At 42.0% G+C, this 57,671-nt stretch carries 48 protein-coding genes and 3 pseudogenes (1 of these 51 running past the window's edge); 29 read left to right on the forward strand and 22 right to left on the reverse strand.

Features of this window, described 5'->3' with window-relative positions; all coding sequences use genetic code 11:
• The first annotated feature begins 43 nt into the window (after positions 1-43).
• The 3 genes from ACY3FQ_RS05365 (at position 44) to rnk (ending at position 3,349) form a co-directional block, all read left to right on the forward strand.
• The gene (locus tag ACY3FQ_RS05365) at positions 44-1,294 is read left to right on the forward strand and encodes an alpha/beta hydrolase (RefSeq protein ID WP_126037303.1); all 1,251 of its coding nucleotides are present in this window, start codon (positions 44-46) and stop codon (positions 1,292-1,294) included.
• Between the two features lie 226 nt (positions 1,295-1,520).
• Positions 1,521-2,774 (forward strand): serine hydroxymethyltransferase, encoded by a 1,254-nt coding sequence (glyA, locus tag ACY3FQ_RS05370; protein ID WP_005400534.1) that lies wholly within the window; start codon positions 1,521-1,523, stop codon positions 2,772-2,774.
• Between the two features lie 170 nt (positions 2,775-2,944).
• The gene (gene rnk / locus ACY3FQ_RS05375) at positions 2,945-3,349 is read left to right on the forward strand and encodes a nucleoside diphosphate kinase regulator (RefSeq protein WP_126037301.1); all 405 of its coding nucleotides are present in this window, start codon (positions 2,945-2,947) and stop codon (positions 3,347-3,349) included.
• A 32-nt stretch (positions 3,350-3,381) separates the two neighbouring features.
• On the opposite strand, the gene ACY3FQ_RS05380 is transcribed toward rnk, so the two are convergent.
• Positions 3,382-4,047 carry a hypothetical protein gene (locus tag ACY3FQ_RS05380; protein ID WP_062033636.1) on the reverse strand — a complete coding sequence of 222 codons (666 nt, stop codon included), beginning with the start codon at positions 4,045-4,047 and terminating at the stop codon, positions 3,382-3,384.
• A 161-nt stretch (positions 4,048-4,208) separates the two neighbouring features.
• Between ACY3FQ_RS05380 and ACY3FQ_RS05385 the strand changes: the two genes are divergently transcribed.
• The 4 genes from ACY3FQ_RS05385 to ahpF all read left to right on the forward strand — a co-directional run bounded on the left by ACY3FQ_RS05385 (position 4,209) and on the right by ahpF (position 8,846).
• Positions 4,209-4,997: a tellurium resistance protein gene (locus tag ACY3FQ_RS05385; RefSeq protein WP_236769683.1), complete on the forward strand. Its 789-nt coding sequence runs from the start codon at positions 4,209-4,211 to the stop codon at positions 4,995-4,997.
• Between the two features lie 19 nt (positions 4,998-5,016).
• Positions 5,017-6,150 (forward strand): toxic anion resistance protein, encoded by a 1,134-nt coding sequence (locus tag ACY3FQ_RS05390; protein ID WP_489773674.1) that lies wholly within the window; start codon positions 5,017-5,019, stop codon positions 6,148-6,150.
• Positions 6,151-6,183: 33 nt separating this feature from the next.
• Positions 6,184-7,110, forward strand: coding sequence for a hypothetical protein (locus tag ACY3FQ_RS05395; RefSeq protein WP_236769674.1), 927 nt, complete (start codon positions 6,184-6,186; stop codon positions 7,108-7,110).
• A gap of 170 nt (positions 7,111-7,280) precedes the next feature.
• Positions 7,281-8,846, forward strand: coding sequence for an alkyl hydroperoxide reductase subunit F (gene ahpF, locus ACY3FQ_RS05400; RefSeq protein ID WP_489773675.1), 1,566 nt, complete (start codon positions 7,281-7,283; stop codon positions 8,844-8,846).
• Between the two features lie 284 nt (positions 8,847-9,130).
• On the opposite strand, the gene ACY3FQ_RS05405 is transcribed toward ahpF, so the two are convergent.
• From ACY3FQ_RS05405 to ACY3FQ_RS05415, 3 genes are all read right to left on the reverse strand, one after another.
• Positions 9,131-9,385, reverse strand: a complete 255-nt coding sequence (locus tag ACY3FQ_RS05405; RefSeq protein ID WP_126037291.1) for a YfhL family 4Fe-4S dicluster ferredoxin — start codon at positions 9,383-9,385, stop codon at positions 9,131-9,133.
• Between the two features lie 14 nt (positions 9,386-9,399).
• Complete coding sequence (gene trhP / locus ACY3FQ_RS05410) at positions 9,400-10,800, reverse strand: prephenate-dependent tRNA uridine(34) hydroxylase TrhP (RefSeq protein WP_279043837.1); 1,401 nt, start codon at positions 10,798-10,800, stop codon at positions 9,400-9,402.
• Positions 10,801-11,261: 461 nt separating this feature from the next.
• Positions 11,262-11,690: a Cd(II)/Pb(II)-responsive transcriptional regulator gene (locus ACY3FQ_RS05415; RefSeq protein ID WP_279043838.1), complete on the reverse strand. Its 429-nt coding sequence runs from the start codon at positions 11,688-11,690 to the stop codon at positions 11,262-11,264.
• Positions 11,691-11,766: 76 nt separating this feature from the next.
• Here ACY3FQ_RS05415 and ACY3FQ_RS05420 point away from each other — a divergent pair, with 76 nt between their 5' ends.
• Complete coding sequence (locus ACY3FQ_RS05420; RefSeq protein WP_238954173.1) at positions 11,767-12,405, forward strand: cation efflux transmembrane domain-containing protein; 639 nt, start codon at positions 11,767-11,769, stop codon at positions 12,403-12,405.
• Between the two features lie 142 nt (positions 12,406-12,547).
• Here the strand turns inward: ACY3FQ_RS05420 and ACY3FQ_RS05425 are convergent, their stop codons facing one another.
• Positions 12,548-13,390 carry a hypothetical protein gene (locus ACY3FQ_RS05425; protein WP_489773676.1) on the reverse strand — a complete coding sequence of 281 codons (843 nt, stop codon included), beginning with the start codon at positions 13,388-13,390 and terminating at the stop codon, positions 12,548-12,550.
• A 251-nt stretch (positions 13,391-13,641) separates the two neighbouring features.
• On the opposite strand from ACY3FQ_RS05425, the gene ACY3FQ_RS05430 reads away from it, so the two are divergent.
• Positions 13,642-14,208 (forward strand): TetR/AcrR family transcriptional regulator, encoded by a 567-nt coding sequence (locus tag ACY3FQ_RS05430; protein WP_005400544.1) that lies wholly within the window; start codon positions 13,642-13,644, stop codon positions 14,206-14,208.
• A gap of 389 nt (positions 14,209-14,597) precedes the next feature.
• Here ACY3FQ_RS05430 and ACY3FQ_RS05435 read toward each other — a convergent pair whose 3' ends face one another.
• Together ACY3FQ_RS05435 and ACY3FQ_RS05440 are read right to left on the reverse strand one after the other, a co-directional pair.
• Positions 14,598-15,398 carry a DUF2071 domain-containing protein gene (locus ACY3FQ_RS05435; RefSeq protein ID WP_126037281.1) on the reverse strand — a complete coding sequence of 267 codons (801 nt, stop codon included), beginning with the start codon at positions 15,396-15,398 and terminating at the stop codon, positions 14,598-14,600.
• Between the two features lie 108 nt (positions 15,399-15,506).
• The gene (locus ACY3FQ_RS05440; RefSeq protein ID WP_004982408.1) at positions 15,507-16,286 is read right to left on the reverse strand and encodes a ferredoxin--NADP reductase; all 780 of its coding nucleotides are present in this window, start codon (positions 16,284-16,286) and stop codon (positions 15,507-15,509) included.
• 102 nt (positions 16,287-16,388) lie between these two features.
• Between ACY3FQ_RS05440 and tsaA the strand changes: the two genes are divergently transcribed.
• Positions 16,389-17,099: a tRNA (N6-threonylcarbamoyladenosine(37)-N6)-methyltransferase TrmO gene (gene tsaA / locus ACY3FQ_RS05445; protein WP_126037279.1), complete on the forward strand. Its 711-nt coding sequence runs from the start codon at positions 16,389-16,391 to the stop codon at positions 17,097-17,099.
• Between the two features lie 5 nt (positions 17,100-17,104).
• Here the strand turns inward: tsaA and ACY3FQ_RS05450 are convergent, their stop codons facing one another.
• Complete coding sequence (locus ACY3FQ_RS05450; RefSeq protein WP_489773677.1) at positions 17,105-18,361, reverse strand: MgtC/SapB family protein; 1,257 nt, start codon at positions 18,359-18,361, stop codon at positions 17,105-17,107.
• A gap of 208 nt (positions 18,362-18,569) precedes the next feature.
• Here ACY3FQ_RS05450 and tfpB point away from each other — a divergent pair, with 208 nt between their 5' ends.
• The 4 genes from tfpB to ACY3FQ_RS05470 all read left to right on the forward strand — a co-directional run bounded on the left by tfpB (position 18,570) and on the right by ACY3FQ_RS05470 (position 22,934).
• Entirely contained in the window at positions 18,570-20,327 is a 1,758-nt protein-coding gene (tfpB, locus tag ACY3FQ_RS05455) for a type IV pilus assembly ATPase TfpB (protein ID WP_168158964.1), read from the forward strand.
• A gap of 101 nt (positions 20,328-20,428) precedes the next feature.
• A complete protein-coding gene (locus ACY3FQ_RS05460; RefSeq protein WP_004696098.1) occupies positions 20,429-20,791 on the forward strand; it encodes a NirD/YgiW/YdeI family stress tolerance protein in 363 nt (120 codons plus the stop codon).
• A 146-nt stretch (positions 20,792-20,937) separates the two neighbouring features.
• Positions 20,938-21,597: a response regulator transcription factor gene (locus tag ACY3FQ_RS05465; protein WP_126037274.1), complete on the forward strand. Its 660-nt coding sequence runs from the start codon at positions 20,938-20,940 to the stop codon at positions 21,595-21,597.
• On the forward strand, positions 21,597-22,934 hold the full coding sequence (locus ACY3FQ_RS05470) for a sensor histidine kinase (protein WP_489773678.1): 1,338 nt from the start codon (positions 21,597-21,599) through the stop codon (positions 22,932-22,934). The genes ACY3FQ_RS05465 and ACY3FQ_RS05470 overlap by 1 nt, the downstream gene beginning before the upstream one ends.
• A 122-nt stretch (positions 22,935-23,056) precedes the next feature.
• On the opposite strand, the gene hemP is transcribed toward ACY3FQ_RS05470, so the two are convergent.
• Complete coding sequence (gene hemP / locus ACY3FQ_RS05475) at positions 23,057-23,224, reverse strand: hemin uptake protein HemP (protein WP_004696105.1); 168 nt, start codon at positions 23,222-23,224, stop codon at positions 23,057-23,059.
• 150 nt (positions 23,225-23,374) lie between these two features.
• Here hemP and ACY3FQ_RS05480 point away from each other — a divergent pair, with 150 nt between their 5' ends.
• Entirely contained in the window at positions 23,375-24,274 is a 900-nt protein-coding gene (locus ACY3FQ_RS05480; protein ID WP_126037270.1) for an NUDIX domain-containing protein, read from the forward strand.
• A gap of 12 nt (positions 24,275-24,286) precedes the next feature.
• Here ACY3FQ_RS05480 and ACY3FQ_RS05485 read toward each other — a convergent pair.
• Both ACY3FQ_RS05485 and mrcB read right to left on the reverse strand, forming a co-directional pair.
• Positions 24,287-24,835, reverse strand: a pseudogene (locus ACY3FQ_RS05485) (tetratricopeptide repeat protein).
• 21 nt (positions 24,836-24,856) lie between these two features.
• Positions 24,857-27,253 carry a penicillin-binding protein 1B gene (gene mrcB / locus ACY3FQ_RS05490; RefSeq protein WP_126037268.1) on the reverse strand — a complete coding sequence of 799 codons (2,397 nt, stop codon included), beginning with the start codon at positions 27,251-27,253 and terminating at the stop codon, positions 24,857-24,859.
• Positions 27,254-27,404: 151 nt separating this feature from the next.
• On the opposite strand from mrcB, the gene ACY3FQ_RS05495 reads away from it, so the two are divergent.
• The 6 genes from ACY3FQ_RS05495 (at position 27,405) to ACY3FQ_RS05520 (ending at position 32,902) form a co-directional block, all read left to right on the forward strand.
• Positions 27,405-28,343 (forward strand): NAD(+) kinase, encoded by a 939-nt coding sequence (locus ACY3FQ_RS05495; RefSeq protein ID WP_489773679.1) that lies wholly within the window; start codon positions 27,405-27,407, stop codon positions 28,341-28,343.
• A gap of 3 nt (positions 28,344-28,346) precedes the next feature.
• Positions 28,347-28,613 carry a YeaC family protein gene (locus tag ACY3FQ_RS05500; protein WP_058869973.1) on the forward strand — a complete coding sequence of 89 codons (267 nt, stop codon included), beginning with the start codon at positions 28,347-28,349 and terminating at the stop codon, positions 28,611-28,613.
• A 267-nt stretch (positions 28,614-28,880) separates the two neighbouring features.
• On the forward strand, positions 28,881-30,047 hold the full coding sequence (locus ACY3FQ_RS05505; protein ID WP_489773680.1) for an ATP phosphoribosyltransferase regulatory subunit: 1,167 nt from the start codon (positions 28,881-28,883) through the stop codon (positions 30,045-30,047).
• 69 nt (positions 30,048-30,116) lie between these two features.
• Positions 30,117-31,436 (forward strand): adenylosuccinate synthase, encoded by a 1,320-nt coding sequence (locus ACY3FQ_RS05510; protein ID WP_114836827.1) that lies wholly within the window; start codon positions 30,117-30,119, stop codon positions 31,434-31,436.
• 200 nt (positions 31,437-31,636) lie between these two features.
• Positions 31,637-31,942, forward strand: a complete 306-nt coding sequence (locus ACY3FQ_RS05515) for a hypothetical protein (protein WP_489773681.1) — start codon at positions 31,637-31,639, stop codon at positions 31,940-31,942.
• Between the two features lie 186 nt (positions 31,943-32,128).
• Positions 32,129-32,902 carry a M48 family metallopeptidase gene (locus tag ACY3FQ_RS05520; RefSeq protein WP_004696181.1) on the forward strand — a complete coding sequence of 258 codons (774 nt, stop codon included), beginning with the start codon at positions 32,129-32,131 and terminating at the stop codon, positions 32,900-32,902.
• Between the two features lie 126 nt (positions 32,903-33,028).
• On the opposite strand, the gene ACY3FQ_RS05525 is transcribed toward ACY3FQ_RS05520, so the two are convergent.
• Positions 33,029-34,078 carry an NADP(H)-dependent aldo-keto reductase gene (locus tag ACY3FQ_RS05525; protein WP_489773682.1) on the reverse strand — a complete coding sequence of 350 codons (1,050 nt, stop codon included), beginning with the start codon at positions 34,076-34,078 and terminating at the stop codon, positions 33,029-33,031.
• Positions 34,079-34,263: 185 nt separating this feature from the next.
• The gene (gene crp / locus ACY3FQ_RS05530; protein ID WP_004696183.1) at positions 34,264-34,971 is read right to left on the reverse strand and encodes a cAMP-activated global transcriptional regulator CRP; all 708 of its coding nucleotides are present in this window, start codon (positions 34,969-34,971) and stop codon (positions 34,264-34,266) included.
• 147 nt (positions 34,972-35,118) lie between these two features.
• Between crp and ACY3FQ_RS05535 the strand changes: the two genes are divergently transcribed.
• The 3 genes and pseudogenes from ACY3FQ_RS05535 to ACY3FQ_RS05545 all read left to right on the forward strand — a co-directional run bounded on the left by ACY3FQ_RS05535 (position 35,119) and on the right by ACY3FQ_RS05545 (position 40,026).
• Positions 35,119-35,541, forward strand: a complete 423-nt coding sequence (locus ACY3FQ_RS05535) for an OsmC family protein (RefSeq protein WP_004982311.1) — start codon at positions 35,119-35,121, stop codon at positions 35,539-35,541.
• Positions 35,542-35,931: 390 nt separating this feature from the next.
• Positions 35,932-38,511, forward strand: coding sequence for an ATP-dependent chaperone ClpB (gene clpB / locus ACY3FQ_RS05540; RefSeq protein WP_489773683.1), 2,580 nt, complete (start codon positions 35,932-35,934; stop codon positions 38,509-38,511).
• 381 nt (positions 38,512-38,892) lie between these two features.
• Positions 38,893-40,026, forward strand: a pseudogene (locus ACY3FQ_RS05545) (DUF945 family protein).
• Positions 40,027-40,149: 123 nt separating this feature from the next.
• On the opposite strand, the gene rlmKL reads toward ACY3FQ_RS05545, so the two are convergent.
• A complete protein-coding gene (gene rlmKL, locus ACY3FQ_RS05550; RefSeq protein ID WP_087012145.1) occupies positions 40,150-42,354 on the reverse strand; it encodes a bifunctional 23S rRNA (guanine(2069)-N(7))-methyltransferase RlmK/23S rRNA (guanine(2445)-N(2))-methyltransferase RlmL in 2,205 nt (734 codons plus the stop codon).
• Positions 42,355-42,585: 231 nt separating this feature from the next.
• Here rlmKL and ACY3FQ_RS05555 point away from each other — a divergent pair, with 231 nt between their 5' ends.
• From ACY3FQ_RS05555 to ACY3FQ_RS05575, 5 genes are all read left to right on the forward strand, one after another.
• Entirely contained in the window at positions 42,586-42,939 is a 354-nt protein-coding gene (locus ACY3FQ_RS05555; protein WP_004696191.1) for a hypothetical protein, read from the forward strand.
• A 286-nt stretch (positions 42,940-43,225) separates the two neighbouring features.
• Positions 43,226-44,242: an aspartate carbamoyltransferase catalytic subunit gene (locus tag ACY3FQ_RS05560; RefSeq protein ID WP_126037213.1), complete on the forward strand. Its 1,017-nt coding sequence runs from the start codon at positions 43,226-43,228 to the stop codon at positions 44,240-44,242.
• Positions 44,243-44,252: 10 nt separating this feature from the next.
• On the forward strand, positions 44,253-45,488 hold the full coding sequence (locus ACY3FQ_RS05565; protein ID WP_126037210.1) for a dihydroorotase: 1,236 nt from the start codon (positions 44,253-44,255) through the stop codon (positions 45,486-45,488).
• Between the two features lie 160 nt (positions 45,489-45,648).
• Positions 45,649-47,106 carry an OmpA family protein gene (locus tag ACY3FQ_RS05570; protein ID WP_126037208.1) on the forward strand — a complete coding sequence of 486 codons (1,458 nt, stop codon included), beginning with the start codon at positions 45,649-45,651 and terminating at the stop codon, positions 47,104-47,106.
• 114 nt (positions 47,107-47,220) lie between these two features.
• Entirely contained in the window at positions 47,221-48,243 is a 1,023-nt protein-coding gene (locus ACY3FQ_RS05575) for a DUF1311 domain-containing protein (protein ID WP_489774388.1), read from the forward strand.
• A gap of 100 nt (positions 48,244-48,343) precedes the next feature.
• On the opposite strand, the pseudogene ACY3FQ_RS05580 reads toward ACY3FQ_RS05575, so the two are convergent.
• From ACY3FQ_RS05580 to ACY3FQ_RS05615, 8 genes and pseudogenes are all read right to left on the reverse strand, one after another.
• A pseudogene (locus ACY3FQ_RS05580) lies at positions 48,344-49,752 on the reverse strand (short-chain fatty acid transporter).
• 133 nt (positions 49,753-49,885) lie between these two features.
• Complete coding sequence (locus ACY3FQ_RS05585; RefSeq protein ID WP_279043019.1) at positions 49,886-50,515, reverse strand: CoA transferase subunit B; 630 nt, start codon at positions 50,513-50,515, stop codon at positions 49,886-49,888.
• 3 nt (positions 50,516-50,518) lie between these two features.
• Positions 50,519-51,223 carry a CoA transferase subunit A gene (locus tag ACY3FQ_RS05590; RefSeq protein ID WP_489773684.1) on the reverse strand — a complete coding sequence of 235 codons (705 nt, stop codon included), beginning with the start codon at positions 51,221-51,223 and terminating at the stop codon, positions 50,519-50,521.
• Positions 51,224-51,249: 26 nt separating this feature from the next.
• Positions 51,250-52,152, reverse strand: coding sequence for a hydroxymethylglutaryl-CoA lyase (locus ACY3FQ_RS05595; RefSeq protein ID WP_489773685.1), 903 nt, complete (start codon positions 52,150-52,152; stop codon positions 51,250-51,252).
• Positions 52,149-54,140, reverse strand: coding sequence for an acetyl/propionyl/methylcrotonyl-CoA carboxylase subunit alpha (locus tag ACY3FQ_RS05600; RefSeq protein WP_489773686.1), 1,992 nt, complete (start codon positions 54,138-54,140; stop codon positions 52,149-52,151). Before ACY3FQ_RS05600 ends, ACY3FQ_RS05595 begins: the two co-directional genes overlap by 4 nt.
• Positions 54,141-54,160: 20 nt before the next feature.
• Positions 54,161-54,955: an enoyl-CoA hydratase/isomerase family protein gene (locus ACY3FQ_RS05605; RefSeq protein WP_489773687.1), complete on the reverse strand. Its 795-nt coding sequence runs from the start codon at positions 54,953-54,955 to the stop codon at positions 54,161-54,163.
• A gap of 10 nt (positions 54,956-54,965) precedes the next feature.
• Positions 54,966-56,567 (reverse strand): carboxyl transferase domain-containing protein, encoded by a 1,602-nt coding sequence (locus ACY3FQ_RS05610; RefSeq protein ID WP_078426222.1) that lies wholly within the window; start codon positions 56,565-56,567, stop codon positions 54,966-54,968.
• Between the two features lie 36 nt (positions 56,568-56,603).
• Positions 56,604-57,671, reverse strand: the 3' portion of a protein-coding gene (locus ACY3FQ_RS05615; protein ID WP_234964533.1) for an isovaleryl-CoA dehydrogenase. 105 nt of this gene lie beyond the right edge of the window; 1,068 of the gene's 1,173 nt are visible here — the last part of the coding sequence; its start codon lies beyond the right edge, outside the window; its stop codon occupies positions 56,604-56,606.

Genomic DNA, 57,671 nt, shown 5'->3' on the forward strand with positions numbered 1-57,671 from the left:
TGAATCGTTACAACAAGAAAAAATGTCATTAAGGAATTTTAAGATGAAAAAACATATATTGGCCGTGTTCGTCAGTAGTTCTGTGCTTGTTTTAACAGCCTGTGGAGGAGGGGATGGCGATTCAACTTCTGTTATCGTAGATGATGGGGTGCCTAAAAATAATATTGTTAATCCTGTAGTGAGGGTGGAGTCTTATACCGATATTGATAGTACGGTCGATACTGCATTATCGGATGCTAGTGCATCTAAATCATTGGTAACCTACAAAATGCTTGGTGTAGATGGTGCTGAAGTAGATGCTACAACTTTAGTGTTTACGCCAAAAACAGTTCCTCCTGTAAATGGTTGGCCAATTGTGGTATGGGCTCATGGAACAACGGGCGTTGCTGACAAATGTGCACCGAGTGTATTGGGATTGGGGCAAACAGCGGAATTAATAGAAAGTTTGCTTGATGAAGGGTATGTTGTTGTTGCACCAAATTATGAGGGTCTAGGAGCACCTGGCAATCATCCATTCTTAAACTTAAGAAGTGAGGCATTTTCCATTACGGATGCCGTTGTCGCTGCCAGAAAATATTTAAAAGACCAGCTAGGGAAAAAAGTCAGTGATCAATGGGCAAGCATAGGCCACTCACAAGGCGGGCATGCTGTTCTTGGTGCAGCTCAATATGCATCGCGGGCGCAATTAAATTATAAAGGCACAGTTGCAATTGCTCCTGCATCTAATTTGGCGTCCATACTTACAATAGGTGAACAGCAAGCATCTACTCTGCCTATAAATTATCAAATACAAATGCTCGCTCAATTGGATACTTACACTGCTTTAATTGTTGCAGGTATGCAGGGACATAATAAGTCTGTGACCTATAATGAAGTATTTAAGAACGATACAGTAATCCTTGCACCAATTGCAGAAGCAGAATGTAGCTCAACAGTTGGAGTGCAATTAGGCACTGCTATGAGTATTTATGCAGCTGGTAATGGTCAAGGAACTTTAACGGGCTATGGTCGATTACAGAGCGGTTTTATGAGCATTCCTGTAATAGATACATTCCTTAAAAAAGAGTCTCAACCGGGGCTAGCTCCATTAAATAAAAAGGTATTTATCTATCAAGGGGAAGCAGATACAACGGTACCAAAAGCTGCAACTGATCTTCTCATAGCTTCAATGAAAGCCAATGGTACCAGTGCAAGTAATATTCAATATACAACGAGTGTTGCATGGGATCATGGCACTGTTTATACACAAAATTATGAAAGTTTTGTAGACAATATCGATTCACTTTTTCAATAGATAGATGAATTCGCATGCTGTTCGAGTTTATGATTAATTAAATTATGAATCTCTCATGCCAATTCAGTAATTTGCTTTGACTCAAATCGCTCATGGAGTTCTGCTTTGTCAGCGATTTTTTATTTAAAACTGCGTAAAGTTCGTTCTCGAAATTTATAAACTTCATGCTACAATACGCGCCAATCTTAGCACGGCTTAAAAGCCCTAATTTCATAGGACCTCGCTAATGTTTGCCAATATCTCAATTGCTGAATTTGATCCAGAAATCGCGCAAGCAATCACAAATGAAGATGCTCGCCAAGAAGCGCACATCGAACTGATTGCTTCTGAAAACTATTGCTCTCCAGCAGTAATGGAAGCGCAAGGTTCAAAACTTACAAACAAATATGCTGAAGGCTACCCAGGCAAACGCTACTACGGCGGTTGTGAATATGTAGACGTGATTGAACAATTAGCGATTGACCGTGCTAAAGAGCTTTTCGGTGCAGATTACGCAAACGTTCAACCGCATGCAGGTTCACAAGCAAACTCTGCTGTTTACTTAGCCCTTCTTAACCCAGGCGACACTGTTTTGGGTATGAGCTTGGCTCACGGTGGTCACTTGACTCACGGTGCAAAAGTAAGCTTTTCTGGTAAAACATATAACGCAATTCAGTACGGTTTAAACCCTGAAACTGGCGAGATTGATTACGAAGAAGTTGAACGTTTAGCAATTGAGCACAAGCCACGTATGATCGTAGCTGGTTTCTCTGCTTATAGCCAAATTGTAGATTGGCAGCGTTTCCGTGACATCGCGGATAAAGTTGGTGCTTACCTATTTGTAGATATGGCTCACGTTGCTGGTCTAGTTGCTGCTGGTGTTTACCCAAGCCCAGTTCAGATTGCTGACGTAACAACAACCACTACACACAAAACACTTCGTGGCCCACGTTCAGGTTTAATCCTTGCAAAAGCAAACGAAGAAATTGAGAAAAAATTACAATCAGCTGTATTCCCTGGTAACCAAGGTGGTCCATTGGTTCATGCGGTAGCGGCTAAAGCAATTTGCTTTAAAGAAGCAATGGCTCCTGAATACAAAGTTTACCAACAACAAGTAGTGAAGAACGCTCAAGCAATGGCTGAAGTTCTTATTGCTCGTGGTTATGACATCGTTTCTGGTGGTACAGAAAACCACTTGTTCTTGTTATCTCTTATTAAGCAAGATGTAACAGGTAAAGAAGCAGATGCATGGTTAGGTGCAGCTCACATTACTGTGAACAAAAATGCCGTACCAAATGACCCACGCTCACCATTTGTGACTTCTGGTATCCGTATTGGTACACCGGCTGTGACGACTCGTGGTTTCGGTGAAGCTGAAGTACGTGAACTTGCTGGCTGGATCGCTGATATCCTAGACAGCAAAGGTGATGAAGCTGTGATTAACGCTGTTAAAGCGAAAGTTGAAGCTGTTTGTGCGAAATTTCCTGTTTACGCAAACTAAGTTCTGACTTGAGAAAGCCCCCTCAAGGGGGCTTTTTTTATAGCATTAAAAAATCAAAATCAGTTGAAATGTAATTTAGACTGCATTTCTGATATAACAGAAGTTATAGGCTAATAAATTATTTTTAATAAGAATTTTATTCATACCGTATTCAAATAGGAATGCAGCACATGGCAAACCCAGCAATTATCATTTCTGAGCAGGATCTTCATCGTTTAGAAACGATGTTAGAGCATCAGCCTAAACTTACACCGACCATGCAGTTGCTTGAAGAAGAATTGGCACGCGCCGATGTTGTTGCTCCACAAGATATGCCTGCCAATGTGGTAACGATGAATGCAAAAGTTTTACTGACCATTGCACCATCTATAGAAGCATCTGAAATTACCTTGGTTTATCCGCATGATTTTAAAGGCGAGAAGGGACAGGTCAATGTTCTAGCCCCAATTGGCGCAGCAATTCTGGGCTTAGCTGAAGGTCAAGAAATTGAATGGCCGCAGCCAGATGGTCAAATGATGAAAGTCAAAATTGAAAAAGTGGTTTATCAACCTGAGCGTGAAGGCGATTATTTATAATATCGAAATATTCAATTTTAAAGCCATGTTGATCATGGCTTTTTTATGACTTTGAATATGTACTTTCTATAATGAAAGACAGTAATGCAAAAGAAAACAATAAAATAGAGTGCTGATTGATTGCGATTTTTTATTTCATTTAGATAGAGTTGTTTATATTGCTGATAGGCTTGTTCATAGCCGAAAATCTTTTTCCCATTCACATTTAATGCATACAAAATATCCTGATGGCTTTTTAGATAAGTGATGGGTTGCCCTGTCCAAGCGGTAATATCTAAAGGGACCTGCATTGCATCGAAAAGCCATTGGCAAGTATGAAAATAGCGAATAGGCAAATTCATTTTTTTCATTGGATTTTTCGGGCCTGTGTCAGAGGAGGTCTTAAGTGGTGCGTCTGGCCAACGATCACACCAAACTGTTTGAATTCGACCTTGGTTTTGGCTAAAGATACCGACCAAAAAGTGCGTTTTCCCCAAGCTGTTTAAGTTATAGGGTGCTTGATTTTTTTGATAAAGTTGGACGGCTGTTTCATTATCTAGCAGTGTGCCACTCACTTGTTGTAATTGGCTTGGATCATGCTCTAAAAATGTTTCGTGAATGTGTTTTGCTTTATAGTGTGCACCAACACTGATAAGTAAGGTTAATGCAATGCAGAAACCTAAACTATAACGAATGATGTGCTGAAGGCGAATGATCATAATTTTGAATAGATATAATTTTGTTGGAAACAGAAGCGATGATTAGCCAGATCAAGATAAACGGTTTTCACAGCATTTTTGCAAAAATCTACATGTTATTTGACATAAAAGCTGTACTATAAAAATGATTTTATTCAATTTCTTTATTGGGTTAAAGCACTATGGCACAAATTGACGTTCTTGTTCCTTTAAGGAATATACCAGTCAATTCAGATGAACTTTTAAGTATCCAGCGTAATGATTTGGTTCCGTTGCTGAACGATCAATATCGTCTCAATCATTATGCAGATAGTGTCATTCAAGCACAGTCTGTGCTGTTAAATGGAGTGGACCCGCAGCTCACTTTACAGTTGAGTCAGACCATTGAGCAACTGATACAGTCACTGGCTGACTCAAAAAAATACTTGAAGAAGCGCAAATTTAATGGGCTGCAAAAGTGGCTGGGAATTGATATTGAATATGGTTCAACCCAAGTTGAATACTATAAAAAACTGGATCAGTTGTTGGATCGAGCCAATCATCTCAGCCAAAAATTACAAATTGAAATTCAAAAGTCACAGGCGCGTTATCAGCAGTTAACAGGCTTACGTGAGCAAATGGCCAAATATGTATCTGCGGCTGAAGCATTTTTAATGGAATATCCTAAATTTGTGAAGAATGCACATCCTTTAGATAATTTTGAAGAACGTTTATCCAAGAAAATAAACAGCTTGCAGACTTTGCAAAGCAGTAATGATATTGCTATTACGCAAATGCAGTTGTCACAGCAGCTTTCATTGAGTTTGTTAGACCGATATAAAGAGGCTCAGCAGGTTTTGATCCCAGCATGGCAATATCATGTCAAACAATCGCAGCAATCAAGCTCGACAATTGAACTGGAAAAGCTCGATAATAGCCGTGAAAAATTGATTCATACCTTAAAAAAATCACTACAGAAACCAACACTTTAAGAAATAGATTAGGTGAATTATGACCAACTCAGAACAAAATAGTCTTGTGGTAGAGCCAACCACTGAAGTGATTGAACAGAAGTTTCAACAGTTAAATTTGCAAGAAATTGGCTTGCAACAAGATGACTTCAATGCAGTCTTGGCAGCGCGGAAAGAGTTGGCAGAAATCAACCATAACGCCGTGGCGGAGTATGGTAAAAATATTGCGACACAAACCTCTGGATATACCGATGAATTGTTAAATTTGGTGCAAAACAAGGACCTTGATGAAACAGGGCAAAAGCTGAATCAGGTGGTACAAGTCGCACAACAGCTCAATACCTCAAGTATCTTAAATAAAAAGAAAAATTCAGGTTTCTTCGGTGGCTTGATGAGCAAAATTAAAGGCGCAAAGAATAATATTGATATGCACTTTAATACCACCAAAGAACAGATAGATACTTTGGTGAAAGAAATTGAAAAATCGCAGTCTGGTTTAAAAGCACGTGTTGATACGCTCGATCTGATGTTTCATGGTGTACAAAGTGAATATAAACAGCTCGGTGTCTATATCGCAGCAGGTAAGTTGAAACAGGATGAAATTCAGCAGGAAATCTCAACGCTGACTTCACAGGCACAAGATCAAACCACGACACAGAGAGTTTACGACCTCAATCATTTAGCCAATATTTTGGAAAAACGCGTGAGTGATTTGCAGGTTTTACAACAATCAGCCATGCAAACATTACCGATGATTCGTATTATCCAGTCTAATAATTTGATGTTGGTCGATAAGTTTTATGCGATTAAAAACATCACATTGCCTGCATGGAAAAATCAAATTAGTTTGGCGATTTCTTTAAATGAGCAGAAGAATAGTGTGCAGTTGGCCAATACCATTGACGATGCGACCAATGACTTATTGAAGCGTAATGCCGATTTGTTACATCAAAACTCAGTAGATACAGCAAAAGCCAATCAACGTTCAGTGATTGATATTGAGACGCTTGAACATGTACAAAACACCCTCATTAAAACAGTAAATGATGTGATTCAAATACAAAAAGAAGGGATGCAGAAACGTGCTGAAGCAACCACACGTTTGCGTAGTTTGCAGGACAATTTGAATCAACTGGTTTTAGACTCAAGTTCTAATCGTACGACACCATCTTAATGCCCAGTTGCGTGGTCGATAGAGGAGAAGTATTTGCCTTCCTTAGATGAGTATGTTGTTCAGCCTCAGCACATTGAACAAGGCGTGGTTGCACTCAAACAACGTCAACGTAAACTGAGTTTATGGTGTATGTTGAGTGCTGTCTTGTTTATTGCCTCCAGCATTAGCTATTTTCTACAACCTGATTTTGTCTATAGCTTTTTTGGACTGAGCACAGAAATACAGCAACTACATATGCCCATGAGTATCGATGCAAATTTAGCATCACTTGGACATCAGCCAGATTATTTTCTGAATTTGCTGTCGTGGTTTGGTTGGCTTGTGCTCAAGATTATGGTGTCTTTTATTGGGGCATTCATACTGGTGCACTATGCACGGAAAATTCATTTTTTCTATGTACGTTTTCAATCTTTTATACTGAAGTTTGTGGCATGGCTGATTGCCTTTATTCTGCTTTGGTCTGGGCTGACTTATGTGCAATATGATTTAAAAGATGATGAAAGCGAGGCTTTTCAGCAAATCGTACACTACGATAAAAATATTCAGCAAAGTGAAATAGCGCAGTATTTGCAGCAGTCACGAATACAAATGCCTGTAAAACATTATTTGCTTGCGCAAACGGCGTTGTTACACCAACCTGTCGATAAAAATGCAGCAATTCCGCATGTGCTTGCTCTGGTCCAAGCAGAAAAAACCGATTCACATTTTATTGAGTATGGGTTTAAGCCTGAACAGTTATGGACGATGCAGCATCAGCTTTATGGCAAAACACTCACGCCGATGGCTGCAAGTGTAGAAAAACAAGTTCAGCAAGCAGCACAGTTTACTACGGTCATGCAATTCTTCTCGCTTATCTTGATGTTGCTAATGGCGCTGTTGAGTCTTGTGTTATTTGGTTTGACACGTCAGTTAAAGGCCAGAACGCTAAGAATTGAACAGCGGATGCAGAGTGAATCTTAAGCTTTGACTTTATAAAAAGTCCTGCGGGGTAGTGGGACTTTTTATGATGAATATCTTTAAATCTACAAAACCGATTATTAAAATAAAAACAAACTGTTTTATCTATTTTTAGATTTACTCTATGATTCTTCTATCAAATAATTTTACAGACTGCTTTGGAGAGCTTAACAATGTTAGATCAAAATACTTCAGCTCAATTAAAAACACTTCTTGAACGCCTAGAAGGTCCGATTGAATTGGTTGCGACTTTGAATGGTTCTGAGAAATCAGACAAAATCAAAGAATTGGTTGAAGAGGTTGCAGCACTATCCCCACTGGTGACTGCACGTTTTGATGGTCAAAACTCACGTGCACCGAGCTTTGGTGTAGCAAAAGCCGGTGAACAACCGCGTGTGTTCTTTGCCGGTTTACCAATGGGGCATGAGTTTACCTCTTTGATTTTGGCATTGTTACAAACCTCTGGTTATGCACCCAAAGTATCGGATGAAGTTTTAGCTTCAATCAAAGGTTTGAGTATTCAGTCTGACTTTGACGTATTTGTCTCTTTAAGCTGTCATAACTGTCCAGACGTGGTGCAAGCCTTAAACCTGATTGCCATTTACAATCCAGGCACGACAGCAACTATGATTGATGGGGCATTCTTCCAAGACGAAGTCGAAGAACGCAAAATTATGGCTGTACCGATGGTGTTCCAAGACAACAACCATATTGGTCAAGGCCGTATGACCTTGGAAGAAATTATTGCCAAACTGGATACCAATTCTGCGGCCAAAGAAGCTGAAAAACTCAATGCCAAAGATGCTTTTGATGTTTTAGTGATTGGTGGTGGTCCTGCGGGAAATACCTCAGCCATTTATGCAGCACGTAAAGGCATTAAAACAGGAATCGTGGCTGAACGTATGGGTGGTCAAGTCATGGATACCATGGACATTGAAAACTATACCTCGATTCAAAAGACTCAAGGGCCGAAGTTTGCTGCTGAAATGGAAGCACATGTACGTGAGTATGGTGTGGACATCATGAACTTACAACGTGTCTCTAACATCAAAGGTGCGGATGAGACAGCAAATGGCTTGGTTGAAGTCACTTTAGAAAATGGTGCGAAGCTTGAATCTAAAACTGTGATTCTTTCAACAGGTGCACGTTGGAGAGAAATGAATGTGCCGGGCGAAGCAGAATACCGTACCCGCGGTGTTGCCTACTGCCCACACTGTGATGGTCCACTGTTTAAAGGCAAACGTGTAGCAGTAATAGGCGGGGGGAACTCAGGTGTCGAAGCGGCGATTGATCTTGCTGGGATTGTTGAACATGTGACCTTGGTTGAGTTTGATACCAAACTACGTGCTGACCAAGTGTTGCAAGATAAATTGCACAGTTTGCCTAATACCACAGTGATCCTGAATGCACTCTCAACTGAAGTTGTGGGTGATGGTTCACAAGTGACAGCATTGAAATATAAAGACCGTGCAACTGATGTAGAACATTCGGTTGAGCTTGCAGGAATCTTTGTGCAAATTGGTTTATTGCCAAACACCGATTTCCTCAAAGAAACAGCGGTTGAGCTTTCAAACCGTGGTGAGATTGTGATTAACGATCGCAACGAAACCAATGTCAAAGGTGTATTTGCCGCAGGTGACTGTACGACAGTGCCATACAAGCAAATTATCATTGCCACAGGTGAAGGCGCAAAAGCATCATTGTCTGCTTTTGATTACATTATTCGTTCTGGGCTGTAAGTGTAAAATGAAAAAGCCAACGCTCTCCCAAAATATACGTTGGCTTTTCCCCTTTATGTTGTATCACTGATCTTTGGTTTTACCCTTGATAGGAACTGAGTCACTAACAGCTCAGTTCCTTTTTTCGTTTAAAGCAAATATCTTCTACAAAGAAAAAGCCAAAGTGCTCCCCAGTCACTTTGGCTTTTTCATTTAGTTTTTGTTTATTGTTATTCTTTGCCCAGTTTTTGTTTTGAAACTCTGAGTGTGGTCAGTACTCGGTTTCTTTTCTACTTTCCCCAAGGTTAGACGCTAAATAAGTTCAATCCTTTAAATTTTTCTAACAGTTGTTGCTGTGTTTCAATGTGTTCTGGATGTGGCTCGATACAAGCAATTGGGCAAACATCGACACAGGTTTGGGTGTCATAAAAACCAACACACTCGGTGCAACGGCTGACATCTATTTCATAAATTTTATCACCTTCAAAAATAGCGGTATTGGGACATTCGGGAAGACACATATCACAGTTAATACATGCATCCGTTATTCGTAGTGCCATGGCAATATCCCCAGTCAGCTTGCAACATAGGCCAAGGCAGGCGCTGAAATATCGGCACTTGAATGCGGTAAATTACGAATGAGTAGGGCATAGCGCATGTCGACATCAGCAGGAACAGGGATTTCAACCACATGCCCTGAGCCTTTCGCTTCAAGTATTAGATTGCCTTTTTTATCGAGGATTTCTGTTAGTTCAAAAGTGATGTTGCCTGAAGTGGTCATGAGTTCGAGCACATCGCCCACTACAAAACGGTTTTTGACATCGACTTTCAGATAATCGCCATTGCGTTCCAAAATTTCACCGCAGTATTGTTGATGGTCAAAACTGGATGAACCATTTTCATAGTTTTGATATTCGCTATGTACGTGGCGACGTAAGAAACCTTCGGTATAACCGCGGTTGGCTAGACCTTCGAGTTGTGTCATGAGTGATGGGTCAAAAGGTTTACCTGCAAGCGCATCATCTATGGCTTTGCGATAAATTTGGGCGGTACGCGCACAGTAAAAATAAGACTTGGTACGCCCTTCAATTTTTAAAGAATGGATGCCCATTTGAGTCAAGCGCTCAACATGCTGCACCGCGCGCAAGTCTTTTGAGTTCATAAAGTAAGTACCATGTTCGTCTTCTTCAGCAGCAAACATGTCTTCTTCATGACGTTGTAGTAATACGGGTTCATCGAACTGATGTTGTGCTTGCATATGCAGTTCATCAGCATCAGAGTTTGAACAGCAATTGGAGTCTGTATTCAGATTTTGGACTGGGATTACATCACCATTTTCATCTTGATGAGTCTCATGTACTTTGTATTCCCAACGGCAGGCATTGGTACATGCCCCTTGATTGGCATCACGCTTATTCATATAGCCTGAAAGCATACAACGTCCAGAGTATGCCATGCATAGCGCGCCATGCACAAAAACCTCAATTTCCATGTCAGGCACTTGCTGCTTAATTTCTTCAATTTCATCAATGGATAGTTCACGAGACAAAATGACCCGGGTCAGTCCCATGTTTTTCCAAAACTTCACAGTAGCCCAGTTGACAGCATTGGCTTGAACCGAAAGATGTACATCCATGTCTGGAAAATGCTCGCGTACCATCATAATCAGCCCTGGATCTGACATGATCAGGGCATCGGGTTGCATCGCAACCACAGGTGTGAGGTCACGAATAAAGTTTTTGAGTTTTGAGTTATGTGGTTGAATATTGACGACCACATAAAACTTTTTACCTAAGTCATGCGCTTCTTGAATGCCGATAGCTAGATTGTCATGGTCAAATTCATTATTGCGCACACGTAAACTGTAACGAGGTTGTCCGGCATAGACCGCATCTGCACCATAGGCAAATGCATAACGCATATTTTTAAGCGAACCTGCAGGAGAAAGAAGTTCAGTAACGTGATGAATGCTCATGATTAAACTAAGGCATATAAAAATATGGGTTTATTGTAGGGCTTTAAAAAATAGATTCAACTAGTAAAAAACTCGGAATTTGAGCGGGGGATAGACGCGAAAATCACACATTCAAATGTTCGATTTGAGTGCTAAGTGGTAAATGTTTGAATATATGATTTTATGTGGCTAAGGATAAAAATGAATTTAAATTCCCTTGTTTTATAAAGTAAAAGATCTGTTATATAAAACTTACTTGTCGTTTTAATCATCAAAAAATTGGAGTTCTTTGTGGCCTTTTATCCGAAATAATTAGAGATCATTTTTATTAGATTTGATGTGTGGCTAGATTTTTTATTTCTGAAATTATTAAAAAATTAAAGAAAATAAGAATAAAAATCCTACATTGACGATGTAAGGTTCGGGTAAATAGGTAGCAAAACCGAGTAATACCCATATTCTAAATTCTGCGTTGATGTGTTTTATACATCTAGCCCTGCTTCAAGATGTCTTAAAATTTGACAATCATCAATGGTTGATTGAGTTGCGCAAGACTGCCGAAGTTGTTGTAGTTGTATCTGAAATTTTTGCAATTCAATGATTTTTTGTTCGACTTGTTTCAAATGCTCATCGATCAGTTGATTGACCGCACTACAGTCTTGTTGAGGCTTTTGCTCCAGTTCAATCAGGTATTCAATTTCTTTGAGTGAGATATCCAGCGCGCGGCAACGTTTAATAAAAATGAGTCGTTTAAGTGCATCATCTTGATAATAGCGATAATTATTGTCCCCGCGAAAAGAAGGCTCTAATAAATGCTTTTTTTCATAGAAACGAATGGTATCGGCACTTAATCCTGTTTTATGGACTAAGTCTTTCATTAAATAAACAGGAGATGCGTTTTGTTGATTCATTTTGCTTGACCCTAGAGCGACTCCATAGTTTTTAATCATAATAGAAAATGATTAGGTCTGGATAGAGGTTGTGTATATGGCATGTTCTTCTTGCAGTTGTGCACCCGCACCGCAAAAGCCAAATAGTAAGTTTAGAACGGCATTGTGGATTGCCTTATTGATCAATTTAGCCATGTTTGTGGTAGAGCTCATTGGTGGGGCTTATGCACATTCATCATCTTTATGGGCTGATTCTTTAGATTTCTTTGGTGATGCAGTCAACTATGGTATTTCCCTAGCGGTACTTGGTGCGAGTTTGTATTGGCGGGCGACAGTGGCATTGCTCAAAGGCATTACAATGGCGTTGTTTGGCTTGGTGGTGATTGGTAAAGTGATATATGCCTATGCTTTGGGAATTCCACCTGAAGCCATGACCATGGGGGTGATTGGTGTGATTGCTTTGCTCGCGAATGTGGTTTGTGCCGTCATTTTATATGCCTTTAGAGAAGGTGACTCTAATATGCAATCGGTCTGGCTTTGTAGCCGAAATGATGCGATTGGAAATGTGGCGGTTATTTTTGCTGCAATAGGTGTGTTTGGTACAGGCAGTTTGTGGCCAGACATAATCGTGGCAGGCATTATGGCGACTTTAGGTATGACTGCGGGTTATCAAGTGGTGAGCAAAGCATTATCTGAGCGCAAAAAAAGTGTATTAGAAAATTCGACTGCACAATAAAAGTGAGAGTGCTTCTACGGTTTAATTCTAGATTTAATGCTACTGCTGGAAATTAATGATTGGCATTCATAAGATGTGAATTCACTCCATATTCAAGAGTTGGATACGTGAGTGTACAAGGATGTTTAGCTACTGAGGTGAATTAATGAGTGCGTAAACTCATTTTGCTCCAAAAGTTATTCCATAGACTTAAATATTCAGTTTGAAGTTGCTGGAAATACAGAGCTTGTTCAGATTTATAGCATTGTGTGAATAGCACCCAAATGTCGTCTTCATGATTGTCATCGTTAGCAAGGGTTGTATCACATGTTTCTGCAAGACCATGACATGCATAGTAGCCTTGGGTAAATGAAGGATCATAGGCTGCAAGATTAGTTCTGAGTGCTTCACTAAACTTAATCACTTGTAGTTCGGTGCAAGCTAAAATGAGCAGCAAGTCTGCATAAGAATGAATATGTTCTTGAATAAATTGTGCAATTGCAAAAGCTTCAGGCTCGGTCTGTTTTTGATCGGTGACATTGACCCCAAGTTGCTGCATCAGTTGAAGGAAATAGACCAAATGCGATTTAGAGGGCGAGCTTTTCTCAAGTTGGTGGGTATTAAAACCCAATTCATCTAGAAGATTTAGCGACAACAAATAACGTGCATATATCTTGGCTGCAATGCGGTCTTGCTCCACGATATTACTGTCGTGCTCAAGTTGCAGCGCTTGATACATAGCCATACTCAAAGCATCAGTGAAAATTTTAACAATCGCGGTAAAATAATTCAGATGAATAAATTTCAGCTGTTCAAGGCTGAGTTGGCATTGATGCAGCCGTGTCAGTATCGGATGTTGAAATAAAACATGTTCGGTTGTCGTTTGCTTTAAATGAATGATCGCTTGAGTATTGGCTGCCCATGACATTGAGCTTAAGGATCGTTCAATAAAGCGCAAAACTTCTGTGCGGGTATGTTCAGACTGGGTGAAGGAGAGTGCATTCATATACGAGGTAAATTTTAATTGTCATCATTTTTATCATAGTGAAAAAGATCCGACTCTTCTAGTGTTTTATTTATTTTAAAAACTATATATTTCAAATGCTTGAATTAATACTGGTATTGTTTTTTATAAAAAAACGGTGTTGCTCTAAATTTGATATATAATATCGTCTTCAATCGATGTATTTCGTTTTCATGTGCTGTTCTTTTGGGTTAATGGCTTAATTTTAAAGTTTTGTGCATCAGGTAAAATAAATGTCAAAAAAAGAAGACATCATTAACACAGCGCTTAATCTCTTTAACTCACATAGTTATAATTCTATCGGTGTGGATCGGATTATTAGCGAGTCTGGCGTTGCTAAAATGACGTTTTACAAATACTTCCCATCTAAAGCTAAATTAATTGAAGAATGCTTAGTGACAAGAAACCAAAATTTACAGCAGTCGCTTGAAGCGACGATTGCTGCATGTGACCCCAGTGATTATCTCTCCCATATTCGTGCAATTTTTGAATGGTACCATGCTTGGTTTCATAGCGCGGATTTTAACGGTTGTATGTTCCAAAAGGCAGTTGAAGAAATTTCAAAAATTTATCCTTCTTCGTTACAGCCTGCAATTGATTATAAAGAATGGTTAAAAGGCAAGTTATGTCAGGCTTTGAATCGTCTAGGTGTGAAGCAGGATGAACAGTTGGCGGCTTTTTTATCTAGTATTTTGGATGGCATGACCATACAAGCGCAAATCGATCCGAAGCAAGTGCATTTGGAAGATTATTGGAAGCGTGTGAATACTTTAATTCAAATGGAACTTTCAGCTGCCTAATATATAAATTTTGATTTTAAGGTTAACCCAATACACTCATTATATTGCTGGCTTAAATACATTTTAAATAAATCAAGTGCAAATAAATAAGCGCGATAACGGTTAGGTTATCGCGCTTTGCTGATAATGATTATGTTCCATATCGCACATTATTTTACAATAAAGCATGATATGAATATGAGCAACTTAATGTGCCTTCTTATATTTTTTGTACCCTCTGAATGTTTTCGGTCATTCAGTATTTCAGCAAAAATAGACAGACTTGTCTGTTTTGTTGAATTATAGAGAATTTGTGGAGAAAAACAACCAATCTCTCATTATCTTAGCTGAAATTTATTCATTATGCTTAATATTCCTTAAAATATGTAGGGTATTCATTATTTATTGCACTATTTACCCGAGTAATTAAGACAACTCGGCGGTAAATAAATGGTGAATTCATTGATTGGTTCAATCAGAACGCTATAAGGTTTGAGCTGATCGTCATAGGATACCAGATTGAGCCTTGCTAAAAGTTCAAAGCGAGCGTAATGCAGTGTTGCAGGTTTCGGATTTAAGCGACCATGCCACACACGATAGCTGCCGAGTTTTCCATCGCGGAGATGGTAAAATCCTGCCAAAGGATGAGTCAAGAAGACCTGATAACTTTCTAAATTGGGAAAGCCTTCAAAAAGCCATTGGTCATGTTCGGACTGAGACAAATGCACATCTGAAGTGGCCCATGCCGATTGGGTACGCATTTTATATTGTGTATATCGACCCTCTGCATCTTGCTGACAATCAAACTCAATCTGTGCAGGATGCCACGGTAGTTGCCAAACATAACGAGGAACGATCAGTGTCCAAGAGTCCAAAGTTGTTCCTAAAAACCAAACGCAACGTTCCTGTGTCTCCTGATCAATCACGTAGACCCGATAATTGGTTTGCCCCATCGTGAATTTTGGAAAAGGATAAACCGCAGAGCTGAAATCGACATCGATGAAGGGCACTACCGACATCAGTGCATGTTGTTTGCTTTGGTACTGGACCGTGTCTAACTTAAACCGTGCTGGAATGATCTCTTTAAACCGAGCTGGGTCGATGGCATAAGTAATGAGGGCAAAATGCTGGAGTTTACACTGTACATCGAGGCCGCTGGGCTTGGGTTTCGGATGTAAATAGTCTTTAAATTTGAGTTCTGGAAAGGTCATTGGTTTAAATTCTAGATTTTGTTATTTTTTAATATTAGATAAAACTATACGTAGAGTAAATAAAAAACCGAAGCCTAAGCTTCGGTTTTTTAATATTTTTATATGATCTTATTTTTCAACGAATGCACGTTCAATCACGTAGTCACCGAGTACACCCATACGTGGCGATTCTTTTAAACCATGTTGGTCTAGAAGTGCAGCAACGTCATCGAGGAATGCAGGGCTACCACAAAGCATTGCACGGTCTGTTTCTGGGTTGAAACGTGGTAAACCGATCTTCTCAAAAATTTCGCCAGTTTCAATCACTGTTGTGACACGACCTTGGTTTGGATAGTCTTCACGAGTAACCGTTGGGTAGTAAACCAATTTGTCTTTAATGCCTAATTCTTCAAAGAACTCATTGTTCGGAAGTTCGTCTAAAATAAGGTCTTGGTACGCTAACTCAGAAATGAAGCGTGTACCATGAACCACAATCACTTTCTCAAAACGTTCGTACGTTTCAGGATCACGAATGGTTGCTAAGAACGGTGCAAGACCTGTACCAGAAGAAAGTAGGTATAAGTTTTTACCTGGGTTTAAGTCATCAAGTACTAAAGTTCCAGTTGGTTTTTTAGATACCAGAATTTCGTCACCCACTTTAACTTTTTGTAAAATAGAGGTTAACGGGCCATCAGGAACTTTAATTGAGAAAAACTCAAGTTCTTCTTCGTAGTTTGCGCTAGCAATAGAATAAGCACGCATTAACGGTTTGCCATTTACTTCAAGGCCGATCATCACAAATTGACCGTTTTTAAAACGTAGAGCAGTGTCGCGCGTCGTTTTAAAAGAGAATAAAGTATCATTCCAATGGTGGACGTGAGTAATCTTTTCGACGTTGAAAGCAGCCATTAAAGGTCTCAATAAATTATCAAATTAGAACAGGTTGCTATTCTAATCTAAAATCATTCTCGATAAACTGAATATATTTAATTGAGCTTATTAGAAAAAGTGATGATGACTGAGTTAACCTTGCCGATTATTGGCTATATGCACTCTTCTTATAAGGAAAAGTTTGGTATTCCTCGGCAACCTAATTTGGTTCAAGTGGAATCGTATATTGAAATGTCAGCACCCTATAATGACGTTCTGGCCTTTGAAGGAATTGAGGCATTTAGTCATTTATGGTTGGTGTGGCAGTTTCATGACAATAAAAATCCAGAAAAAAACCAGTTTCGTCCACAAGTTCGTCCGCCACGCTTAGGGGGTAATAAAAAAATAGGGGTATTTGCTACGCGCAGCATGTATCGTCCTTCACCGATTGGTCTATCGGTGGTAAGGCTCAAGTGTGTCAAAAAAGAAGGGAAGTCAGTTCGAGTGTATGTCACAGGAAGTGATTTACTAGATGGCACCCCAATTGTTGATATTAAACCTTATATACACTACTCAGATGCAGTTATAGATGCGGAAAGTGGCTATGCGCAAGATGAACCTAAACGTAAATCGGTGATATGGTCGGATCGAGCAATCGAGCAGAAGCAGCAGCTTTTGACGAGTGGGAAATTGTCTGTACAGACCCTACAAGAGCTTGAAGCCATTTTATCTTTAGATCCCAGACCGGCGTATCAGGATGATGAAGCACGGGTATATAAAATGAAATTTGCTGCTGTTGATATCGCTTTTACAGTGGGTGAAACTACAGTGAATATCACGGCCGTAGAATGAGAGATTTAAAGAGAGAAGCTCCAATACAACAGCCCAATCAAAACCACCATATGCAAAATCTGAATCGGGGCAAAAGCTATAAAGTATTGCTTACCACCTGTTAAGGCGGCATTAATGGACTTGGCAACAGCGTGTGCAGTCAAACCTAATATAAATGCAGACATTGCTGCCGTGTCTGTCGGTGCCCCTTGCATGACCACTGTTGCCATCGCTGCATGAATTTCAAATAAAGAGGCCAGCAAAGTCCCAGCGATTAAACCTGCATCTCCCAGCCAAAGGTTAAGTCCATACACACCCGCTTGGATGAACGTCAAAGTCAGGGCAATAATGCCAGCCTCTTTTAAGCTAAACATGCGTGAATCAGTGGGTTGATGTTGTTCTTGTGCAGGGGCAGATCGTACCAACGCATAAGCACAGATCCCTAAAAGGACACTTGCCACAAGCGTCGGCAGCAGTATAGTTTTGAGCCAAAGTATACTCACACCTGCGACTATAATTAGTAGTTGCAACAAAGTGGCAATACAGGACATTAGCGCTGCACCTGCATTGGGTTTGGCAAGTGCTCGACCTGCACGTACTTCCATGCCTAAGCTGGCAACAGTCGCTGTACTGGATACAAAACCTGAGGCGATTGCCGATAAAATCATGGCATTTTTAGTGCTCAGCAGTCGTTTGGCGATATGCGCAAGCGCTTGAACAGCAAGAATGAGTGTGACTAATTTTAAAATAATATAGGGATTCAGCACAGCACCCCATAAAGGCGTATTCGGCGTTAAGGGCAAGGCAACTAGAATCAGTGCTAGAAGAAAGATACCGTCTTTAAACTCAGCCTCAGTAATCCATTTCCCCGCAATGCTGTGCATCGGATGTTTGGTCATTAAAATAATGGTCAGGAGCACGGCTAAACCTGCAGCAAGTGATGTATTCCATAAGCACATCGCCCCGATAAAATAGGTCATGACAAAGGCAAGTTCAGTGGTTGAACCCAAATCTTCGGTTTGGTTTTTCATTGAGAATATAACTATGCCGCCGATGATCAGCGCACCAACAATGCCAATATTGACACCAAATAAAAAACAAATGGCACCGAGAAGGGCACAAATGGCAAAGGAGCGTAGTCCTGCAAAGCTCTGTTGGTTTTCACGTTGTTTGCTTCGTTCGCGCTCTAGACCAATCAACAGTCCACAGCCTAATGCTGAAGCCAAGGTAATGAGGACATCAGATAAAGCCAAGTTGTTGATGGAAACTATGCTGAAGTCCAAGCCTATCTCACTAAATTTAATGACCTGTCTAAAATATAGGCGAATGCTGAAGGTGGATTCAAGTTAAAAGAGCAAGATTTGTGAGTAAATTCGTGATTCTATTGATGAGCTTGGCTACTCCTCGATATTTGTAGGATTTGCTTATGCTTTGTGTGAATGAATACAGAAAATCTTGCTATAGTGGGGTTATGTTTGGGGACGTATAACAATGAATTTTAATTTTGAAATTGATACCACTTGGTGCTTAGATCAACTGTTTAAAGATGGGCGAATTACTGAAAAAGAAAAAAATCTAGTACAAACCTCGCACCGTCAACGCGATCAATTGAAGTGGCATCCTTTACAGTGGATTGCTCATTTTAATCTGGTGGATCAGTCGCATCCACAGTCGAGACTGACATTAAATCGGCTGTGTCAGTGGCTAGCCGAAAAGACCCAATTACCGTTTTATGTGATTGATCCACTCAAAGCCGATGTGCAAGCTTTGACTTCGGTGATGTCTCAAGAATTCGCCTTCCGCAATAAAATCTTGGCAGTAGAAGTTCAGGCTAATCAAGTTTTGATTGCAACAGATCAGCCGTATATGAAAGATTGGATTGCAAATTTGGAGCAGAATGTTGCACCGAAAAAAATCCAGCGTGTATTACTCAGCCCTGAACAATTACAGCGCTATATGGTCGAGTATTATCAGGTGAGTCGCGCCGTCAGTAACTCCCAGAAGTCTGGGAGTTATGACCGTGATAATAAAGGCGTAGAAGCACTTTTACAGTTGGGTGATAGTCAAAACCCTGATGCCAATGACCAACACATTGTTAAATTAGTCGACTGGGTTCTACAGTTTGCTTTTGAGCAAGGTGCCAGTGATATTCACTTAGAACCACGTAAAGACAACGGCAAAGTTCGTTTCCGTATTGATGGAGTGCTGCATACGATTTATAACATGCCTGCCAATACTTTAACCGCAGTGATTTCGCGGATTAAAATTTTAGGTCGAATGAATGTGGCGGAAAAACGTAAACCACAAGATGGACGGTTAAAAACACGGACACCGAAAGGACAAGAAACAGAACTGCGTCTTTCGACTTTACCGACTGCTTTTGGTGAAAAGTTGGTGATGCGTATTTTTGACCCTGAAGTTTTAGTGCGTAGCTTTCAGCAGTTGGGTTTTGAAGGGCATTTGCTCAGTGATTGGCAAGCGCTGACTTCGCATAGTCACGGCATTATTTTAGTGACAGGGCCAACGGGTTCAGGTAAAACCACCACGCTTTATTCTTCTTTGAAACAATTGGCTACGGAACAGGTGAACGTCTGTACCATTGAAGACCCAATTGAGATGTTAGAGCCGAGTTTTAACCAAATGCAGGTGAATACAGGCATTGATCTTGGGTTTGCTGATGGTGTTCGCGCACTGATGCGTCAAGACCCTGACATTATTATGGTCGGTGAGATTCGTGATCATGATACGGCCAATATGGCGATTCAAGCAGCACTTACAGGGCATTTGGTGCTTTCAACTCTGCATACTAATGATGCACCTTCCAGTCTAACGCGTTTGCATGATTTAGGCGTACAGCCGTTCTTAACCGCGGCAACCATTTTAGGGGTATTGGCACAGCGTCTCGTACGTCGTCTATGTCCACATTGTAAAGTTGAAAAGCAAATCAATAGCCAAGAATGGGAGCATCTGACTTTTGATTACATTATGGAAATGCCTGAAAAAGTCTTTACCGCAGTAGGATGTGACGAGTGTCGTCAAACGGGCTACAAAGGACGAGTCGGCATTTATGAGTTTATGCCTGTGAGTTTAGAGGCAAAGCAACTGATTGGTGCCAATGGTGACTTGACCGCACTGCGTCAACAAGCCAAAAAAGAAGGCATTGAACCTTTAAGAATTGCAGGGGCTCGTAAAGTTTTAGAAGGCGTCACTACGCTAGAAGAAGTGTTGCGTGTTGTCCCACTCAACTAAGCATTTAATGCGTTACTTGAAGCTTTCTTAAGATTCGGCTCATCTAGTTTTGGTTTAATAGCTTCATCAAATAGATGAACAATTAAATAGAGGTACTGGATATGAATATGATGATGAAAGCGTTATTGGTTGCAGGTGTTATTGGTTCAACCACTGTCGCTGTAGCAAACACCGCAGTGAACCAAGCGGCAGTTGCTGCTTCAACACCAACTACGGTTAAGCATGCGTTAACATTAAAAGATGACAGCCACGTCCAGTTAAAAGGTTATGTGGTCAAAGCCATTGGGGATGAGAAGTATGAATTCCGTGACCAAACTGGTTCAATTACTGTCGACATTGATGATGAATTATGGGGTGGCAAAGCAATTTCGGCTAAAACACCTGTAACCATTATCGGCGAAGTAGATATTGACTACAAACCAGCAAAACGTGTGGAAATAGACGTAGATCAAGTGAAATTCTAAACACGCTTGCCCAAGCTCAATTCAATTTTGATTGGGCTTTCTTAAAAAAACCACAGGGCTTTGATTGGATCTTAGCCCTGTGGTTTTTTGTATTTTGATCCATTTCACGGCATGATCTAAACAATAGTAATAAGGCAGATTAAGCAGTGCGGATATTATTGGCAGAAGACGACGTCTCACAAGCTGAGAGCATTAAAACTTGGCTTGAAATGGATGGCTACAGTGTCGATTGGGTGGAGCGGGGCGACCATGCCATTTTAGCCATTGAACAGCATCAGTATGACTGTGTGCTTTTAGATCGTGGTTTGCCGTATGCCACAGGTGATGACATTTTGCTGAAAGTCCGTGGTAAGAACCTATCGACTCCTGTGATTTTTCTCACAGCGCGTGACAGTATTCGAGATCGGGTCGAAGGGCTAGACTTGGGCGCCAATGATTATTTGGTCAAACCTTTTAGCCTAGAGGAATTATCAGCTCGAATTCGCTTACAACTTCGACAGCAGCATAGCAGCTCGCAGGTATTGAGCTATGCCAATATTCAGCTCGATCCACAGGCCAAAAGTGTGACTCAAAATGGTCAAGCTGTTAATTTAACTGCCAAAGAGTTGCAAATTTTGCATAAATTGATGCTCAAGCCCGAATATGTCGTTACGCGGGAACAACTCGAAGAAAGCCTTTATGCATGGGGCGATGAAATCGAAAGTAATGCGATTGAGGTTTTTATTTATCAATTACGAAAAAAACTCGGTAGCCATTGTATTAAAACTATTCGTGGTTTGGGCTACAGAATGAATCAGGACACATAATGGCTCAGCCAATTTCATTACAGCGTCAGCTTGTTAAAAGTTCGCTCCTCAGTTCGATACTGGCGGGGCTTTTGGCATTGCTGATGTTCATTGGGGTGTCGGTTTATCAGACCATGTCTATGCAAGATGAAATCATGGATGAAATGGCCGATATGTTGTTGGCAGATGATTTAACTGTCAGCAATGGTCAAGCCTTGGCAGAGCTTAGTGATGAATTCGAGATTCGCTATCGACTCGATAATGCACAGCAACTTTTGACAGCATCTGAAGATGTGCCTGAAAAAATTACCGTTGATCATTTGAGTTTGGTTTCAGATGCACCTTATGGTTTTTATTGGTCAGAGCATAAACTGTGGCGTATTTATACTGCACAGGATAATCACGGTTTACAGGTTCAAGTGACCCAGTCGATGTCCGAACGTTTCCATGCATTTTGGCAAAGCATCCTAGTTTTCAGCGGTGTGTTGTTTTTAGTGTGGTGTGTGCAGTGGTTGTTGATGCATTTTGCCATTCGACGTAAATTTCGGGTGATACATCAAGTTTCAGAGCAAATTTCAAATAAATCGGTCAATGATTTAGCACCTATTTCTATGCCAGAACCTGAGCTGATTGAGTTGCAACCGATGCTGTCTCAGCTGAATGCTTTATTGGCGCGTTTAGACCAAGCTTTAGTGGCAGAGCAGCGCTTTACCGCAGATGCTTCACATGAACTACGTTCTCCACTGTCTGCGATACAAATGCGACTTCAGGTGCTCAAGCGCAAGTTTCCTGAACTTGAAAGTGAGTTCAAACCGATCCAAAAAGATGTCAGTCGTGGGGTGCAGGTGTTGGATAATTTGTTGTTGCTGGCACGGCTAGACCCTGAGCAAAAGGAAAGTTTGGCGAAGACTAAGTTTGACTTCAGTCTGTTAATGCGGGATGTGATTAAAGCTTTACAGCCGTTTGCGGACTCAAAACAGATTAAAATTAGTGTGGTGCTTACAGAGCAGGTTTATGTATTGGCCAATGAGCAGCTCTTATTTAGCGCACTTCGCAATTTGCTCGACAATGCCGTTCGCTATAGCCCCGAGCAGGCACAAGTTTTTGTCAATCTCACGATCGAAAAACAGCAGCTCAGACTGAGGATTGAAAATAGTGGACACGGTGTCGAAGCTGCGGTTATCCAGCGTTTAGGTGAACGCTTCTATCGGGCTTTAGGTACAAAAACACAAGGTTCAGGCTTGGGCTTATCGATTTGTCAGAAAATTGTCGATTTACACGCAGGGCAGTTGTTATTTAGTTCATCCGACTTAGGCGGTTTAAAAGTGGAACTGCTGTTAAATACGCTTGAGACTTAGATATGCAGATTGTGATCTATTATCAAAACAGCATAAATGATCAAACTTAAAGACATTAAAAAGCAGTACGCGCTGACATACTGCTTGTTTCCACGATTATTGTTATTGGGTTTTTATAGTTCTTATTTGGTAAGAATGAGTCGATTATTGCGAGTGAGTCGTAGACGATACTCTTCTCCAGCATGCATAATGCGAATTTCACGGCCTAGGGCAAATAAGTTGTTTGAGTGTAGCATTGGTAGTGAATGGGCTGTTTCGTTACGAGTAAATAAGCTAAATGGTGCGTTCATTCTGGCGACTCCGTGGTATATGTTGAACGATTTAAATGATAATCATTATCGAATGTGGCTGTCAACATTTTCTCGCTGAAAATATAAAAAACTTCAATATCGTTACATGCAATCACTCAATACACTACACATCTGAAATGGAATCTGATTATGTCAAAACCTTTGGTTCAAGTTGCTATAGCCATCCTTTTACACCAAGGCAAAGTGTTGGTGGGTTGGCGCCAGGCGGAACAGCATCAGGGCAATAAGCACGAATTTCCTGGAGGGAAGGTGGAAGCAGGTGAAACGCCTGAGCAAGCCTGTCGCCGTGAAGTGTTAGAAGAAGTGGGAATTGATATACAAGATTGGCATGCTTTTGACTGTATTCAGTTTGAATATGACGATGTGATTGTCAATTTGCATTTATTTCATGCCACAGTATCGAAGCATCTATTGGCAGACATTCACTCACCATGGGCGTGGTTCAAGCGTGCCGAATTACAAGACCTTAACTTTCCAAAAGCCAATCAAGCCATTTTGAAGCGACTCTATGCTGCACCTGTGATTAAAATTTCAGATCAAATCGATTTGTTGAAGGATTTGCCGGAACAACAAGTGCTGTATTGGCGAGTGCCTGCCAGTCCTGAACATATTTTAAAAATTGCAGAACTGAGTGTAGAACAATTGGCACGAGTGATTGTCAATATAGAACTATGGAAAGGTTTAAATCCACTACAACAGCAGGCAGTTGCGGCCATACACCTAAAACAATCTCAATTGATGCAACTGAGTAAAGGGGAGCTGAACGTTGGGCAGCGTTATATAGCGGCCTGTCATGACCGTAGCAGTGCTGAACATGCGCAAGAGATTGGCTGTGATGCTCTTTTACTCAGCCCTGTACTTGAAACGCTCAGCCACCCAAAGAGTGAAACTTTGGGTTGGGAGCAGCTGAGCTTGATTGCAGAAGAGATTCATATCCCAGTTTTTGCTCTGGGCGGCTTACAGTTAGCCGATTTAGCCAAAGCACAAAGTTATGGCGCTTATGGTATAGCAGGACAACGCTCCATCTAACGGAGCGTGCTTTTAAGACAGACTTTTGATTGCCGTTTGGGCTTGTTGAATGGTTTTCTGATTCTTCTGCATTTGACCCACTTTTAAGATAATGTTCCAAAGCTGCTTTTTCATGGCATTGCTTTGGGCATAACTCAAGCCGCGACGTGCAAGCGATTCCGCATTTGCAGGTTGTTTTTGTTGATTGGCAATTAAAGCCAAATACAAAAAGGTCTCACTCGACTGTGGTGCTAAACGCTGTGCTTGCATGGCGTAGCTTTGTGCTTGACTTCACTGGCCTTGGCGATAGGCCGTTTGTGTTTTTTGCATCAGACTTTTAAAAGCAGGAAGCTGTCGCCCATCATCAAACTGTTGTTTGCTTTTTTGTTCAGGAATCACAATCTTCTGACGTTGAATTTCTTCACGGTCATAAGGGTGAATTGTGACCCCTGAGGGTGTTTTCTGCTCTTTATCCGCCTGTGTCGGCTTTTCAGGTATCTTTTTTTCATATGGCTGTGGGAGGCTTTGACAGCCTGCCACAGTCACGATGGTTGCTAAGATACTTAAACGTTTAAACCACATCAAAATTTAAATCCGTCCTATTTATTCAGGTTGATAGCTACCACTCGAAATGACTTGCGTCTCATCTTCTAAGTTACGCTGCATGTTCGATTCACTTTCACGAATATAGTTGTCTATGCTGTCGCCTTGTTCAGGTGTAGCTTGGTAACCATCTGTTTCAGGACTGTAAGTGGGTTCAACTTGATAATGCGGTAAGCCACATGCAGTTGCTTTACGTGGTACGGTGTTTCGCAAGAGGGGAATATACATTGCGCCCTCACAACCTTGAGCAGCAAGATAACCCGTGCCACGATCAATCCAATGCCATTGCACATCATCAGGTTGGCGTAAGTTGACTGGTTTTTGACGCAGCTGGCTCATTACATTGGTCCACACTGGCAACGCGCCTGAAGAACCTGTTAAGCCAGTTTGTTTGTTGTCATCTAAACCTAGCCAAACCACAGAAACATAATTGCCCGAGTAACCTGCAAACCATGAGTCACGGGTGTCATTGGTGGTTCCAGATTTGCCTGCAAGCTGAAGCGAGTTCGGTAGAGTGTTATAAGCTGAACGACCTGTACCTGAGGTCATCACTTGTTGTAGACCATAGTTCAGGACATAGGCAGAAGCAGGGTCAATGGTTTGTTGGACATTTAAACCATAACGGGTCAGCAAGCGACCGTTTTGATCGACAACAGTACGAATGGATTTAGTCGGATACTTAAAACCGCCTGTGGCAAAGTTGCCATAAATGCTGAGCATTTCCATCGGAGACATGTCTACCGCACCCAAGAAAATGGATGGATAGGTTGGAATATTACTGGTCACACCAAAACGTTTTAGGTGGTTACTAAACGTCGATAAACCAAACTCTTGACCAAGGCGAACTGCTGACAAGTTATATGAATTAGACAGTGCCTGTACCATTGGTACAACGCCGTGTTCGCCACCGCTATAGTTCTTAGGTGTCCATGCTTTACCATTGCCTTGAATACTAATGCTGCTATCTTCAATTGGGCTGGCCCAGTTGTAACGTCCCGACTGAATTGCACTGAGGTAAATCACAGGTTTAAGCAGTGAGCCGACTTGACGCTTGGCATCGAGTGCACGGTTAAAACCAGTAAAGTCTTGGGTTGAACCAACAGCTGCGACCAATTCACCATTTTCAGGATGTGCAACCAATACTGCACCTTGCAGCTCTTTTAGACGGCTTGAGCCACGGCTTAAGCGACCAACAGTCGATTTAAACGCGTCTTGAATTTTGGTTTGGGCAATCGGATCGAGCGTTGTAAAGATGCGTAGACCTTGGTTGGTCAAATCACCTTCTTGGTATTCAGTACGTAACTGACGACGCACAATGTCTAAGAAATCTGGGAAACGTGAAGGGCCGAGAGTCGGTTTGGCAATCACATTTAAAGGGCGAGCTGTTTCAGTTTCATATTGTTCTTGGGTCAGATAGCCCATGACCAACATGTTGTTTAAAACAATATTACGGCGCTTTTTCGCAGCTTCTGGGTTACGCCAAGGGTTATATAAGGTTGGACCTTGTACCAAACCCACCAAATAAGCTTGTTGCGCAATATTTAGCTCACGCAAAGGCATGCCGAAGTAAAACTGCGAAGCTAAACCATAGCCATTAATAGAATAGTTGCCGTTTTGCCCGAGGTTAACTTCATTGAGATAGGCTTCTAAAATTTCATCTTTGTCATAGTGAAACTCGACCAATAAAGCCATAAATGCTTCATTGACTTTACGCTTAATGGTTTTTTCAGGGGTGAGGTAGAAGTTTTTCACCAACTGTTGGGTCAGTGTTGAACCACCTTGACGTTTTCCACCCGTGACATTACTCACAATCGCACGTGCCGTACCACGAATTGAAACGCCGTGGTGACTATAGAAATTACGATCTTCTGTTGCAATTAAAGCCTCAATTAAAGGCTTAGGGACTTTGTCGAGTTTAATCAGGACACGGTCTTCATTATGCTGCGGATAAATCCCGCCAATCAGCATTGGCTCTAAACGTGCAATCCCTGTAGAAGAGGGTTTAGTTGCACTGACTTCAGCCACTTGCTCATCGGCAAAGGTGACTTTAAGTACTTGTTCAGGCTCGACACTATCACCGAAGTCAAAGCCACGGGTGTGTACATATAGCTCATTGCCAGAACTGACAAAGTTCCCTGATTTGGTATAGTTTTCCGAGGACTTATAGCCCAAAAGTTTTAACTCTTGAGTGAAGTCAGCCTGACTGACAGGGGCATTGGTATACACTTCGAGCGGGCGTGCGAATACCTTCGCAGGAATGTCCCAGCGCTTGCCTTCAAACTTGTCACGTACAACGGAGTCGAGTCTTATTAAATAAATACTAAACACCAAGAATGCTGCAATGACTAAGATGCAGAAGATCAGTGCAATTAAACCTATGCCACGTTCTGACTTCATAAATACGAATAAGATCCTGAGAAATTGTGCTAATCATGCGAAGCTTTTCGCTAATTTGCAATAATTAAACTGTGAACAAACTGAAATATAGACAATTCCGCGTATAGCAGCAGTCACTTTAGTTTTTGAATCAATTTAAATAAATAATGTTATGATAGGCGGGAATCGTAGCGGAGCGATGTTGCAGGTGCAAATTTCACATAAAACATTTCGAAACATAGGCTTAATTGGACGTCCAGATAAGTCTTCAGTTGTTGAAACCTTATGTCTTATTCATGATCATCTACTCAGCTTAGGGTTACATCCCGTTTTTGATGCGCAAACCGCTGAACTGGTTCCTTATAAAAACACACAAACGGTGAGTCGTGCACTTCTGGGTGAAGTGGTCGATTTGGTGATTGTGGTGGGCGGGGATGGCTCACTTTTGCATGCTGCACGTGCCTTGGTCAAATTTAATACCCCAGTAATGGGGGTAAACCGAGGACGTTTGGGGTTTTTAACCGACATCAAGCCGACTGAAGTGATTTTTAAGCTCGATCAAGTCTTAAAAGGTGAGTATCAGTTAGATCGTCGTTTCTTATTGGAAATGGAAATTCGCTCAAAGGGCGAGACGATTTATGATGCGATTGCGCTAAACGATGTAGTATTACACTCGGGTAAGTCAGTGCATATGATTGACTTCGAACTGAATATCGATGGTCAATATGTCTACCGTCAACACAGTGATGGTTTGATTGTATCGACGCCTACGGGTTCAACCGCTTATTCGTTGTCAGGTGGCGGCCCAATCGTGCATCCGGGGATGGATGCGATTGCTTTGGTACCGATGCATCCGCATACCTTGTCTTCACGCCCGATTGTGGTGGGTGGACACAGTGAAATTAAGCTTCTGATTCGTGAAAACCGTGTCTTGCCGATGGTCAGTGCCGATGGTCAACACAGTGTTTCGCTCAATGTGGGTGACAGCTTACATATTCGTAAGCACCCCTTTAAACTGAATTTATTACATCCACCGGGTTATGATTTTTATATGTCATGCCGAACTAAACTTGGGTGGAACCAAGATTTTGACTCTTTTCAACAGGATTAAATCATGAATATTGAACAGATGCTTTCTATTTTAGATGCCGATATTGTTGAGCGTTTAAAAACAGCTGTAGAAATTGGTAAATGGCCAAATGGCGTTGCGTTGACTGCTGAACAACGTCAAACTTGTATGCAAGCCGTTATTGCTTGGGAGCATCAGAATACTCCTGAAAAAGAACGTACGGGCTATATCGATAAAGGGCATAAAGAAGAAGGTGAGGAGTGTGATTCTCATGTGCCTGAACCAGAATTTAAACCTATTCGTTTTATTTAATTGATTAAAAATATGTTGAATCGCTTAGCAACAGATGCTTGGTGATTCAACAACTTAATTTAAAAAGAATAACCTGCAAAACTGTTTCAATCATTATGCTTATAAAAATAATAAAATTGTTAATGAGGACATCAAAACGATAAATTAAATTTTCCGAAATTGTCTAATGCACAGCACATTGTATCGTGATAGACTAAGAGAAATCGGGTGTGCCCCGATTTTTTTATGCGGATTCGTTCCGCGCAGACAAGATTTTAGGTTTACAACATGCCCATTTCAGAGACATGGTTATTACCTGATGGTGTAGCTGATGTACTACCAGAACAGGCGCAAGTGATTGAAACTTTGCGTCGTCAAGCATTAGATTTCCTCGCAACTCGAGGTTATCAGTTGGTGTACACGCCATTCATTGAATACATCGAATCGTTATCTTCTCTATCAGAATCGAATCAAGATTTAGACTTAGCCACTTTTAAAGTGATTGATCAGCTTTCTGGTCGTTTGCTTGGTGTGCGTGCCGATATGACACCACAAGTGGCTCGTATTGATGCGCATGTACATCCAGTGGAAGGCGTTGCTCGCTATTGCTATGCAGGAACAGTCCTACATACCAAACCACAAGGCTTTAATACCACACGTACACCTTTGCAGTTAGGTGCTGAGCTATTCGGTTCAGACAGCATCGATGCCGATGTTGAACTAATTGATGTGATGATCAGCCTGCTTGAAAAAACAGGTTTTGCAGACGGTATCCATTTGGATTTAGGCCATGTGGGCTTATTCCGTAGTATGGTGAAGGTTGCGGGTTTAAACAAAGCGACTGAACGCCAACTCTCTGATTTATACCAACGTAAAGCACTGCCAGAATTGGCTGAATTTACTCAAGATTTAAACTTTGGTGCTGACTTTTATACTTTAGGTCGTTATGCAAGTGACTTAGATGCCTTGCAAACGTATTTAAGTGCAGAAGTGATTGCCGATGCAGAGTTTAAGCACGCTTTTGATGCATTGAAAACCACACAGTCTGAGATTCAAGCGCGTTGGCCAAATCTTCAGATGGGTATTGATGTGGTTGAGCTACGTTCGTATCACTACCATACGGGCTTAATGTATGCCGTTTATGCACCAAACCGTGCTGCGCCATTGGCACAAGGTGGACGCTATGATGGAATTGGTGAGCACTTTGGGCGTGCACGCCCAGCAACAGGCTTTAGTTGTGACTTATATGCACTTAGTGCAGGTCGTTTTCAGCAAAACAGTCTTGTGGTTGCACCCAAAGGTACTCAAACAGATTTGATCCAAGCGATTGAACACACGCGTGCTCAGGGCATGAGCGTGATTCAACTTTTGGGGCAGGATGATTTAACTACGCTTCCATATGCAACGCACCAGTTGGTGAATGTTGCAGGTCAATGGACTGTAGAACAAATTTAATCACTTCTTCAGGTAAGCTAAAACCTGAGAAGTTCTTCAATTTTAACAGCATGATGCAATGAGGCTATTATGGGCAAGAATGTTGTGGTACTCGGTACCCAATGGGGCGACGAAGGTAAAGGTAAAATCGTCGACCTGCTCACAGATCAAGCGGCTGCGGTCGTTCGTTATCAAGGCGGACATAACGCAGGTCATACACTTGTCGTTGGTGGTAAGAAAACTGTATTACACCTCATTCCATCTGGTATTTTACGTGAAAACGTACTGTGCTTAATTGGTAATGGTGTGGTGCTTTCTCCTGCAGCGCTCATCAAAGAGATGGACATTCTTGAAAAAGAAGGCGTACCAGTTAAAGAACGTCTACGTATTTCTCCGAACTGTCCACTGATTTTGCCAAACCATATTGCACTTGACCAAGCGCGTGAAATCAAGCGTGGTAATGCGAAAATTGGTACCACTGGTCGTGGTATTGGCCCTGCGTATGAAGACAAAGTTGCACGCCGTGCAATTCGTGTTGCAGATTTGGTTCGTGGTGGCGAGCATCTTAAAGCTCAGTTAACTGAACTTCTTGAATACCATAACTTCCAATTAACACAATTCTACGGCGTAGAAGCAGTTAAATTAGAAGATGTACTTGCGCTGTGTGATCAATGGCGTGAAGTGGTTGCACCACTTGTGATTGATGTCACTACAGAGCTGCATAATTACCGTAAAAATGGTGATAACATCATGTTTGAAGGTGCTCAAGGCTCCCTTCTAGATGTTGACCATGGTACATATCCGTATGTAACGTCTTCAAACACGACTGCTGGTGGCGTAAGCTCAGGTTCTGGTTTGGGGCCTTTACATCTTGACTATGTATTGGGTATTACTAAAGCATACACAACACGTGTAGGTGCAGGTCCGTTCCCAACTGAGTTGGTTTATGACGCTGCAAATGACGTAGGTGATGCGATTGGTAAGCACTTAGGGACTGTAGGTTCTGAATTTGGTGCCTCTACGGGTCGTCAACGTCGTTGTGGTTGGTTCGATGCTGAAATCCTTCGTCGTTCTGTAGACGTAAACTCACTTTCAGGTATTTGCTTAACTAAACTTGACGTTCTTGATGGTTTAGAAGAAGTGAAAATCTGCGTAGGTTACGAAGCTGCTGATTCTGGTTGTGTTGGTTCTTCTGATGCGCTTGCATTTGAAACTTTAAAACCAATTTACGAAACGATGCCAGGTTGGTCTGAGTCTACCTTTGGTGCGAAATCAATGGATCAATTGCCACAAGCAGCGATCAACTATGTAAAACGCATTGAACAGTTAATCGAATGCCCAATCGATATCATTTCTACAGGTCCAGACCGTGAAGAAACGATTGTTTTACGTCATCCATTTGACGCTTAAGCGATAAAGCATTGAGTAAAAAACCCTGTCTAGTACAGGGTTTTTTACTTGTGCGGTATATCTGTGCATGAGCATTACTGGTGTTGATTTAAGCTGCTGAGCTGGAACGATTTTCCCGACTAAAGTTGCATGAATAAGCACGACATAATGTATACGTGCTTGATAGAATAAAATGCACAATAAACAGATGAGCAGGCAGGATGCAAAAGAATATCGCGGGAACTATTTTTTACTCACTACTTTTTGCTATGGGTGGTGCGCCAACAATCGCGATGATGATTATTCAAGGGCAAACCACCGATCCAGCCGTGATTTATAGTGCACTCATTGGATTGTCTGTGATTATTGCTTGTGTCTTGGTGCCGATCATATTGCTCCAAAATGCATTTCTGTTTGCAAAGCGTAAAAGTGCAACCCTTGAGGAAAAAATTGAACCCTTAAGCCACCTGTATTTGGGTTTAAATATTCTGTGTTTGGTTTATTGGCTTTTGATTCAGTTTATGTAAGTAGGTTTAAGGTGGTGTGTAGATATCGCTTTAGCGCGGAAATTTGGCTTATTGTGCTTAATTGTGAAGATATTTTTACATAATTGCTATGATAAAACGCGGTGATGATATTTAACACTTTAAATCTATTCAATATAATTCAGCACATTATGTAAAATGCTTTGAGATGGATGGAGTTAAGCAATAATGAAAAATAAAATATTAATGAGTTTGTGTGCAGCAAGTGTGGTTACCATTTCAGGTTGTGCAACTTTTGCGGAAGTGGCAGGTGCGGACACTGCAACATTAAATGCAGCAGCAACCCAAGGCTTCAACAAAACAGTGAATGAAGCACGGACCACAAAGACCCTAGATACCTCATCAACAACGTATAAGCGTATTTATGGTGTATTCAATCGCTTGAAGCCATATGCCGATCAAATGAATCAAACTGGAACGAAATTTGACTGGCAGTTGGCAGTACTTAAGTCAAATCAGGTCAATGCCTATGTTGCGCCTGGTGGTAAGGTGGTGTTCTACACAGGTATTGTAGATAAATTGAACCTAACGGATGCTGAAATTGCAGCGGTGATGGGACATGAGATGGTGCATGCTTTAGAAGAGCACTCGAAGAGTAAGGTTGGTGCGCAGGCATTAACGGATTTGGCATTGGGAATTGGTCTAAGTGCAGCAGGTGTAGGTCAAACGGGTTCAGCAGCAGCGCAGCTAGGTAGTCAAATTGGTATTGGTTTGCCTTACTCACGTAGCCTAGAAAGTCGTGCAGACCAAGGCGGCTTAATGTTGATGGCTAAAGCAGGCTATAACCCTCAAGCCGCAATTAGTCTGTGGGAAAAAATGAATAAGCTTGATGGAGCAGGCGGTTCTTCATTCCTGTCGACACACCCGTCAAATAGTCAGCGTATTGAAGCAATGCGTAAGAACTTAGCCGCTGCTCAAGCGGTTTATAATCAAAGACGTTAATTTGTTTTTGAGTAAAAAAGGACGCCAAGGCGTCCTTTTTTACTGTCAGTTGATGATTTTGAAAATCATCAACTATTTGTGACAGGTGAAGTAGTACTTCACCTGAACAGCTAATATAAGAAATATCTATGGCGCAGGATTAGGTTGTTGCTGATGGATAGCTTGAATACCCTGTAAAACATCTTCGGATAAATCAATTTCAAAGGCTTGAATATTTTCTTTCAGCTGGTCTAAGTTGGTCGCACCAATAATCGTACTGGTCACAAAAAACTGCTGCTTGATGAAGGCTAAAGCCAGTTGCGTCGGCGTTAAACCGTGATGTTCAGCCAGTTGCGCATACTGTTCTGTTGCCCATTCACTCTCTGGGTTGCTATAACGACTAAAGCGGCTGAAAAGCGTCACGCGAGCATTCGCTGGGCGTGCACCATTACGGAATTTACCTGTAAGATAGCCAAAAGCGAGTGGGGAGTAGGCGAGTAAACCAACGCCTTCATATTTCGCAATTTCTGACATACCAATTTCATAAGTACGGTTCAGTAGGCTATATGGATTTTGCACACTGACAAATTTAGACAGGCCGAGCTGTTCTGCAATCTGCAGGAATTTCATGGTGCCCCATGGTGTTTCATTAGATAAGCCAATATAACGAATACGCCCTTTTTGAATCTCTGCTTCTAATGCTTGTAGTGTTTCTTGCAAAGAGGTCACGGTTTGCGTGTTCTGGGCTTCACTGTTTTCATAGCCTAATTTGCCGAAAAAGTTGGTTGGGCGCTGTGGCCAGTGTAGTTGATATAAATCGATATAATCGGTCTGTAAACGCTTTAGGTTGCCATCTAGGGCAGAAGAAATGTCGGTTGCATTAAAACGAGTCTGTCCATCACGAATATGACTACCACCTTGAGATGGCCCTGCAATTTTAGAGGTTAGAAAGAGCTTGTCTCGACCGCCGCGCTGGGCAATCCATTGGCCAATAATACTTTCGGTCGCACCTTGGGTTTCAGGTTTTGGGGGAACAGGGTACATTTCCGCAGTGTCCCAAAAGTTAATGCCTTGCGCCAAAGCATAATCAAGTTGTTCAAAGGCTTCAGCTTGAGTGTTTTGCTCACCAAAGGTCATGGTGCCGAGACAAATTTCAGGAACCAAAATGCCTGTATTGGCTAAGGGTTTAAATTGCATTCAACATTTCCTTTTATGGACTGCGTTTTTTCGGTCGAAATAGATTACACAGTTATGCCCAGTAGGTTAAATCACTATTTTTACAAAGTTTGTCATGATTTTGTCAAAGCAGAAGCAGATTTAAAGACATAAAAAAAGCAAATCCTAAGATTTGCTTTTGGCTGTATCAGCTATGGAGAAAAGTCTTATTCTTCGTCTTCATAGTCATCAGCATTCGCTTTTGACTCTTCTAAAGAGGCATCAAAAATTAAGATGGCTTTACCATCAGTTTCGATCATGCCTTGCTCTTCGAGTGTTTTCAAAACACGACCAACCATTTCACGTGAACAACCGACAATACGTCCAATCTCTTGACGTGTAATACGAATTTGGCGGCCATTTGGTAAAATCATCGCTTCAGGTTGCGAAGATAGGTCGATTAGGCAACGTGCAATACGACCTGAAACATCGATAAATGCAAGGTCAGTCACTTTGCGAGTGGTATTTTTTAGACGGCGTACCAGCTGTGCAAATACTGCATAGCTCAGGTCAGGGTATTGTTTGCTGAGTTCATGGAAGTTTTCATAAGTCACTTCAGCAATTTCGCAGACATCACGGGTACGCACTTCAGCAGTACGTTGTGAGTTTGCTTCGAATAGACCCATTTCCCCAAAAAAATCACCCGCATTTAAATAAGCGACCACGATTTCACGTTCATCGTCTTCACGCAGAATAATGGAGACAGAACCTTTTAAAATCAAATATAAAGATTTAGATTCTGAGCCTGCATCTACGATGGTGGTACGCTTAGGATAACGATTAATATATGCGCGTTTTAATAATGCTTTGACTGACTCGGGGAGTTGACCTGGAGACAGCGCATCAGTGCTTAATTGTGAAAAGCTTGAAGTCATGCTAACGGTTCCGAAAATGGATAAAATATAGATCGCACAGACCTAGGGTGAACTTGTCACACAGTCAGAGCTGAAATTCCTTATCAACTCAATTTATGTTAGTGTACAGTCACTTCGTCAATCTATAGCTTTTTTTAGGTACTTGCAATGCAAACAACTGTTCATTGGTTAGAGAATGTTGCTTTCGAAGCAAAAACTCAAAGTGGTCACAGTGTTATCATGGATGGATCGCCAGAATATGGTGGTGAAAACCGTGGTCCAAGACCAATGGAATTGATCCTGACGGGACTGGGTGGTTGTGCCTCTTTTGACATCGTGACCATACTTAAAAAATCACGCCAAGAAATTACCGATGTACGCTGTGAACTCAAGGCAGAGCGGGCAGATAGCATCCCTGCAGTGTTCACAAAAATCCACTTACATTTCGTGATTACGGGTCATGCGGTGAAGGAAAAACAAGTCGCAAAAGCTGTGGAATTATCGGCAGAAAAGTACTGTTCTGCGAGCAAAATGTTGATGGATGGTGGGGTTGAAATCACCCATGATTTTGAGATTATTGAAGCAAATTAAACGCTGACTTTTAAGTCATTTGAGGCTGATCTAGTGATCGGCCTTTTTCATGTTTCACGCTTTTGTTTTGATTCCGTAAACTGGGACACAATTCATCACACGAATAAATAGAAAAATGCGTTGCTTGTTTGAATAATAATTGATCAAATGATTTTGGTTGTCACGGATTGATAGGTCGTCGTGGTCTTTAATACATAAATAATCTAGGTTGGCGCTTGAAAATAAGGCGGGTAAGACCCATCTTATAACCGAGTCTTATGAATTTATTGTTAATATAAGCTAATGAAAAATAAGTTAAAATGTAGAAAAATTAATTAAATTTGAATTGAATTTTGAGCAATTGTTCCCATATATCCATCAAGTTCGAAATTTGTTGTGAGGAAAACAAGAATGCGATTTGAAAAATTCACAAACCGCTTACAGCAAGCTCTCTCAGATGCTCAATCACTTGCAGTGGGGAAAGACCATACCGCAATTGAAGGTATTCATATCTTATCAACATTGTTAGAAGAAACCTCTAATCTGAGTTTGTTGCAACAAGCGGGTGCCAATTTACCTGCTTTACAAAGCAAATTAAAACAAGCACTAGCTGATGCACCAACACTGACTAATCCCACAGGAGACGTCAACTTAAGTTCAGAGGCAGTCAAAGCGCTGAATTTGGCAGATAGCTTCGCGCAAAAAGCAGGTGATGAGTTTTTGTCTACCGATTGGGTGATGCAAGCCTTGGCCGAAGTGGGGGCAACTAAAACGCTACTCAACAGTGTGGGCGTGCAAGCAGAAAGCTTACGCAAAGTCATTTTAAAAATTCGAGGTGATGAGAAAGTCATGAGCAACAATCATGAAGATCAACGTGATTCTCTAAATAAATACACCATTGATTTAACAGAACGCGCACTTGCAGGTAAGTTAGATCCTGTGATTGGGCGTGATGATGAAATTCGTCGTACCATTCAAGTTTTGTCGCGTCGTACCAAAAATAACCCAGTGTTGATTGGTGAACCAGGGGTGGGTAAAACAGCCATTGTTGAGGGCTTAGCACAGCGGATTATTAACCGTGAAGTGCCTGAAAGCTTACAAGGTAAACGTGTTTTATCCTTAGATTTAGGTTCATTGCTTGCAGGTGCTAAATACCGCGGCGAGTTTGAAGAGCGCTTAAAAGCAGTACTGAAAGATTTGTCTAAACAAGATGGTGAAGTCATTTTGTTTATCGATGAATTACACACGCTGGTGGGCGCAGGTAAAGGCGATGGTGCGATGGATGCAGGTAATATGCTCAAACCTGCTCTGGCACGTGGTGAGTTACGCTGTGTCGGTGCAACCACATTAGATGAATATCGCCAATTCATTGAGAAAGATGCTGCGCTAGAGCGTCGCTTCCAAAAAGTGTTGGTCGATGAGCCAAGTGTGGAAGACACCATTGCGATTTTACGTGGTCTGAAAGAGCGTTACGAAGTGCACCATGGTGTGAAAATTTTAGACTCTGCCATTATTGCAGCAGCGAAAATGTCACATCGCTATATCACCGACCGTCAATTGCCTGATAAAGCGATTGATTTGATTGATGAAGCGGCTTCTCGTATCAAAATGGAGCTGGACTCTAAGCCAGAAGCTTTGGATAAACTTGAACGTCGTTTGATTCAATTGAAACTGCAACTTGAAGCAGTGAAAAAGGATGAAGATGCCGGTAGTCGTGCGGAAGTCGCTCATCTTGAAAAGCAAATTAGCGAAGTTCAACACGAATACAATGATCTAGAAGAGGTTTGGAAAGCTGAAAAAACCTTAGTTGAAGGCACCAAACAAGTTCAAGCTGAATTGGATCAGGCTCGTATTGCGCTGCAAAAAGCGCAGCGTGAAAACGACTTGGGTGAAATGTCGCGTCTTCAGTATGGTGTGATTCCAGAGCTGGAAAAACGTCTCAATGAAGAAGAAGTCGTTGAGGAAAAAGAAGAGCCAAAACTACTGCGCAACAAAGTCACTGACAATGAAATTGCAGAAGTCGTTAGTGCTGCTACGGGCATTCCAGTGGCTAAAATGATGCAAGGTGAACGTGAGAAACTTCTCCATATGGAAGAGTTCTTACATAACCGTGTCGTCGGGCAGGATGATGCTGTGGTTGCAGTATCTAATGCGGTTCGTCGTTCGCGTGCTGGCTTATCCGATCCGAACCGACCAAGCGGCTCGTTCTTATTCTTGGGCCCAACTGGTGTTGGTAAAACAGAGTTGACCAAAGCACTGGCAAACTTCTTGTTTGATAGTGACGATGCCATGATTCGTATCGACATGTCCGAGTTTATGGAAAAACACTCTGTCAGCCGTTTGGTGGGTGCACTTCCTGGTTATGTTGGCTACGAAGAAGGTGGTGTATTAACCGAAGCTGTACGTCGTAAACCGTATAGTGTCGTGCTATTCGATGAAGTGGAAAAAGCACATCCTGATGTGTTTAACATCTTGCTCCAAGTATTGGATGATGGTCGTCTAACGGATTCACAAGGTCGCGTGGTTGACTTTAAAAATACCGTGATCGTCATGACATCGAATTTAGGTTCGAGTGATGTGCGTGAGTTGGGTGACAATCCTTTGGATGAAGAAGTGCGAGCAGTGGTGATGAATGCCGTGACGCAACATTTCCGTCCAGAGTTTATCAACCGTATTGATGAGTTAGTGGTTTTCCATTCACTCAAAAAGGCGCAAATTCGTGGTATTGCGAATATTCAATTGGATCGTTTACGTGATCGTTTGGTTGAAAAAGATATGCGCTTAACGGTGGATGATCAAGCCTTTGACTTATTGATTGACGCTGGTTTTGACCCTGTATACGGTGCACGTCCATTGAAACGTGCCATCCAGCAACAGGTTGAAAACAACTTAGCGCAAAAAATATTGTCTGGTTACTATGTGGCTGGAGACAATATCATGATCACTGCACATGATGGTCAGTTGAGCTTTGATAAAGTGAAAATGAGTTAATCATTTACATGGTTCATTGAAACTAAAAAACCCAGCTTCGGCTGGGTTTTTTATTGCGGGACAGAAATGTTAAAAGATGACATTTTTAAGCCAAAATGTGACGTAAGTTTTCATATTTATGTGATGGGTGTGGCATCTAAGTGGTTTATTCGCAAAACAATTATCTTTATTTGAAGATTCTCTTTATAATTTATATTAATAAAAAACAAACAACTTGAGATAGAAGAAATGACTCAATTGAAGTGGGGTATTGGAGGCGTACTTACGCTTGCTGTGGTCGCAGTAGGGGGTAATCTTTATGCAGATAAAAGTTTGAAGGCTTATTATCAACACAGCACCAAACAGTCGAATGATTTAAATTTGCAATATCAACAATTTCAAATGGGGGCTTTAAATGGCAGTGCGAACTGGACCGCTGAATTAGTACTAGACCCATGTAAACCGAAAGAAGTGATCCAATTGAAGGGGCAGGATCATATTCAACGGAGTTGGAATGGATATGCGATTCGTTCAGATATTAATATTACGCAAGCACCTGGCGCACTTCAGTCTTTGTTGAAGGAACCACTTAAAGTACAAAGCAAAGTGAATTGGTTGGGTACTTTGAATAGTACCTTGACTACGCCAGTGATTACCCGCAATGAGGCTCAACTCCAGTCTAGATTAGACCCGATGACATTAAAGTTTCGGGCAAAACCGATCGAACAACAGCTTAAGATACTGGATTTACAGCTTGAAATTCCGAATCTAACAGTCACCGATCCAAATATACATTTGCAAATGGTGGGGCTAAAGCTAGAAAGTAACCAAGGGCTCAATGGTGAATATCTTGAGGCGGGTGAAACCAAAATTCAGATGGATTTGTTGAAAATGTCAGATCGTGATATCAATAAACCTACCAATGCCGAACTGAAGAATTTTAGTATAGAAACGCAAAGTGAACTGACAGACTGAGTTGTAAACACTGAAATGTTGTTGCGTCTAGATGAAATGAAAATGCCTTCAGCACCCGCAGTCCAAAACGTGCAGTTTAATTTTAATGTGCTCGATGTAAACCGACAAAAATTACAGACGCTGTTTGATATTTTGGCGAAAACTGAAAACAGTTGTTTGGCAAAAGAGGCAATGGAAAAAGATATGGAGCCTGCTTTATTGGCAGTGATCAATGAAGGTTTCCGTTTTGAATCCAAAGAGAACCAATTTGCTATTGGGGAAGGGGTTGCACAAGCGAATGTGACGGGACGTATTATGCCGAGCCATCAATCGACGCTGATGAGTATGGTGAAAATGATGCCGAGTTTAATGGAATACAGAGCAGATATTCAGTTTGATAAAAATATGATCTCGCGCATCATGAATAATTATCTGCAAAAAGGAGGCATCAGCATGTCTGATCAAGAGATCGAAAGCATGCTTTCGACGATGCAGAGTTCAGGGCAGGTGAAACGTGAAGGGAATGTCATGAAAATGTCAGTTGATTACAAATATGGGCAAACCAATTTCCTGACTGAATAATGTAAAAGATAATGATCTAACATAATAAAAGGGACGTATTTCGTCCCTTTTTTATATCTGAACATTGTCTAATACATAATTTAGTGAAGATGAAATGCCAGCGGGTATTTCATCTTCAGTGCATTAGTTTTTTGGATGGGTAATTTTCCACGCACGATGGATTTTTTGATTGCGCTTGAAATCTGGCCCAATGGTTTCACTGGTAATTTCTTCGACATCAAAGAACGCTAAAATTTCTTCGTCCATTTCAAAACCACGGTAGTTGTTCGAGAAGTACAAGGTACCATCCGTAGTTAAACGGTTCATTGCACGTTTCAGCAAGGATAAATGGTCGCGTTGTACATCAAAGGTACCGTAGAACTTCTTCGAGTTTGAGAAGGTTGGTGGGTCAATAAAGATCAGCTCATATTGCTCATGACCTTCTTTTAACCACTCAAAACAGTCGCTGGCAAAGAACTGATGTTGTTCATCGGCATGATCGACCGTTAAGCCGTTCAAGACGAAGTTCTCTTTAGACCAGTTCAAATAAGTATTTGAAAGATCGACGCTGGTGGTACTTGCTGCACCGCCTAAAGCTGCATGTAAGCTGGCTGTAGAGGTATAGCTATACAAGTTCAAGAAGTGCTTACCACGCGCTTCTTGTGCGATGCGTAGACGGATTTGACGGTGGTCTAAGAACAAGCCAGTATCTAAGTAATCAGTTAAGTTCACTAAGATTTTTGCTTTGCCTTCTTGCACGATAAAACGCTTAGAAGCAGTACTTTGCTTGGTATATTGAGTTTTACCTTCTTGGCGAGCACGTGTTTTGATAAAGATCGCATCACGGCCTAAACCTGTCACCGCACGAATGGCCTGTAAAGCAAGATTGAAGCGTTTCTTGGCTTTTTCAGGATCGATTTTTTTCGGTGGCGCATATTCTTGGACATGTAAGCGTTCGCCATACAAATCGACTGCAACGTTAAAGTCTGGAAGATCGGCATCATATAAACGTAAACAGTGAATGTTTTCTTTCACTGCCCATTTCTTTAAGGTCTGCATGTTCTTTTGTAAACGGTTAGCAAAGTCTTCAGCGCCTTCAATTGCTTCAAACTGTTGCGGTTGCCATGTTTCCAAGAACGGCTTGATCACTGCAACAGGTTTAACTGAACCTGAACGCACGTAAATTGGCAGTTTACCATTCATCAAACGCATGGTTTGTGGGTCATTCAGCGCCAATACATCAGCTTGCTCAACGGCTGCAGCGATAACTGCTGCGGTTTGATTTGGGAAGTTCTTTTGCAGTAAAGCAGATAAGCCTAAATATAAAGCACGGTTTGAGGCTTTATCACCCAAACGCTCACCATAAGGTGGGTTGGTCACAATAAAGGCTGTTTTTCCTTCGGCTTCAAAGTTCGGCCAGTCGGCTAAAGTCCGTTCTTCGATTTGGATCTGGTCAAGTACACGTTCAAAACCAGCAGCAATAATATTTTGCTTGGTGGCTTTTACTGCTTCCCAGTCTGCATCAAATGCGTAGAACTTAGGAAGGGGTTGTTCCAAGGCTGTTTGATGGCGTTCAGCTGCTTCCGCTTTAATGCTCATCCACAGATCATGGTCATGGCCATTCCAGCCATTGAAACCGAAACGACGAACTAAACCAGGTGCGCGGTCAGTCAGCATCATTAATGCTTCAATAATGAACGTCCCAGAACCACACATTGGGTCAAGGAAAATATCGGGTCTTTTTGTAAGGAGCTTGGCTTTTTGTAAAATCGCAGCAGCTAAATTTTCTTTAATTGGGGCATCGGTCATATAACGACGGTAGCCACGTTTATGCAATGAATCACCAGATAAGTCTAAACAGTAGGTGTGTTCAGTTTTTCCTGCGAGTGCATAAATGGTAATTTCAGGTTGCTTAATATCAATACTTGGACGTTTACCGACAGCTTCCATGAATGAATCGACGATACCGTCTTTTACGCGTAGAGTTGCAAACTGGCTGTTCACCTTAATTTCACGTTCAATATGTAAACGAACGGCGAAGGTGCTTTGTGGTGCAAAAATTAGCGACCAATCAAAGTTCATTGCACCTTCGTAGAGCTCTTCAGCGACATCACGTGCGTCATGGCTAAATTCCAGCTCATGGACATGAATTGGTGTGAGTACACGCGAAGCAAGACGCGACCACATACAAATGCGATAGGCATGTTCCAGTGTACCTTTGAAAACTAAACGCCCAGGAAAACGTTCAATGTTTTGAACACCTAAACCTTCTAATTCTTCTTGGAGTAAGGTTTCTAAGCCATCGGCACACGTAACCCAATAGCTGCTTAAACGCGAAGCGGTTTTCATAAATTTGAGAGACCAAAATAAAACAAAATAAACTCGCTAAAGTTTAACGTATTTTGCCTCTGAATGGTTTTTTAAATATGCTTCTACTCAGCGGAAATATCAAAATAAATGAATCACCATGTGAACAATAACGTTTTTGGTACGTATTTTGCTAAATCCTTGCAAGTTTAATTTGCTGACTGATTTCTGATAGATCGTTAGTAAATATTTTTCACTTGAAAGGGGATGAATATGTCGACCAAGTTAGATCGCGGTGTTGTAAGCCATGCTGATGCTTTTTCAATTGCAACTTTACTTTATGCACGTCTGCGCCGTGTATCGGGGCGTGTGATTGATGTGATGTATTTGGTGGAAAATCCAAGTTATGCACGTCAGATGGCAGAGCTTGCTTTAAGTACAGAAGATGCTGAACTGATTCGATTGGTGAGTCGTTTAGACAGTGTCATGGATGTTTTTAACTATGAAGAAACCGCCGTGATCGAAAAACCTAAACAGGTCGACACGACACGACATGAGTTGGAAGCCACTGAAGAAGAAATCTACCGTGCCCAGGTGTCACATCACTATATTGGCGCTTTACGATAAGAATCGCTGAAGTTGAATCGCTCTCGCAAGAGAGCTTTTTAAAATGTCCGCTTGGGATAAGTGAGATAAGAAACTCTATTGAATTGATATTTATAGCAATTTGATGGACTCAAAATTTAGCTAATTTAGCCTTTGATGGTTTAATTTAACTGGTTGAAATAATAGATAAGAATTTCATAATCTTAGTTTTGAAGCCGATGATAATTAAGGCAATTGTTTTAAACTGAGGTCCAAATCAAAAAGAAAATCTGTATAATGCGTTAACTTAACGTACAAGGAATCTCTCATGCACTTGGCAGCATTGCATACTCCGAGTCAGATTCAACTCAACCAAGATGGTCATCTCAAACACTTCCTCACCATCGAAGGTCTTTCTAAAGAAACTCTTACAAAAATATTGGACACCGCGCAGTCCTTTTTTAATGACCAAAATCAGCTGATTACCAACAACCTCTTAGAAGGTCGAACGGTAATGAACCTTTTCTTTGAAAACTCAACCCGTACTCGTACCACTTTTGAAGCAGCGGCAAAGCGTCTTTCTGCAAATGTATTAAATATTGATATTGCACGTTCAAGTACTTCCAAAGGGGAGACGCTCAGAGACACTTTGTGGAACTTAGAAGCGATGGCTGCGGATATTTTTGTGGTACGTCATTCTTCGTCGGGTGCGGCACATTTTATTGCCCAAACCGTTTGTCCGCATGTTGCAATTATCAATGCAGGTGATGGCCGTCATGCGCATCCAACACAAGCTATGTTGGACATGCTGACCATTCGCCGTGAAACCAAAAAGAAATTTGAAGATATTTCAATTGCCATCATTGGTGATATTAAACACTCACGCGTGGCGCGTTCAGATGTTGCTGCATTACAAACACTGGGGTGTAAAAACATTCGTGTAATTGCACCGAACACGTTGCTGCCATACGGCTTTGATGAATATGGTGAAGGCGTACGTCTATTTAATAACATGGAAGCAGGGATTCAAGATTGCGACGTGATTATTACCTTACGCATTCAAAATGAACGCATTGATTCACCTGCGCTGTCATCTCAAGCTGAATTCTACAAAATGTACGGTTTAAACAAAGAGCGTCTGGCAATGGCAAAACCTGATTGCATCGTGATGCATCCGGGGCCAATGAACCGTGGTGTAGAGATTGATTCCAGTATTGCCGATGGTCCACAGTCTGTGATTTTAAATCAGGTGACCAACGGGATTGCTGTACGTATGGCAGTTTTGGCGCTTGCAATGCAAGGTCAACTGCAAGAGCAAGGTTTGTTAGACGCGATTGCTGGATAAGGAATAAGTCATGACTGTGGTAAAAATTGAAAATGTACGTGTTCTTGACCCAATTCATCGAACAGATACGGTTCAAACGGTTTATGTGGAAAATGGCAAGTTGGTTGCTGAAACAGCCAATGTCACTGAAACCATTGATGGTCAAGGCAAGTGGTTGATGCCAACCATGGTGGACTTATGTGCACGCCTACGTGAGCCAGGTCAGCAGCAGCACGGGACATTAAAATCAGAAGGTCGTGCTGCGCGTGAAAATGGTATTTTGCATGTGTTTACACCGCCAGACTCAAAACCGATTGTGCAAGACAATGGTGCTTTGATTCATGGTTTGATGGAAAAAGCGATGCTGGATGGCGGCATTTATCTGGAAGTGATTGGTGCTCAAACCCAAGGCTTACAAGGCAACCAACCTGCAAATATGGCGGGTCTCAAAAAGGGTGGTTGTACAGCCGTTTCAAATGCCAATGCGCCTTTTGCAGATGACGATGTGGTGCTGCGCACTTTAGAATACGCAGCAGGTCTTGGTATGACGGTGGTGTTTTATGCCGAAGAACCGCAAATTGCCAAAGATGGCTGTGTCCATGAGGGCTTTGTGGCATCGCGTCAGGGCTTACCGACCATCCCTGCGATTGCCGAAACCATTGCGATTGCCAAGTATTTACTAATGATTGAAGCGACGGGTGTTCGTGCTCACTTTGGCTTATTGTCTACAGGCGCTTCTGTCGATTTGATCAAAATCGCTAAAGATAAAGGCCTGCCAGTCACTTGTGATGTGGCAATGCATCAGCTGCATTTAACAGATCAGTTGATTGATGGCTTTAACTCACTTGCACACGTCCGTCCTCCGTTACGTGCTGAGTCGGATAAAGAGCTCCTTCGCCAAGGTGTGAAAAGTGGAGTGATCGATGCGATTTGTACGCATCATGAACCGCTGAGCAGCTCTGCAAAGCTAGCACCATTTGCTGAAACACAGCCAGGCATTACCGCTTTTGATACCTATGTAGCTTTCGGTGTGCAATTGGTGCGTGAAGGTTTATTTAGTCCTTTGGAATGGGTCGAAAAAGTCACGATTGCACCTGCCACGGTAGCCAATATGCTTGAACGTTGGACTGCTGAAGCGGGCTGGGTGTTGGTTGATCCTGAGTTAGACTGGATTGTGAATAAAGACAATATTTTGTCACAAGGTAAAAATACACCTTTGATCAATCAAGTGGTGAAAGGAAAAGTTCTAAAAACTTTTGCAGCTTAAATATTGCCTTAAACGTGGATTAAAAAGTCAGCTTCGGCTGGCTTTTTTATTGGGCCTAGATAAAACTGATGCAAATACAATATTTTACAAAGTATAAAAAATGAACAGATAAACTGAAAAATGACGATGAAAACAATGAGAAAAAGTGGGGTAAGACTTCATGAATGTCGATTTTATGGATTTACTAAAACAAAATGTCTCTGCAATTGTTTTAGAGGGTGATACACAAAATTTACTTGAAAAAAATCAAGCAATTCAATCCTTTTTACCAATTTTACTGTCTATATTAAAGTCAAAATCTGAACTGATTCCTGCATTTCAGCAGCAGTTGAATCCACGTCTTAATGATGCTTTTGCATCGAATGTCAGTCTCAAGCAACAGTTCTTGGAGCATGTCCGCGGGCCAGCACCCGCAGATGAAATTGAAAGTACCTTGAGCCGTTCAATTACACCTGCATTAGCATTTTTAGCCACAGAGGCAGGCTCTTCAGAACCTGAAGCGATTTCCCATTTACTACAGGTCAACACAGATTCTATTAGTCGTGCGTTACCTGAGTGGGCAGGTGCATTACTGGCCGGATTAGGGGCAAATACCTTACAAGGACAAGCTACACATGTTGCACCTGCAAGCGTACATGCTACAAAAGTAGATGAAAAACGGTCATTTTTACTGCCAGTTTTGGCTTTAATTATTTTTGCGGCATTGTTTGCTTTTATCTTTAGGGCTTGTACCGACAAAATCACGACTGAAACAGTACCTGCTGCAAATGTGAATGCCAGCCAACCCGCTAAATTTCAAATCACCACAGGGGCAACAGGAGACTTGGTCACTTGCCAAATTTTCTCAGCCAATGCGGCTTATGTTGAAATTTTACAAAAAGAAGTAAAGCAAATTTTTAATAACAGCATCGGTTGTGGTGCAGATATGCAGAGTATGTATCACACTGAATTTATCGACCAAGATGCGATACCCAGTGTCATCAGTGCATTGAAAGGTGTGCCAAATATAAATTTAACATGGTTTGGCAATCAGTTATCGATTCAATCACAAGATCCAGCCAATGCACTTAAAGTGGCAGATCAAATTAAACCTTTACTGCGTAATATGACAGTTGTGACGCAGCAACCACTGGATGTCAACCGTGCCGTGGATACCAGTATTAGTGATGCTGAGCGTGCGCTGGCAGAAATTAATCCTGAGCAAATTCGAGCACTAGACGTTGCTACGGCATTGAATTTGCAAATTATTAACTTTGATACAGCTTCATTGGCGATACCTGATGTCAATAAGTCGATTTTGGATCAGGCCGCGGCGCTGATGCAAAAAGCACCTCAAGTCAAACTGACCGTGATGGGGCATACAGATGCAACGGGAGATGCGGCAGTCAATAAAACCTTGTCACAAAATCGAGCACAAGCGGTGGTGGATTATTTAATTTTTAAAGGCGTCGATCCTGCGCAGTTGCGAGCGATTGGTTATGGCCAAGAAAAGCCAATAGCAGATAATCAAACTGATGAAGGCAAGTTTAAAAACCGCCGTATCGAGTTTGAGATTTTAAATACAGACTCGGGTGTGGTGCGTGAAGTGGATGATCGTGGTGTTGAAAAGGTTAATTAAGCGATGTTTTAACCCTGCTACGGCAGGGTTCTTTTATATAGCTACTCGCATAAAAGCTTATTTTTTGGTTAAATACGCTGCGAAAAACAACAGCCTTATGGTTTTATAACAATGATGAAGAAAACAATTTTTGCCAGTCTAATCTTGAGCAGTTTATTTTTAAGTGCTTGTAACCGAACAGAGAATAAAACAGAAACGGTTGCTGAACCGCAAGAAATGTCAGATTGGAGTTGTACGGCTCCTGCCAATGTCGAACAAATTCAAGCGCATTTAAAAGTTGAATACTTAAAAGCCCTAGACCGCCGTCTGCGTGATAGCCGTGAATATGAGGCCGATGAAAAATTATTAACGCAGATTAATAACGGTATTCGCTTTGAAATTAAAGGGATTTCAACGACCACAGAAAAGCCTGATACAGCGAAGCAATTGGACTGCGAAAGCCAGTTGGTGGTGATTTTCCCGAAAGGGTTACAGAAACGTGCTGAAAATGCGTTTTTAGCACGTCCATGCGAAGAGTGTGAGGACAGTTATCAAAGTACTTTGCGTGATGTCTTAGAAGAGGGTGAATATTCACTCAACTTAGACAATGATCAGCTACAAGGTGCATTTAGCTATAACATCATTAAAACGGATAAAGAGGGCATTAGCCTGAATGTACCCAATCAAAATGGCGTGATTGATGGTGTAGTGTTGGTGACGCAGCATGCGGTTCAGTTTGCGGCATATGAAAAAGAAAATGCAGAAATACAAAAGAATATAAAACAATATAATGAGCAAGAAGTTGCGCAGATGGAACTGGCACAGAAAGCCATGAATATTCGTAAGAAGGAATTGGATGCTGACCAAGTCAAAGTGGTGGAACGTCTGAACCAAACTTGGGACAATTTCACTGAGGAACAAAAACAGCAGCTACAACAAGACCAAACTGAGTGGTTTGAAAAGCGTGATGTGGACTGTAAAGTGATTTCCCAAAAAAGTGTCTACCAAATGACGGATAGTGAAAAAGAAACCTATCAAAAGCAGTCACAATATTGGGATGATGCTTTACGTGCCCAAGATCAACAATTGCAATATACCAAGTGCTTTAATCAAAAAACCAATGAGCGCATTGTGTATTTAAATAACGTGTTTAATTAATTGGGCTACATTAAAAATACGCTTTATTGAGTATTTATAGAATAAAAAGGACGAATATGATTCGTCCTTTTTTATTTAGATTGTGTTTTTTATCCCTCGTTTAGAAGGTAGGCGGCATATAGGTCAGGCTACGGCCTAAAATCCAAAGTAGGAACAGCACCAAAGGCAGGTGAAAAACCAATTGGGTGACGGTAAAGCCAATCACATCTTTGGCTTTTAATTTGAGAATACCGAGCATTGGTAGCATAAAAAATGGGTTGATTAAATTCGGCAAGGCCTCCGCAGCATTATAGATTTGCACCGACCAGCCCAAATGCACTTTTAAATCGTGTGCAGCTTGCATGACATAGGGTGCTTCAATAATCCATTTACCACCGCCAGAAGGAATGAAAAAGCCTAAAATGGCAGAATATAGGCCCATCACAATGGCAAAGGTTTCTTTGGAGGCAATCGAAACAAAAAACTCAGCAATATAATGTGATAGCGATAAATCATGGCTGTTTAAGGCTTGCGTCATCATAAAGGCGATACTGCCATACAGTGGAAATTGAATCAGAACACCTGAGACCGCTGGCACGGCTTTAGTGACAGCATTGAGGAAATTGCGAGGCGTACCATGCAGTGCAATACCAGCATAAGGAAAATAAAGTTGTAGGTATTTAGGCTTGAAATGGCCAAGATCGGATTGCTTTTGCTGAACTCATTGAACATCCAAACTAGACCCAAGAGTACAATCAAGATACTCAATAAAGGTGAGTTCTCTAACCAGTCTCCTGGGCGTTTTGTGGTTGGAGTCGGTTTGGCATCTTCCTCCAACTGAATAGGGAATTGATCAATGGTTTTAATGTCTTTCCCTTTGGGTGCAGACCAAAATGCAATAGCAATCGAGGCAATAATCAAGACAGCCGTCATGATCATCGACTGAGGCAAGAAAATGGTTTCGGTAAAGGGAATCACACCGGTTAGATTGTAAATCGATTCAGGCAGGCTGGCTTTGTTGGCTTGTAGTTGTGCCGCAGAAGAACTAATACCTAAGGCCCATGTCGCTCCCATACCAATAATCGCGGCGGCAGCAGCAGCACGATAGTCCATATTCAGTTCTTTGCGTTTAGCTAAAGCAATTACCAGCAGGGCAGTCAGTACTGTACTCATGGCCCAGTTTATCAGCGAAATTAATAAACTGACTGTCGCAACAAGTACAATCGCACCGCGGCCACTATGGGGGATTCGGGCCATTTTTTGAATCAGCAGTTCTACAGGCTTTGAAACAGAAACCACATAACCAACCACAATCAGCATACACATTTGTAAGGTAAAAGGAATCAGACTCTAAAAACCATCACCAAAGGAAACTGCGACATCTTTGGCAGGTGCGCCAATGCTGATTGAAGCAATCGCGACGATCACGACACCCAATAGGGCAAAAATATAAGAGTCTGGAAACCATTTCTCCGACCAATCACTGACACGTAGTGCAAAACGTTGCAAAATATTTTGAGAGTTTTCCATGCATTGATTCCATTTTTATCTATGAGGTATGAATTTTTGATTCAGCCTATCCGTGCTGATAGAAATGCCTTTAAAACAGGATCGCTGCTTTAAAGGCATTGGATTATTTTTCTATTGTATAAATGATGTCGAATTAGCGGATGAGGGGAACACCTGTCACTTTTTGAATATCTTCAAAACTGACATCTTTCGCCAGTTCAACTAATTTCACACCTTGCTGTGTAATGTCCATGACACCGAGGTCAGTAATCACGCGATGTACGACATTTTTACCTGTCAGAGGCAGGCTACACTGCTCGACAATTTTCGGTGTACCATCTTTTGCAGAGTGTTCCATGAGCACCACCACTTTTTGTACTCCAGCAACCAAATCCATGGCGCCACCCATGCCTTTGACTTTTTTACCCGGAATCATCCAGTTGGCCAAATCGCCATTTTGTGAGACTTCCATTGCCCCTAAAATGGCGATATTGACATGACCTCCACGGATCATAGCAAAAGAATCTGCACTAGAGAAAAATGCGGCGCCCTGACGTGCAGTAACAGTTTGTTTTCCAGCATTGATTAAATCGGCATCGACTGTTTCCGCCGTTGGAAACTCGCCAATACCCAACAATCCATTTTCAGACTGCAACCAGACGTTGACATTTTCAGGAATATAGTTGGCCACCAGTGTGGGTAAGCCAATGCCTAAATTGACATAAAAACCATTTTCCAGCTCAAGCGCTGCACGTTGTGCCATTTCATTACGAGACCAAGCCATAGGTTAAGCCTCCTCTTTTAATGTGAGTTGTTCGATACGTTTTTCAGGGGTTGCATTCAGTACAATGCGATTGACATAAATACCCGGCAGGTGAATCTGGTCTGGATCTAAAGCGCCAATTTCAACAATTTCCTCAACTTCGACAATGCAGACTTTTCCAGCCATCGCACATACTGGATTAAAGTTTTGTGCGGTTTTACGGAAAATTAAGTTACCTGCAGTATCGGCCTTGTATGCCTTCACGAGTGCAATGTCAGCGGTGAGCGAGTTTTCTAGAATATATGGTTTGCCATTAAACTCACGTTCTTCTTTGCCTTCGGCAATGATCGTACCTACGCCTGTTGCGGTAAAGAAGGCAGGGATACCTGCACCTCCAGCACGGAGTTTTTCTGCCAGCGTGCCTTGAGGGGTAAGCTCCACTTCAAACTCACCACTTAAGAACTGACGTTCAAATTCTTTGTTTTCACCTACATAGGAAGCAATCATTTTTTTGATTTGTTTGCTTTCTAATAAGAGACCTAAGCCGAAACCATCGACGCCTGCATTGTTTGAAATACAGGTGAGGTTTTTCACGCCCGTTTGTTTTAAGGCGGCAATCAGACTTTCTGGAATACCGCATAAACCAAAGCCACCAACCGCTAAGGTTTGACCATCTTGAACCACATCTTGCAGTGCATCCTTTGCACTTGAATAAACTTTATTGACCATAGTGTTCTCGTTATCAATTGAATGGCTTAGGCACAGCGCTTTTGCCAGTAGGCATTGGCATAGTTAGATGGATTGGTACGTTGTAGTACTTGGCTGATGTTTTGGCTGGCAATCATCAGTGCATCAAGATCAATCCCTGTGTCATAGCCTATGTTGGAGAGTAGGTAGTAAAGGTCTTCTGTGGAGACATTGCCCGATGCACCTTTGGCATAAGGGCAGCCACCTAGACCTGCAATTGACGAATCAAATACACGAATGCCTTGTTCTAAAGACTGGTAAATATTGGCAATGGCCATGCCATAGGTATTGTGAAAATGTCCTGCTAAACTCGCGGCATCCATTTCAGCTAAACATGCCTGCCAGACTTTTTTCACGCGGTCTGGTGTCGCCGTGCCAATCGTTTCACCTAAGGACACTTCATAGAAGCCCATGTCCAGCAAACGTTGACTGACGTGTGCAACTTTGCTCGGTGCAATTGCACCTTCATAGGGGCAGTCGACAATACAAGACACATAACCACGCACTTTGATGTTATGGGCTTTAGCGGCAGTCATGATGTCTGCAAATTTTTCAAAGCTTTCGTCAATGGAGCAATTGATGTTCTTTTGGGTAAAGCTTTCAGAGGCTGCTGTAAAAACGGCAACCTCCTGACAGCCGACGGCCAAAGCAGACTCAAACCCTTTTAAGTTCGGAGTCAGTAAACTAAAACTGATATTCGGATCTTTAGGTAAGCTGGCAAAGAGTTCGTCACTTTGTGCCATTTGTGGCACCCACTTTGCAGAGACGCAAGAACCCACTTCAATGGCACTGAGTCCTGTCTGCATTAAATCTAAAATCAGTTTGCGACGGTCATCCAAGGTGAGCGGTGTCTTTTCATTTTGCAAACCATCTCGCGGCCCGACTTCGACAATTTTGACAAATTCACTCATGCGGCACCTTCCAAGCTTGAAAACTCAACCAATTCATCACCCGCTTTGACCTGATCACCGACTTGGAAGTAAGCCGTAGAGACAATGCCGTCATGTGGAGCACGAATTGAATATTCAATTTTCATCGCTTCCAGCGTGAGTAATACATCATCTTTTTTCACTGCGCTGTTGTTTTGTACCAAGACTTGCGTGATCACACCCGGCATTGGTGCTTTTAAGTTGTTGGCATCAGAAGCATCATCTTCCGTATTAAAGTTAGGCTGAATATGTGCAAACTTATAGCTTTGACCATCTGCATACAGGGTTAGGCCCTGTGCATTTGAACTATAAGCATAGGTCTTTTTGCTTGTTGCACATTCAATTTTAGCTAAATGTGCCTCTAACAATTCACCCTGAATGAAAACGCTATGTTCATTGTACTTTGCTGTAAAGCCTTTTGCCGCTGGGCTGAAATAGACTTTATGTTCTTCATCGTTCAGTGCCAGTTTAATGGCATAGCTGGCATTAAGATTTAAACGCCATAGAGACTCGGCTTGCCATACAGGATTTGCAGCTGTTTTATTGTTGGCAAAACGGGACAAGAGTTCAATCAGTGCTGCCGTAATGATGAGCTCTGAAGAGGCTGTTTCATTGTGTTGCAATAAAAACGCTTCTTCACGTTGAATTAAGTTGGTGTCTAGATTGGCGGTTTTAAAAGACTCTGAACGGACCAAACGGTCTAAGAATGCAATGTTATTGCCCAAGCCATCGACATGAAATTGACTCAGTGCGTGGTGCATTTGGGTGAGTGCTGCTTCACGATTCTTTGCCCAAACAATTAATTTGGCAATCATTGGGTCGTAAAAGGTCGTGATTTCATCCCCTTCAACGATGCCACTGTCTACACGGACATGCTCATTTTGCTGAGGGTAGTGCAGGTAGTGGATTTTCCCAATCGCAGGTAAGAAACCTTTTTCAGGCTCTTCAGCATAGACACGCGCTTCTAATGCATGACCATGAATACTGAGCTCGTGTTGTTGTTTAGGCAGCCGTTCACCAAAAGCGACACGTAGTTGCCATTCCACCAAATCTTGCCCTGTAATCATCTCTGTTACAGGATGCTCAACTTGCAGGCGGGTATTCATTTCCATGAAATACGCCGTGCCGTCTTGTTCCACAATAAATTCAACTGTACCTGCACCGACATAATCCACTGCACGTGCTGCATCAATAGCGGCTTGGCGCATGGCTTCGAGTTTTGGCTCTGCCATTTGGGGTGCAGGTGCTTCTTCTAATACTTTTTGATGGCGACGTTGTACCGAACAATCGCGTTCAAAGAGGTGCACATAGTTACCATGTGTATCACCAAAAACTTGTACTTCAATATGGCGCGGTTGTACTACATAGCGTTCAACCAGAACATCGTCATTGCCAAAGCTTGAACGCGCCTCACTTTTACATGAAGCTAGATGGCTTAAAAAGTCTTCGCCGCGATCAACTAAACGCATGCCTTTACCACCACCGCCAGCACTGGCTTTAATCAGCACAGGGTAGCCAATGGCATCGGCTTGTTGTTTTAAAAAATCAGGATCTTGGTTGGTGCCATGGTAGCCCGGTGTCAGCGGTACGCCTGCTTTTTCCATTAACGATTTTGAGGTGGCTTTGAGGCCCATGGCTAAAATGGCATCTACAGGTGGGCCAATAAAGACAATGTTGTTTTCTTGGCAGGCATTGGCAAATTGGTCATTTTCAGACAAAAAGCCATAACCTGGATGAATCGCCTCTGCACCTGTGTCTAAGGCAGCTTGGATAATACGTTCAATTTGTAGGTAGCTTTGTGCAGCAGGAGATTCGCCAATATAAATGGCTTCATCGGCTTGTTGCACGTGCTGTGCTTGAGCGTCAGCATCTGAATAGACTGCAACGGTGGCAATGCCCATTTTTTTTGCAGTTCGGATCACACGACAAGCAATTTCACCACGGTTCGCAATTAAGATTTTATTAAACATATCGATATCCTTTCTTGTTGTTATGCCGTCGTCTTGATCCAGACTGGACTGTGTTTATTTAAAAAAGCATTTAAGCCATTTTTCGCCTCTGATCCTTGGCGTACATGGGCAATATGTTGTGCGGTTTGCAACAATAATGCTTCAGTTAACACTTGCTGGTCGACCATTTGGATGAGTTGTTTTGAAGCAGTTTGTGCTGTTGGCCCACCCAAAAGTAAGGCATCGACCATTTCTGCGACTTTTTCATCTAACTGTTTAGCATCGGCCACCACATGCGCCAGACCAATGTGTAGGGCTTGCTCCGCAGAAATACGCTCTGCGGTTAAAAAGTAGCGTGAAGCCTGACGTGCACCAATCGCACGAATCACATAAGGGCTAATGGTTGAAGGGGCTAAACCTAAGCGCACTTCAGAGGTCGCAAACTTAGCATCACTGCTTGCCACACAAATATCACAGGCAGAAGCCAGTCCCATCCCACCACCAAAAGCAATGCCTTGCACACGGGCGATGGTCGGTTGTTTTAATGTCGCTAAACTTTGTAGCATTTTCGCTAGTTTTAATGCATCGGCTTCATTTTCAGCCTGTGAGGCTTGTCCTGCTTCTTTCATCCAGTTTAGGTCAGCACCTGCAGAGAAGCTTTTGCCACGTCCAGCTAAAATCACCACACGAACATCATCACGCGTGTTGAGTTCGCTAAAGCAGCGGTGCAGTTCTTCAATCACTTGAGTATTGAAGGCATTATGCATTTCTGCACGATTAATCCATACCGTTGCCACTTGGTCGCGTTGTTCGAGTTGTAAATATTGAAAGCTCATTGCTCATCTCCTACATGCGGAACACGCCGAATTTGGTCGGTTGGATGGGTGCATTTAAGGCTGCGGCTAAACTTAAACCGAGCACCTGACGGCTTTGTGCAGGGTCAATCACACCGTCATCCCACAAACGCGCCGATGCATAATATGGATGGCCTTGACGTTCAAACTGATCGCGGAAAGGTTGTTTAAAATCATCTTCTTCTGCCGCAGACCAAGACTCGCCACGTTTTTCGATTTGATCACGCTTTAAGGTCGACAATACACTTGCCGCTTGTTCACCACCCATCACCGAAATACGCGAGTTCGGCCATGTCCACATGAAGCGTGGAGAATAGGCACGACCACACATACCGTAGTTGCCTGCACCAAATGAACCACCAATCACAAGAGTGAGTTTCGGCACGTTCGCGGTTGCAACAGCCATGACCAGTTTGGCGCCATTTTTGGCAATGCCTTCATTTTCGTATTGGCGACCGACCATAAAGCCAGTAATGTTTTGAAGGAACAGTAGGGGAATATTGCGCTGCGTACATAGCTCAATAAAGTGAGCCCCTTTTTGTGCAGATTCTGAAAATAAAATACCGTTGTTGGCAATAATGCCAACGGGCATGCCATAGATTTTGGCAAAACCTGTGACTAAGGTGGTGCCAAAGCGAGCTTTGAATTCATCAAAACGTGAACCATCGACAATGCGCGCAATTACTTCACGAATATCGAATGGTTTGCGTGCATCACTTGGAACAACACCATACAGTTCTGATGCATCAAATAATGGTTCTTCAATCTCTGTTGCACGTGTATGTGGTGTTTTATTCAGGTTCGCTACGATATTACGAGCAATGGCAATGGCATGTTCGTCGTTCTCAGCTAAATGATCCGCTACACCAGACAGGCGAGTATGCACATCACCACCGCCTAAGTCTTCACTGCTGACCACTTCACCTGTTGCTGCTTTCACCAACGGTGGGCCACCTAAGAAAATCGTCCCTTGATTACGCACAATAATGGTTTCATCAGACATGGCTGGTACGTATGCCCCCCCAGCCGTACAACTGCCCATTACCACCGCAATTTGGGCAATTCCCATGCTCGACATGCGTGCTTGATTATAGAAAATACGGCCAAAGTGATCGCGGTCAGGGAAAACTTCGTCCTGCATTGGTAAGTAGGCACCACCTGAGTCAACCAAATAAATACAGGGCAGATGGTTTTGCTCCGCAATTTCTTGAGCACGTAAGTGTTTTTTCACAGTTAGTGGGTAGTACGTGCCGCCTTTTACTGTCGCATCGTTGGCGACGATCATGCAGGTCACACCATTGACCTGACCTACACCAGCAACGACACCAGCCGCAGGCACATCGTCTGCATAGACGTTTTGTGCCGCCAACTGACCAATTTCAAGGAATGCCGTGCCTGCATCAATTAACTGATCAATACGATCACGTGCTAACAGTTTTCCGCGTGCCAAATGTTTTTGTCGCGCCGCTTCACCGCCGCCTAAAGCAATTTGTTCTGCTTTTTGCTTTAAGTCATCGACCAAGCTTTGCATTGCGGTTTGGTTGGTTTTGAAGTCTTCACTTCGAATATTGATCTTGCTATGTAATTGATTCATCACGAACATCCTTGTCATTTTTATTGTTGTGGAGGATTAAGCTGTTTCATTAAACAGTTCACGGCCAATCAACATACGGCGAATTTCAGAAGTTCCCGCGCCAATTTCATAGAGTTTTGCATCGCGCCATAGACGGCCTGCAGAGAATTCATTGATATAGCCATTTCCACCTAAGGTCTGAATGGTTTCACCCGCCATCCACGTGGCTTTTTCCGCAGCATATAAAATTGCACTGGCTGCATCTTTACGTAGGCTACGGCTATGGTCAGCCTTGTCGCACTCAGCACCCACGGCATAAACCAACGCTTTACATGCCAACCAAGTCGAATACATATCGGCAATTTTACCTTGCATCAACTGGAACTCACCGAGCGCTTGGCCGAATTGTTTACGGTCATGGATATAGGGAATCACGGTGTCCATGCAGGCATCCATAATGCCTAAAGGACCTGCGCTTAAAACCGCACGCTCATAGTCCAAACCACTCATGAGCACTTTCGTGCCGTTTCCTACACCGCCCATCACGTTTTCTTTTGGCACTTTCACATTGTCAAAGAACAGTGGGTAAGTGTTCGAACCACGCATGCCCAACTTGTCTAAATGTGTGCCGTGGCTAAAACCTTCCATGTCTTTTTCTACAAGGAAAGCCGTCATGCCTTTAGCGCCTGCATGCAGATCCGTTTTGGCATAAACCACAAGCACATCAGCATCACCACCATTGGTGATCCACATTTTTGAACCATTTAACAGGAAGTGATCGCCACAATCTTCAGCTTTGAGTTTCATGCTCACCACGTCTGAGCCTGCATTTGGTTCAGACATTGCGAGTGCACCGACGTATTCACCTGAAATTAGCTTCGGTAAATAGCGCTGCTTTTGTTCTTCGCTGCCGTTTCGGTTAATTTGATTCACACATAGGTTAGAATGTGCACCATAAGAAAGACCTATCGAAGCTGAAGCACGTGAGATTTCTTGCATGGCAATGATATGCGCTAAATAACCTAGGCCTGTACCGCCATATTCTTCACTGACGGTCAGACCGAGTAAGCCCATATCGCCAAATTTTTTCCACAACTGAGCTGGAAATTCGTTGTTCTGATCGAC

This window comes from Acinetobacter sp. AB03 (assembly GCF_058107045.1).

Excerpts from the sequence above, each read along its gene's own strand:
- ACY3FQ_RS05365 (WP_126037303.1), top strand. The coding sequence starts at position 44 with ATGAAAAAACATATATTGGCCGTGTTCGTCAGTAGTTCTGTGCTTGTT.
- glyA (WP_005400534.1), top strand. The coding sequence starts at position 1,521 with ATGTTTGCCAATATCTCAATTGCTGAATTTGATCCAGAAATCGCGCAA.
- rnk (WP_126037301.1), top strand. The coding sequence starts at position 2,945 with ATGGCAAACCCAGCAATTATCATTTCTGAGCAGGATCTTCATCGTTTA.
- ACY3FQ_RS05380 (WP_062033636.1), bottom strand. The coding sequence starts at position 4,047 with ATGATCATTCGCCTTCAGCACATCATTCGTTATAGTTTAGGTTTCTGC.
- ACY3FQ_RS05385 (WP_236769683.1), top strand. The coding sequence starts at position 4,209 with ATGGCACAAATTGACGTTCTTGTTCCTTTAAGGAATATACCAGTCAAT.
- ACY3FQ_RS05390 (WP_489773674.1), top strand. The coding sequence starts at position 5,017 with ATGACCAACTCAGAACAAAATAGTCTTGTGGTAGAGCCAACCACTGAA.
- ahpF (WP_489773675.1), top strand. The coding sequence starts at position 7,281 with ATGTTAGATCAAAATACTTCAGCTCAATTAAAAACACTTCTTGAACGC.
- ACY3FQ_RS05405 (WP_126037291.1), bottom strand. The coding sequence starts at position 9,385 with ATGGCACTACGAATAACGGATGCATGTATTAACTGTGATATGTGTCTT.
- trhP (WP_279043837.1), bottom strand. The coding sequence starts at position 10,800 with ATGAGCATTCATCACGTTACTGAACTTCTTTCTCCTGCAGGTTCGCTT.
- ACY3FQ_RS05415 (WP_279043838.1), bottom strand. The coding sequence starts at position 11,690 with ATGAATCAACAAAACGCATCTCCTGTTTATTTAATGAAAGACTTAGTC.
- ACY3FQ_RS05420 (WP_238954173.1), top strand. The coding sequence starts at position 11,767 with ATGGCATGTTCTTCTTGCAGTTGTGCACCCGCACCGCAAAAGCCAAAT.
- ACY3FQ_RS05425 (WP_489773676.1), bottom strand. The coding sequence starts at position 13,390 with ATGAATGCACTCTCCTTCACCCAGTCTGAACATACCCGCACAGAAGTT.
- ACY3FQ_RS05430 (WP_005400544.1), top strand. The coding sequence starts at position 13,642 with ATGTCAAAAAAAGAAGACATCATTAACACAGCGCTTAATCTCTTTAAC.
- ACY3FQ_RS05435 (WP_126037281.1), bottom strand. The coding sequence starts at position 15,398 with ATGACCTTTCCAGAACTCAAATTTAAAGACTATTTACATCCGAAACCC.
- ACY3FQ_RS05440 (WP_004982408.1), bottom strand. The coding sequence starts at position 16,286 with ATGGCTGCTTTCAACGTCGAAAAGATTACTCACGTCCACCATTGGAAT.
- tsaA (WP_126037279.1), top strand. The coding sequence starts at position 16,389 with ATGATGACTGAGTTAACCTTGCCGATTATTGGCTATATGCACTCTTCT.
- tfpB (WP_168158964.1), top strand. The coding sequence starts at position 18,570 with ATGAATTTTAATTTTGAAATTGATACCACTTGGTGCTTAGATCAACTG.
- ACY3FQ_RS05460 (WP_004696098.1), top strand. The coding sequence starts at position 20,429 with ATGAATATGATGATGAAAGCGTTATTGGTTGCAGGTGTTATTGGTTCA.
- ACY3FQ_RS05470 (WP_489773678.1), top strand. The coding sequence starts at position 21,597 with ATGGCTCAGCCAATTTCATTACAGCGTCAGCTTGTTAAAAGTTCGCTC.
- hemP (WP_004696105.1), bottom strand. The coding sequence starts at position 23,224 with ATGAACGCACCATTTAGCTTATTTACTCGTAACGAAACAGCCCATTCA.
- ACY3FQ_RS05480 (WP_126037270.1), top strand. The coding sequence starts at position 23,375 with ATGTCAAAACCTTTGGTTCAAGTTGCTATAGCCATCCTTTTACACCAA.
- mrcB (WP_126037268.1), bottom strand. The coding sequence starts at position 27,253 with ATGAAGTCAGAACGTGGCATAGGTTTAATTGCACTGATCTTCTGCATC.
- ACY3FQ_RS05495 (WP_489773679.1), top strand. The coding sequence starts at position 27,405 with ATGATAGGCGGGAATCGTAGCGGAGCGATGTTGCAGGTGCAAATTTCA.
- ACY3FQ_RS05500 (WP_058869973.1), top strand. The coding sequence starts at position 28,347 with ATGAATATTGAACAGATGCTTTCTATTTTAGATGCCGATATTGTTGAG.
- ACY3FQ_RS05505 (WP_489773680.1), top strand. The coding sequence starts at position 28,881 with ATGCCCATTTCAGAGACATGGTTATTACCTGATGGTGTAGCTGATGTA.
- ACY3FQ_RS05510 (WP_114836827.1), top strand. The coding sequence starts at position 30,117 with ATGGGCAAGAATGTTGTGGTACTCGGTACCCAATGGGGCGACGAAGGT.
- ACY3FQ_RS05515 (WP_489773681.1), top strand. The coding sequence starts at position 31,637 with ATGCAAAAGAATATCGCGGGAACTATTTTTTACTCACTACTTTTTGCT.
- ACY3FQ_RS05520 (WP_004696181.1), top strand. The coding sequence starts at position 32,129 with ATGAAAAATAAAATATTAATGAGTTTGTGTGCAGCAAGTGTGGTTACC.
- ACY3FQ_RS05525 (WP_489773682.1), bottom strand. The coding sequence starts at position 34,078 with ATGCAATTTAAACCCTTAGCCAATACAGGCATTTTGGTTCCTGAAATT.
- crp (WP_004696183.1), bottom strand. The coding sequence starts at position 34,971 with ATGACTTCAAGCTTTTCACAATTAAGCACTGATGCGCTGTCTCCAGGT.
- ACY3FQ_RS05535 (WP_004982311.1), top strand. The coding sequence starts at position 35,119 with ATGCAAACAACTGTTCATTGGTTAGAGAATGTTGCTTTCGAAGCAAAA.
- clpB (WP_489773683.1), top strand. The coding sequence starts at position 35,932 with ATGCGATTTGAAAAATTCACAAACCGCTTACAGCAAGCTCTCTCAGAT.
- rlmKL (WP_087012145.1), bottom strand. The coding sequence starts at position 42,354 with ATGAAAACCGCTTCGCGTTTAAGCAGCTATTGGGTTACGTGTGCCGAT.
- ACY3FQ_RS05555 (WP_004696191.1), top strand. The coding sequence starts at position 42,586 with ATGTCGACCAAGTTAGATCGCGGTGTTGTAAGCCATGCTGATGCTTTT.
- ACY3FQ_RS05560 (WP_126037213.1), top strand. The coding sequence starts at position 43,226 with ATGCACTTGGCAGCATTGCATACTCCGAGTCAGATTCAACTCAACCAA.
- ACY3FQ_RS05565 (WP_126037210.1), top strand. The coding sequence starts at position 44,253 with ATGACTGTGGTAAAAATTGAAAATGTACGTGTTCTTGACCCAATTCAT.
- ACY3FQ_RS05570 (WP_126037208.1), top strand. The coding sequence starts at position 45,649 with ATGAATGTCGATTTTATGGATTTACTAAAACAAAATGTCTCTGCAATT.
- ACY3FQ_RS05575 (WP_489774388.1), top strand. The coding sequence starts at position 47,221 with ATGAAGAAAACAATTTTTGCCAGTCTAATCTTGAGCAGTTTATTTTTA.
- ACY3FQ_RS05585 (WP_279043019.1), bottom strand. The coding sequence starts at position 50,515 with ATGGCTTGGTCTCGTAATGAAATGGCACAACGTGCAGCGCTTGAGCTG.
- ACY3FQ_RS05590 (WP_489773684.1), bottom strand. The coding sequence starts at position 51,223 with ATGGTCAATAAAGTTTATTCAAGTGCAAAGGATGCACTGCAAGATGTG.
- ACY3FQ_RS05595 (WP_489773685.1), bottom strand. The coding sequence starts at position 52,152 with ATGAGTGAATTTGTCAAAATTGTCGAAGTCGGGCCGCGAGATGGTTTG.
- ACY3FQ_RS05600 (WP_489773686.1), bottom strand. The coding sequence starts at position 54,140 with ATGTTTAATAAAATCTTAATTGCGAACCGTGGTGAAATTGCTTGTCGT.
- ACY3FQ_RS05605 (WP_489773687.1), bottom strand. The coding sequence starts at position 54,955 with ATGAGCTTTCAATATTTACAACTCGAACAACGCGACCAAGTGGCAACG.
- ACY3FQ_RS05610 (WP_078426222.1), bottom strand. The coding sequence starts at position 56,567 with ATGAATCAATTACATAGCAAGATCAATATTCGAAGTGAAGACTTCAAA.